Source organism: Streptomyces sp. NPDC048295, assembly GCF_040652135.1.
Classification (GTDB): Bacteria; Actinomycetota; Actinomycetes; order Streptomycetales; family Streptomycetaceae; genus Streptomyces.
Genome location: NZ_JBEZLL010000006.1, coordinates 53975 through 109632 on the forward strand (window position 1 = coordinate 53975; position 55658 = coordinate 109632).

Sequence of the window (55658 nt, forward strand, 5' to 3'; positions counted from 1 at the left end):
GTAACCCGGCTGCCCTTCTTCAGAGTCTCGGCCACCCGTGCCTCCTCATGGGAAGTGCGCTCTGGACTCTCATGATCACCCCTCGGCGCCTTCCTGGCCACCCATTCGGCAAGGTCCGTGCAACCCGATTCCCGGCCGGAGAAGGGGGCCACACGACCGGAATTCCGCATTCCGTGGGGCCTCGGCGGCGGGCGGGACAGGGCCCGGGAAGAACGGGCAGGTCAGGGCCACACGGGGATCGCGGCCCCCGAATGGGTGCGCCCGGCAGGTATCTGCCGGGCGCCGCGCCGGAGTACGAGACGTACTCACACAGATGATGGATCACGCGTAGGCCGAATGATCCAGACGGAGTGGATCATTCGGAGAGCGGGGTGGGATCAGGCCAGTGCGACCAGGTCCTGGTAGTCCGCGCCCCACAGGTCCTCGACACCGTCCGGCAGCAGGATGATGCGCTCCGGCTGGAGCGCCTCGACCGCTCCCTCGTCGTGCGTGACGAGGACGACGGCGCCCTTGTACGTGCGCAGCGCACCGAGGATCTCCTCACGGCTGGCCGGGTCGAGGTTGTTCGTCGGCTCGTCCAGGAGCAGCACATTGGCGGAGGAGACCACCAGGGTCGCCAGCGCGAGACGGGTCTTCTCACCGCCGGAGAGGACACCGGCGGGCTTGTCGACGTCGTCGCCGGAGAAGAGGAAGGAGCCCAGCGTCTTGCGGACCTCGACGAGATCGAGGTCGGGCGCCGCGGAGCGCATGTTCTCCAGGACGGAGCGGTCCGGATCGAGGGTCTCGTGCTCCTGGGCGTAGTAGCCGAGCTTGAGGCCGTGGCCCTCGATCACCTCGCCGGTGTCGGGCTTCTCGGCACCGCCGAGGAGCCGCAGCAGCGTGGTCTTGCCCGCGCCGTTGAGGCCGAGGATGACGACCCGGGAGCCCTTGTCGATGGCGAGGTCCACATCGGTGAAGATTTCGAGCGAGCCGTACGACTTGGACAGCCCCTCCGCCATCAGGGGGGTCTTGCCGCACGGCGAGGGCTCGGGGAAGCGGAGCTTGGCGACCTTGTCGGAGACCCGGACGGCCTCCAGGCCGGAGAGCAGCCGCTCGGCGCGCTTGGCCATGTTCTGCGCGGCGACGGTCTTGGTGGCCTTCGCGCGCATCTTGTCGGCCTGCGAGTTGAGGGCCGCGGCCTTCTTCTCGGCGTTCTGCCGCTCGCGCTTGCGGCGCTTCTCGTCGGCCTCGCGCTGCTGCTGGTAGAGCTTCCAGCCCATGTTGTAGATGTCGATCTGCGCGCGGTTGGCGTCGAGGTAGAAGACCTTGTTGACGACGGTCTCGACGAGCTCGACGTCGTGGGAGATCACGATGAAGCCGCCGCGGTAGGTCTTGAGGTAGTCGCGCAGCCAGACGATCGAGTCGGCGTCGAGGTGGTTGGTCGGCTCGTCGAGCAGCAGGATGTCGGCGTCCGAGAAGAGGATCCGGGCCAGCTCGACGCGGCGGCGCTGACCGCCGGAGAGCGTATGGAGGGGCTGGCCGAGCACGCGGTCGGGCAGGCTGAGCGCGGCGGCGATGGTGGCGGCCTCCGCCTCGGCGGCGTATCCGCCCTTGGTGAGGAACTCCGTCTCCAGGCGCTCGTACTTCTTCATCGCCTTCTCGCGGGTGGCGCCCTTGCCGTTCGCCATCCGCTCCTCGTTCTCCCGCATCTTGCGCAGGATCTCGTCGAGGCCGCGGGCGGAGAGGATGCGGTCGCGGGCCAGCACGTCGAGGTCGCCGGTGCGGGGGTCCTGCGGGAGGTAGCCCACCTCGCCGGAGCGGGTGATGGTGCCGCCGACGGGGTTGCCCTCGCCGGCCAGGCACTTGGTGAGCGTGGTCTTGCCCGCTCCGTTGCGGCCGACGAGGCCGATGCGGTCGCCCTTGGCGATACGGAAGGAAGCAGACTCGATGAGGATGCGGGCGCCGGCACGCAGCTCGATGCCGGAAGCGGTGATCACGGTAAAACTCCAGGGCGGGTCGGACGGCTGACGGGACGAGGGCGGAGGTGTCTCGACGCCGCTAATGCACAAGGAGAATTGCCATGCGGGCCATTCTACTGGCGGTGTGCAACTGCTTTTCCGCGTGCGCCGATGACACCTGCCGGACGGTCGCCGCGCGTCGCCGCCCCACTCCACCGCGCGATCAGAAAAGGCATGGGCGTGTGAACCGGCCGATACTCGGCTGAGGTGCGCAGGCGGTGGGACCACCACGGCCGGAGCGGAGGGTGGTGGCCCATGCAGTTCGACGACGACGCCGACCTGGACACGTCCGAGGTCAAGGATGCGCGCGGCAGCCGGATCCCGGGCGGCAGGGCCACCGTGGGCGGCGGCATCGCCGGCATCATCGCGCTGATCCTGGGGCTGCTCTTCGGCGTCGGCCCCGATCAGCTCGGCCTCTCGTCCGGCGGCCCGGACACGACGGCGACCGCGTCGTCGGCGGCACAGGTGGAGCAGTCCTGCCGGACCGGGCAGGACGCGAACACCAGGGAGGACTGCCGGACCGTGGCGGTGGTCAACAGCGTGCAGGACTTCTGGAAGCAGGAGTTCCAGCGGCGCCGGGGCACATACACGCCTTCGCGCACGGTCCTGTTCAGCGACCGGATCAACACCGCGTGCGGCGCCGCGACCTCGGCGGTAGGGCCCTTCTACTGCCCGGGCGACCGGCAGGTCTATCTGGACCTGGGGTTCTTCGACGAGCTGCGGACGAAGTTCGGCTCCAGCGGCGGCCCGTTCGCCCAGGCCTATGTCGTCGCCCATGAGTACGGACACCATGTGCAGGACCTGATGGGAACGCTGGACCGGTCCCGGGACGGCGGGACCGGCGCGAACAGCAACGCGGTCCGGGTGGAGCTCCAGGCGGACTGCTACGCCGGGGTCTGGGCGCATCACGCCACGACCACCCCCGACGAATCGACCGGGCGTCCGCTGATCACCTCGCTGACGCGGGCGGACATCCGGGACGGGCTCGACGCGGCGGCCGCGGTCGGCGACGACCGGATCCAGGAGAAGTTCCAGGGCCGGGTCACCCCGGAGTCCTGGACGCACGGCTCGGCCGCGCAACGCCGACAGTGGTTCACCACCGGCTTCCGCAGCGGCGACATGGCCGACTGCAACACCTTCCGCTGACCCCGGCCCCGGAGCCGTGCCGGGCCGTTGTCGGTGGCCGATGGAAGACTGAGACGCAGATCACAGAAGCAGGTCACGGAAGCACGAAAAGGGGTGAGCGCCATGGCAGGCGCACCGGCCGGCGTTCCGACGGTCTATCCGACGATTCTGTACGACGACGCGAGGGCCGCGATCAGGACGCTGACGGAGGGCCTCGGCTTCACCCAGGAAGCGGTGTACGAGGGCGAGGGCGGCCAGGTGCTGCACGCCGAGCTGTCCTGCGGGAACGGCAGGGTGATGCTGGGCTCCAAGGGCCGTGACGGCGTCTTCGCCAAGGCGATGCGGGACGCCGGTCCCGCCGGGGTCTACGTCGTGGTCGACGAGGTCGACGCGCACCATGCCAGGGCCGTGGAGCACGGGGTGGAGATCCTGATGCCGCCCACCGACCAGGACTACGGCTCACGCGACTACATGGCACGGGACGCCGAGGGCAATGTGTGGAGCTTCGGTACGTACGCGCCGGGGTCGGCGGACTGACGCCCGGACGGGCCCGGGGCGGGGCCCGTCCGGCTCGGGGTGTCAGGCGCCGCCGGTGTGCACCTGGAACGCGGCCCGGCGCACCGCCTTGGCCAGCGCGGGGTCCGGGTGCGCTGCGGCCAGGGCCACCAGCACCTGCACGGTGCGCGGATGGCCCACGGCCCGTACCTCGTCCAGCAGGGCGGGCACCGTGCCCTGGACGGCCGAGTCGAGATGGCGGACCAGCAGCCCGGTCTCGCCGTGGTCGGCGACGGCCGCCGCGGTGTCGACCCAGAGCCAGGTGGCCTCCTCCCGGCTCAGGACGTCCTGGGCGTCCTCGGGGTCGGCTCCGTCGTACTCGGCCAGCCAGAGCAGCGCGTAGGGGCGCAGCGAGGGGTCGGCGACCACGGAGCGCACCTCGGGCTCGGCGGGGGCGCCGACGACCCGGAGCGCCTCGAAGGCGAGCCCCCGCAGGAGCGCGTCCTCGCCGCGGGCGACGGCGAGGAGTTCGGCGACGGCACTGCCGACGGGGCGGGCGGCCAGCCAGGCCCGGTATTCGTCGCGGGCCGGGCCGGGGGTGAGCCGGGCGCAGCCGAGCAGCATGTCGGCGGCGGACTGCTCGATGTTCCCGGCCGGGCTCTGGGCCGCGACGCAGATCTGTTCCAGCTTGACCCAGACCGCCCAGTTGCCGAGCGGGGTGAGGGTGGCGTGTCCGGCGCCGAGGGTGAGCGCGCCGACGGCGGCCAGCCCTTCCAGGGCCCAGTCCAGCAGCTGCGCCACCAGGGCGGCGGGGTGCGGGGCGGGTGCGGATTCGGCGGGTGCGGGCAGCGGCGGGGGGCCGTAGGGCACTTCGCAGCGCTCCTCGCGGAGTTCCGCGACGCGCTGGCCGAGCAGGTCCAGCAGAGCGGGCACGGTGACCGGGCCGGCCGAGAGCTGGAGGAGGGAGAGGACCTGCGGCACCGCCTCGACGGCCTCGGCGACCGCCGTGGACTCGATGTCCGCGGGCGCCGGGTGGACGAGCGACCAGGCGTCGAAGAGCGCCACCCAGCCGCGGAGCACGGCGGAGTCGTCGCGGTCCCAGGCGCGCAGCCGCCAGCCGGGGCGCGCGGTGTCGCCGTGCAGTTCGACGAGGCCGGCGAGCCTGGCCCGGTCCCAGCCGGAGCGCACCTGGGCCGGGGACAATTCCAGAACTGCCGCGGCCCGTTGGAGGGCCTGGGCGGCGAGCGGTGGTGCGCCGGGGATCGCGCCGTCGGCTGCCCAGCGGGCGATCCGTACGGCGTCGGCGAGGGCCGTCCTGGCCTGCCGGGCCAGTTCCGACCGGGGCGGGGTGCCCTCCGGAGGGCGGGGGGCCGGCCTGGTGCGCCGGGTGGTCACGGCCTTGCGAGCGGTGGCAAGGGGTCGCGGGCGGACAAGTCGCAGCCTGGAGTCGCGCGGGTTACGGGACGTCACGGGAGCAGTCTTGCCCCTGACGGCCCGAAAGCCCAAACGGAACCCGAATTCCCGGTGGAGGGGCCGGTGGACGGGGCCCGGGACCAAACGGCCGAACCCGCGCATCACCTCACATCAGGGGCGTCAGGAAGCGGCGCAGGACCTCTTCGTAGTGGTCCGGGTCGGCATTCCACATCGCCCCGTGCGGAGCCTGCGGTACGGCGTGCAGGGCGATCAGGTCCGGGCGTCGGGCCGCCAGATCGCGGGACGGCTGCCAGGGGGCGAGCCGGTCGTCGGGGCCGTGGAAGATCAGGGTCGGGACGCGCAGTGCCGGTGCGAGGGAGCCGTCCAGCAGTCGGGCGCCGTGCAGTCCGGTCTGCCCCTGGGCGGCGCGGACGGCGAGCGGCAGCAGTGCGGGCGGGACGCCGCGGGCGACGGCCAGGGCGCGCAGGGTGGTGGCCCAGTCCAGTACCGGGGAGTCCAGGACGAGGCCGCAGATCCGGTCGCGCAGCGCGGAGTTGACGGCCGCGTGCAGCGCCATCGAGGCGCCGGTGGACCAGCCGTGCAGGACGACCTTCTCGGCTCCGTAACGCACGGCGAAGCGGATCGCCGCGTCCAGGTCGCGCCACTCGGATTCGCCGAGATGGGCGAGGCCGTCGGGGGAACGCGGGGCTCCGGCGTCGCCCCGGTAGGCCGGGTCGAGCACGGGCAGGCGCTGGCCGTGCAGGAACCTCATGACGTTCATGGGGTGTTCCCTGGTGGTCCCGAGGCCGTGCACGGTGATGACCCAGGTGTCGCGCGGGCCGGGGAGGAACCAGGCGGGCAGGGCACCGAGTTCGCCGGGGATCTCGACCTCCTGGTGGTGGAGGCCGAGCGCCGAGGACGGGTCGCCGCTGTGCAGTTGCGGGGTGACGCGGACCTTGGCGCCGGTGTCCAGGCTGCCGTGGTCGACGCGCTCCAGTCTGCGTACGACGGTGTCGGGGGCGTGGTGGGCGTGCTCGATCACCGGGCCGACCACCGCGTGGACGCCCTTGCCGACCAGTCCGTACGTGCCGGGCCGCAGGGCGGTGAGGGAGCGGGTCAGGGTGACCTGCCCGGCCGCCGTGGCGTGCACGGTGAGTCTGCGGTCGGCGGGGAGCGGCCGCCCGGACGGCGCTCCGAGGACCGCGTCGCTGGCCAGCCGGCCGGCCGCGACCGCTGCCGCACCGACGCCGAGGATCGTGGTGACGGCTGCTGCCGTGACTGTTGCCGGGCGCACGGCTTCAGTGTCACGGGGGGTGCGGGCCCCCGCCACAGGCCTTAGCCCGTCCGGTGGGCGGGGCCGGGCCCGCCCGGCTGTCCGTACCCCTTGAACGCCTCCCGCACATCGCTCAGCTGCTCCGGCGAGAGCAGGTTCGGGGTGAGCCCGGGCACGGAGCTCGCGGCGAGCCAGAGCCGGCAGAGCCATTCCAGCTGGGCGGTCCGGTCGTACGCCTGGTCCAGGGTGGCTCCGTAGGTGACGGTTCCGTGGTTCTGGAGAAGGCAGCCCGTGCGGTCGCGCAGGGCGGCGAGCATGTTCTCGGCCAGTTCGGCAGTGCCGTAGCGCGCGTAGGCCGCGACGCGGACGGGGCCGCCCAGTATGGCGGCGGCGTAGTGGACCGACGGGACCTCGGGCACCAGCGTGGAAACAGCGGTGGCGTGCACGGCGTGGGTGTGCACGACGGCGGCCGCGTCGGTGTTCCGGTAGACGGCGAGGTGGAGTGGCAGTTCGCTGGTCGGGGCCAGTGAACCGAGTACACGGTTGCCCTCCGGATCGACGCCGACGGCGTCCTGGGGGCCCAGCCGGTCGTACGGCACTCCGCTCGGTGTGACCAGGATCGTGTCGCCGACCCGTGCCGAGACGTTTCCCGAGGTCCCGACGACGAGGCCCTCGGCCGCCGTCCTGCGGGCGGTGGCGACGACACCGTCCCAGGCACGTTCGATCGCGTTCCGCTGCTGATCGCTCATGCGCCGATCCTGTCAGCCCCGCGGACGAACGGGTATGCGATCGGCCACAGCCGCACCACGCCGGAAAGCCGGGCCACGCCCGCGTCGAGCACAAGCGGAATGCCTTCGCTCCGGTTTGGAACACCCCAGCGCCCCGCCCAGTTCATCTTCCGTTCACCCAGGTTGCCTACGGTCCACATGCCAATGACGCCGAACGATTGCCTGGGTAAATGGAACACATCACGCTGCTACTCGCGATTGTGATCGTGACAGCTCTAGTGTTCGATTTCACGAACGGTTTCCACGACACCGCGAACGCGATGGCGACCACCATCTCGACCGGTGCACTCAGACCGAAGACAGCGGTGGCCATGTCCGCCGTTCTCAATCTCGTCGGCGCGTTCCTGTCGGTGGAGGTCGCCAAGACGATCTCCGGCGGGATCATCAACGAGGACGGGCTGCGAACAGAAGTCATCTTCGCGGCACTCGTCGGCGCCATTCTGTGGAATCTGCTGACCTGGCTGGTCGGACTGCCGTCCAGCTCCTCGCACGCCCTGTTCGGCGGTCTGATCGGCGCCGCCGTGATGTCCGCGGGCTGGTCGTCCGTCAACGGCGGCACCGTCGTCACCAAGGTGCTGCTCCCCGCCCTCGCCGCCCCGATCGTCGCCGGTCTGGCCGCGCTGCTGGCCACCAGGCTGACGTACCGGATCGGCGGAAAGGTCCGCAACGACGCCCAGGAGAAGGCCACCGCCAAGGGGTACCGGGCCGGCCAGATCGCCTCGGCCGGGCTGGTCTCCCTCGCCCACGGCACCAACGACGCGCAGAAGACCATGGGCATCATCACCCTGGCCCTGGTCACCGGCGGCGTCCTGCACCCGGGCGCCAACCCGCCGGTCTGGGTCATCGTCTGCGCCGGTACGGCCATCGCGCTCGGTACCTACCTGGGCGGCTGGCGGATCATCCGCACCATGGGCAGCGGCCTCACCGACCTCAAGCCGCCGCAGGGCTTCGCCGCCCAGACCAGCGCGGCCACCGTCATCCTGGCCTCCTCGCACCTCGGCTTCTCCCTCTCCACCACCCAGTCCTGCTCCGGCGCCGTGATGGGCGCGGGCCTCGGCCGCCAGGGCGGGGTGGTCCGCTGGTCCACCGCCACCCGGATGTTCGTCGCCTGGGGTCTGACGCTGCCGGCCGCCGGTCTGGTCGGTGCGGGCGCGGAACTCCTCACCAAGCAGGGCACCTGGGGCGTCGTGGTCGTCGCGGCGCTGCTGGTCGCGGGATCCGGTGCGATCTGGCTGGTGTCGCGGCGCAAGCCGGTCGGCCACGGCGACGTCGCCCCGGCGGAAGCCGAGCCGGTGGGCGTCATAACCACGGCCATCGCCGCCGTCAGCCCGCCGCCCACCGCGGCCCAGGCAACGGCCCAGAACCTCATGACCACCATTCCGGCCCCGGCCGGAACCACCCAGGACCCGGCGCGACCCGCCACCGTCTGACCCGGCCGTCTAAGGATTCAGCATGAACATCGACTGGGCAGCCCTCGGCTCCGTATTCGGCGTCTCCCTCGTCGTCACCGTCGCGCTGGTGGGCCTCTTCACCCTGGGCATCGTCGGCCTCTCCAAGCAGCCGGAACCGGCGGCGCAGGGCGGCTCCGGCGGCTCGGTGCTGCTGGCCCGCGCCGGCGCGTACGTCTGCTTCACGCTGTGCGCGGCGGCCGTCGCGTACGGCATCTATCTGATCGTCGCCTGAACCACCCCGCGCACGCTCCCCCGTCGGGCCGGACACCTGTGGTGTCCGGCCCGATGTGGGTATCAGCACACTGCGCAGCCGCAGGTCAACGGCAGGTTGACGGGCGTTCGCGGAGCGTGGTGGACTGCCGGAGCCAATTACGGCGACAGCAGAGGAAGCCGGTGCGAATCCGGCGCGGTCCCGCCACTGTCACCGGGGAGCGGTCCCCCACACCGGAAGTCACGGCACGCGCGAGCGGGCTGGAAGGCCGGGGGAACCGCGGATCCGGGAGCCAGGAGACTCTCGTCGCCGGTCACGTCGAACCAGGGCGCGGACCCTGAGTGAGGACATATCGCCATGCCCGGCTGCCGTGCGTCCGCTGTCCCGGTGCTCTCGCCGAGAGCCTCCTGTACGAAGGTCCGCCGAGGCGCGACGGCCGGCTGAGCCGTGCGAGCCGACCGCATCTTCGCGTACGGCGCCACGGCCGGTCTGATCGGCGATCTGCTGCTCGGTGATCCCCGCCGGGGACACCCGGTCGCCGCCTTCGGGCGGGCCGCGGCGGTCGTCGAGCGCCGGCTGTGGCGCGACCACCGCGGGTGGGGCACGCTGCACACCCTCGTCTGCGCCGGAGGCGCCGCCGGCGGTGCCGCGCTGCTCGCCCGCGCCGTACGCCGCAGCCCCGCCGCCTCCGTGGCGCTGACCGCGGCCGCCACCTGGTCCGTCGTCGGCGGCACCTCCCTGGGCCGTGAGGCACGGGCCATCGGCTCCGCCCTGTCGGCCGGTGACATCGACCTGGCCCGGGAGCGGCTGCCGCATCTGTGCGGGCGCGACCCGCAGTCCCTGGACGGTCCGCAGATCGCCCGCGCCGTGGTCGAGTCCGTGGCGGAGAACACCTCGGACGCCGTGGTCGGCGCCCTGGTGTGGGGCGCGCTGGCCGGGGTCCCCGGGCTGGCCGGCTTCCGGGCCGCCAACACCCTCGACGCCATGGTCGGGCACAAGTCGCCCCGCCACCGCCGCTACGGCTGGGCCTCGGCCCGCCTCGACGACCTCGCGGGCTGGCCCGGTGCCCGGCTCACGGCCCTGCTCGCCGTGGCCGCCGGAGGGCGGCCGCAGGGAGCGGTCCGCGCCTGGCGGGCCGATGCCGCCCAGCACCCGAGCCCCAACGCGGGCCCGGTGGAGGCCTCGTTCGCGGGCGCGCTGGGCGTACGGCTCGGCGGCACCCTCGCGTACGGCGGCCGGGTCGAGCACCGCCCCGTGCTCAACGGGGAGACGGGCCGGGCGGTGGAGACCGCGGACATCGAGCGCGCGGTGCGGCTGTCGCGCCGGGTGGGCGCGCTGGCCCTCGGCGTGTGCGTGGCGGGACGGCTCGGCGCGGCCCTGGCCGCACGACGGATCACGTCCCGCCGCGCGGCGGGACCTCGTATCGCAGGACGGAGAAGCGCATGAGCGGCGGGCTGCTGGTCGCCGGAACCACTTCCGACGCGGGCAAGAGCGTCGTCACCGCGGGCATCTGCCGCTGGCTCGTGCGCCGGGGCGTGAAGGTGGCGCCCTTCAAGGCGCAGAACATGTCGCTGAACTCGTTCGTCACCCGCGAGGGCGCCGAGATCGGGCGCGCCCAGGCCATGCAGGCCCAGGCGGCCCGTGTGGAGCCGAGCGCGCTGATGAACCCGGTCCTGCTCAAGCCCGGCAGCGACCGCTCCAGCCAGGTCGTCCTGATGGGGAAGCCGGTCGGCGAGATGAGCGCCCGCGGCTACCACGGCGGCCGGCAGCAGGCCCTGCTCTCCACGGTCGTGGACTGCCTGGAGCAGCTCCGGAGCACGTACGACGCGGTGATCTGCGAGGGGGCGGGGAGCCCGGCCGAGATCAATCTGCGGCGCACGGACATCGTGAACATGGGTATAGCGCGGGCGGCGCGCTTCCCGGTGGTGGTCGTCGGCGACATCGACCGCGGCGGTGTCTTCGCCTCGTTCTTCGGCACGACGGCGCTGCTCGCCGCCGAGGACCAGTCGCTGATCGCCGGCTATCTCGTCAACAAGTTCCGCGGCGACGTGTCGCTGCTGGAGCCGGGCCTGGAGATGCTGCGGGACATCACCGGACGGCCGACGTACGGGGTGCTGCCCTTCGCCCACGGCCTCGGCATCGACGAGGAGGACGGTCTGCGGGTCTCGCTGCGCGGAGCCGTGCGCGAATCGGTGGTCGCGCCGCCGCACGGCGAGGACGTGCTGCGCGTCGCGGTGTGCGCGGTCCCGCTGATGTCGAACTTCACCGATGTGGACGCGCTGGCCGCCGAGCCCGGCGTCGTCGTCAGGTTCGTGGACCGCGCCGAGGAGCTGTCCGACGCGGACCTCGTCGTCGTGCCCGGCACCCGCGGCACCGTGAAGGCGCTGGCCTGGCTGCGCGAGCGCGGCCTCGCCGGCGCGCTGGCGCGGCGCGCGGCCGAGGGCCGGCCGGTCCTCGGCATCTGCGGCGGCTTCCAGGTCCTCGGCGAGCGGATCGAGGACGAGGTCGAGTCGCGGGCCGGGCGGGTCGAGGGCCTCGGCCTCCTCCCCGTACGCATCCGCTTCGACCGTGAGAAGACCCTGGCCCGGCCCGTCGGCGAGGCGCTCGGCGCGCCGGTCGAGGGGTACGAGATCCACCACGGCGTGGCGGACGTGCACGGCGGCGAGCCGTTCCTCGACGGCTGCCGGGTCGGCGCCGTGTGGGGCACCCACTGGCACGGTTCGCTGGAGAGCGACGCATTCCGCCGCCGCTTCCTGACCGAGGTCGCACGGGCCGCCGGCCGGCGCTTCGTCCCCGCCCCCGACACCGCGTTCGCGGCGCTGCGCGAGGAACAGCTCGACCGTCTCGGCGATCTCGTGGAGGAGCACGCGGACACCGACGCGTTGCTGCGGCTCCTGGAGTCGGGCGCGCCGTCGGGGCTTCCCTTCATCGCTCCCGGAGCCCCCGCGTCCCCCGGAGGCCGCCGATGACCCGGGGCACTGCCGGGAGCCGCCTTTTCCATGACCATTCACCCGCAGGAAGGACCGCCTCGTGAGCACGCATTTCCCGTTCACCGCCGTCGTCGGGCAGCAGGACCTGCAACTCGCCCTGCTGCTCAACTCCGTCGCACCGAACATCGGTGGCGTGCTCGTACGGGGCGAGAAGGGCACCGCGAAGAGCACCGCCGTGCGCGCGCTCTCGGCGCTGCTGCCGGAGGTGGACGTCGTCCCCGGCTGCCGTTTCTCCTGCGACCCCGTGTCGCCGGACCCGGCGTGTCCCGACGGTCCCCATGAGGCGGGGGCCGGTGTGTCGCGGGACGCCCGGATGGTCGAGCTGCCCGTCGGCGCGTCCGAGGACCGGCTCGTGGGGGCGCTCGACATCGAACGGGCGCTCGCGGACGGCGTGAAGGCCTTCGAGCCGGGTCTGCTGGCCGACGCGCATCGCGGGATCCTCTACGTCGACGAGGTCAACCTGCTCCACGACCACCTCGTGGACCTGTTGCTGGACGCGGCCGCCATGGGCGCCTCGTACGTCGAACGCGAGGGTGTCTCCGTGCGGCACGCGGCGCGTTTCCTGCTCGTCGGGACGATGAATCCCGAAGAGGGCGAGCTGCGGCCGCAGTTGCTCGACCGTTTCGGGCTGACCGTCGAGGTCGCCGCCTCCCGGGAGACCGATCAGCGGGTCGAGGTCGTGCGACGGCGTCTCGCCTTCGACGACGACCCGGCGGCGTTCGCCGCCGGGTGGGCCGGCGAGGAGGACGCGCTGCGGGCGAGGATCGCCGCCGCGCGGGCGCTGCTGCCCGAAGTGCGGCTCGGGGACGCGGCGTTGCGGCAGATCGCGGCCACCTGCGCGGCCTTCGAGGTCGACGGGATGCGCGCGGACATCGTGATGGCGCGGACGGCCACCGCGCTGGCCGCCTGGGCGGGGCGTACGGATGTGCTCGCCGAGGACGTGCGGCAGGCGGCTCTGCTCGCGCTCCCCCACCGGCGCCGGCGCAATCCGTTCGACGCGCCGGGGCTCGACGAGGACAAGCTCGACGACACGCTGGAGCAGAACGGCGGCGAGGACGACGACCCGGACCCGGACGGCCCAGGTGGCGGCGGCCGGCCCCCGCGGGGCGACGGCCCCGACACGCCGCCGGGGCCCGAGGACGCGGCCGGCGACACGCCCGCGCCGTCCGTACCCGGGCAGGGCCGGGAACAGGGGCAGGGGCAGTCATCCGGGAGCCCTGAGCAGCAGCCGGTCCGCGCCGCCGAGCCGTTCCGCACGAAGATGCTGAGCGTTCCCGGTCTGGGCGAGGGCGCGGCGGGGCGGCGGTCCCGGGCGCGTACCGAGCACGGGCGTACGACCGGCGCGCGGCGTCCGCAGGGCGCCCTGACCAAGCTGCATCTCACGGCGACCGTGCAGGCCGCCGCCCCGCACCAGCGGGCGCGGGGGCGGTCGGGGCGCGGGCTGGTGGTCCGGCGGGACGATCTGCGGCAGTCGGTCCGGGAGGGGCGCGAGGGGAATCTCGTGCTCTTCGTGGTGGACGCCTCCGGGTCGATGGCCGCCCGGCAGCGGATGGCGGCCGTGAAGGGCGCCGTCCTCTCGCTGCTGCTGGACGCGTACCAGCGCCGGGACAAGGTCGGGCTGATCACCTTCCGGGGCAAGGACGCCGAGGTGGCGCTGCCGCCGACGTCCTCGGTGGACGCCGCGGCGGCGCGGCTGGAGCTGCTGCCGACCGGTGGGCGCACCCCCGTCGCGGCCGGGCTGCTGAAGGCCCACGAGGTGCTGCGGGTGGAGCGGTTGCGTGATCCGTCACGGCGGCCGCTGCTGGTCGTGGTGACCGACGGGCGGGCGACCGGGGGGCCCGAGCCGGTGGCGCTGGCGGCCCGGGCGGCACGGCTGCACGAGGCGGAGGGCGTCGCGTCCGTCGTCGTGGACTGCGAGTCGGGGCCGGTACGGCTCGGCCTCGCGGGGAGCCTGGCGCACGCTCTGGGGGGCGGTGCCGTCACGCTCGACGAGTTGCGGGCCGACTCGATCGCCGGGCTCGTCAAGGACGTTCAGGAAACCAACAGGAGGGCCGCGTAATGCCGCAGGGACAGCCGACCACCGTGCCCGACGACGGGCTCACCACCCGTCAGCGCCGCAACCGTCCGCTGCTGATGGTGCACACCGGCATCGGCAAGGGGAAGTCGACGGCGGCCTTCGGGCTCGCGCTGCGCGCCTGGAATCAGGGGTGGCCCATCGGCGTCTTCCAGTTCGTCAAGTCAGCGAAGTGGAAGGTCGGCGAGGAGAACGCGCTGAAGGTCCTCGGCGCGAGCGGCGAGGGCGGGTCCGTCGTCTGGAACAAGATGGGCGAGGGCTGGTCGTGGGTCCAGCGCGACGGCCAGATGGACAACGAGGAGGCGGCGCGCGAGGGCTGGGAGCAGGTCAAGCGCGACCTGGCCGCCGAGACGTACCGGCTGTACGTCCTCGACGAGTTCGCATACCCGATGCACTGGGGATGGGTCGACACCGACGAGGTGGTCGAGGTGCTGCGCAGCCGTCCCGGCACGCAGCACGTGGTCGTCACCGGGCGCAACGCACCGCAGAAGCTGCTGGACGCCGCGGACCTGGTGACCGAGATGTCGAAGGTCAAGCACCCGATGGACGCCGGTCAGAAGGGTCAGCGGGGCATCGAATGGTGAAGGACCCGCGGTGAACGTTCCTCGTCTGGTGATCGCCGCGCCCTCGTCGGGCAGCGGCAAGACCACCGTCGCCACGGGGCTGATGGCGGCCTTCGCGGGGCGCGGCCTCGCCGTGTCCCCGCACAAGGTCGGGCCCGACTACATCGACCCCGGCTACCACACGCTGGCCACGGGCCGGCCGGGGCGCAACCTCGACGCGTACATGTGCGGCCCCGATCCGGTCGCCCCGCTGTTCGCGCACGGGGCGCGGGGGTGCGACCTGGCGGTGGTCGAGGGCGTCATGGGGCTGTACGACGGGGCTGCGGGCCAGGGCGAACTGGCGTCGACCGCGCAGGTGGCGAAGATCCTGCGGGCGCCCGTGGTGCTGGTCGTCGACGCGTCGTCGCAGTCGCGTTCCGTGGCCGCGCTGGTGCACGGCTTCGCCTCGTGGGATCCGCAGGTGCGGATCGGCGGGGTGATCCTGAACAAGGTGGCCTCGCAGCGGCACGAGGCGCTGCTGCGGGACGCGCTGGACGAGTCCGGTCTGCCGGTGCTGGGGGTGCTGCGGCGGGCCGAGCAGGTGGCGGTGCCGTCGCGGCACCTGGGGCTGGTGCCGGTGGCCGAGCGGCGCGGCGACGCGGTGGGCGCGGTCGCGGCGATGCGGGAGCAGGTGGTGGCGGGGTGCGATCTGGACGCGCTGATGGCGCTGGCCCGGTCCGCGCCCGCGCTGCCGGGCGGGGCGTGGGACGCGGCGGAGGCGATCGGCGCCTGCGGCGGGCCCGTGCCGCCGTCCTCCTGCGCCGGGGGCCGGGGCCCGGTCGTGGCGGTGGCCTCCGGCGCCGCGTTCACCTTCTCCTACGCCGAGCACACCGAGCTGCTCACCGCCGCCGGGGCCGAGGTCGTACCGTTCGATCCGTTGCGGGACGAGGCGCTGCCCGAGGGCACGCGGGGGCTGGTCATCGGCGGCGGCTTCCCGGAGGTGTACGCCTCCGAGCTGTCGGCCAACGCGGCGCTGCGCGGGGCCGTGGCCGGGCTGGCGGAGTCGGGGGCCCCGGTCTCCGCCGAGTGTGCGGGGCTGCTGTATCTGGCGCGTTCGCTCGACGGTCTGCCGATGTGCGGGATCCTCGACGCCGAGGCCCGGATGTCGAAGCGGCTGACGCTCGGCTACCGGCAGGCGGTGGCGGTCTCCGACAGCGTGCTGGCGGCGGCGGGCACCCGGGTGCGCGGGCACGAGTTCCACCGCACGGTGCTGGAGCCGGGTGCCGGGGCCGCTCCGGCGTGGGGCATGCACCAGCCGGAGCGGCGGGTCGAGGGGTTCGTGCAGGGCGGTGTACACGCCAGCTATCTGCACACGCACTGGGCCTCGGAGCCCGGCATGGCCCGCCGGTTCGTCGAGCGGTGCGGGGGATGAGCCGCGTGCGGCGCTCAGTCCGCGATGCCCACCACGAGCCAGATGAAGCCCACCCCGGCCACGGTGCACAGCAGCGTGGAGCGGGCCGGGTGTGCGTGGTGCGCCTCGGGGAGGATCTCGGCGGCGGCGAGGTAGAGCAGCGCGCCGCCGAAGAAGCCGAGATAGCCGCCGAGGAGTTCCTCCGGAAGGGTGAACAGAAGGGTCGTCGCCGCGCCCACGAGCGGCGCCAGGGCGTCCGCGAACAGCATGAACAGGGCCTTGCGGCGGGCGTTCCCGTACAGGCTGGTGATCGTGTACGTGTTGAAGCCGTCGGCGAAGTCGTGCGTGATGACGGCGAGGGCGACGGCGGCCCCCATCCCGGCGCCCACCTGGAAGGCCGCGCCGAGCGCGACGCCGTCCATCAGGCTGTGGCCGACCATCGCGGCCGCCGCCGTGAGCCCGACCTGCGGCACCCGTTCCTCGCCCGCTCCGTGGGCCGCCTGACGTACGGCGAGCAGCCGCTCCACGAGGTGTGCGAGGAGGAAGCCGCCGACGAACAGCAGGAGGGCGGCCGGGACACCGAAGACGGGTTCGCCCGCTGCGTCGACCGCCTCCGGCAGCAGGTCCAGGCCGACCACTCCGAGCATCAGCCCGCCGGCGAGGCCGAGGACCAGATGACGGCGGTCGGTGACGCGCTGGGCGACCCAGCCGCCCGCCAGGGTCATCAGGAACGCGCCGAGCGCGACGAACACCGCCATGCGCTCTTGCTAGCCGATCGGCCCCGGTGCGCGCATCTCAGCGCGCACCGCGCCGCACCCTCCGCCCCTGCGCTCCGAAAGGACCCCGGCCCATGTCCGAAGCAGCCGACGCAACCACCGTGTTGCGGCCCGCGCCGCTGGCCGTCGGGGTCGGCGCGTCCAGGGGCGCACCGGCCGACGAGGTCCTCGGCCTGGTCCGGGACACCCTGCGCGGCGCCGGGCTCCCGCTGCTGGACGTGGCGGAGCTGGTGACCGTGGACGCCAAGGCGGACGAGCCGGGAATCGTCGCCGCCGCGGCGGCGCTCGGCGTGCCACTGCGTACGTACCCGGCCGGGGAGCTGGCCCGTGTCGAGGTGCCCGGTCCGTCCGGCGCGCCGCTCGCAGCGGTCGGTACGCCGTCGGTCGCGGAGGCCGCCGCGCTCGCGGCGGGGGGTGAGCTCCTCGTACCGAAGCGGAAGTCGGCCCCGCGGGGGCGGGCGCCGATGGTGACCTGTGCGGTGGCGCGCCGCGATCCGGGCGGGCGGGCGGACGCGGCGGATGCGCCGAGCGGTCCCGGCCGTTGCGTGGAGCCGGGTGCCGGGCGCATAGTCGTTCTGCAGGACTCCGAGGAGCGGGCAGGGCCGCCGCGACAGCCGGTCTCCCGCCCCGACGACGGCCCTCACCCCCACACCACGGCGGCCATGCACACTCCCACGGAAAGTCCCGACGCGACCGGCGCGGGCACGCACGATCTGCGGCACCACGGTGACGCGGAAGTACGGGGACGGTACCGGGATCTGACCGATCTCGCCGTCAACGTACGGGCCGGGACTCCCCCGGCCTGGCTCAGGGACCGGATATCCGCGTCGCTGGGCTCGCTCGCCGCCTACCCGGACGGCCGTCCGGCGCGGGCCGCGGTCGCGGCACGGCACGGGCTGCCGGTGGAGAGGGTGTTGCTGACGGCGGGTGCGGCGGAGGCGTTCGTACTGATCGCCCGGGCACTGCCGGTCCGCCGTCCGGTCGTGGTCCATCCGCAGTTCACCGAGCCGGAGGCGGCGCTGCGCGCGGCCGGGCACGAGGTGGGGCGGGTGCTGCTGCGGGCCGAGGACGGATTCCGGCTGGATCCGTCGGCGGTGCCCGAGGAGGCGGATCTGGTGGTGGTCGGCAATCCGACCAATCCCACCTCGGTGCTGCATCCGGCGGCGGTGCTGGAGCAACTGGCACGTCCCGGCCGGACACTGGTGGTCGACGAAGCGTTCATGGACGCGGTGCCGGGCGAGCGCGAGACGCTGTGCGGGCGTACGGACGTCCCGGGGCTCGTCGTGCTGCGGAGCCTCACCAAGACCTGGGGGCTCGCGGGGCTGCGGATCGGTTACGTGCTGGCCGAGCCGGGGACCGTCCGCGCGCTGGAGGAGACCCAGCCGCTGTGGCCGGTGTCCTCGCCGGCGCTGACGGCCGCCGAGGCGTGCATGGAGCCGCGGGCCCTGGCCGAGGCGGCCGCCGCCGCGGAGCGGATCGCGGTGGACCGGGCCCATCTGGTGGCGGGGCTCATGGAGTTCACCGAGGTCCGGGTGGCGGGGCCGGCCGAGGGGCCGTTCGTCCTGGTGCGGCTGGAGCGGGCCGCCGAGGTGCGGGAGCGGCTGCGGATGCTGGGGTTCGCGGCGCGCCGGGGAGATACGTTTCCCGGGCTCGGCCCCGAGTGGCTGCGGCTGGCCGTGCGCGACCGTGTCACGACCAACCGCTTCCTCCAGGCTTTCGACCAGGCACTGCAGACGCTGGGCGCGGCGGTGCGCTGAGGGGGCAGCCGGTGCGCGACCGGCACCGGCTGCCCCGCTCGGGCTCCGGAAGAGGTCAGCCCTGGGCGCGGCGCCTGGCCACGACCACTGCCCCGGCGCCCGCCGCCAGCAGTACGGCCGCGCCGCCCGCGATGTACGGCGTGGTGGAACTGCTGCCCGTCTCCGCGAGGTTCGAGCCGGCGGCGGGTTCCTGGCCGGTGCCGGTCTGCGGCTTCACCCCGCCGCCGGTGGTGGAACCGCCGTGGCCGCCGGTGGAGCCGGTGGTGCTTCCGCCGGTGCCGGAGGTGCCTCCGTCGGTGGAACCGCCGTTGCCGGAGCCGCCGCTGTTCGACCCTCCGTTGGTCGACCCTCCGTTGGTCGAACCGCCGTTGGTCGAACCGCCGTTGGTCGATCCTCCGCTGTTGGCGCCTCCGCTGTTCGACCCGCCGTTGTCCCCGTCGCCCGGTCCGGTCGACTTCGGCGTCTCGCAGGTGGCCTCGACGAGGGTGACCTCGCCCTGCACATCGGCGACGTTCAGCTTGAGCGGGTTGACGGAGACCTTCAGCCGCAGCGCGGTCGCCGCGGCGGTGCGCGAGGTGGTGTGCGTCTTCGAGAGGTCGAGGCTCACCTCGCCGACAGCCGGAACGCTGATCCGCGTGGTGCCGCCCGCGGTGAGGTCGATCCGCTTGCCGAGGACCGACACGTGCCCGAGTACGTTCGACTCGGCGACCGGCTTGTGGCCCACCTCGCAGACCGCCTTGGAGGTGACCTTCTCCACCTCGATCAGCGAGAGCAGCGGCAGTCCGGGAACGTGGACCCGCGCCTTGACCACATTGCTGTAGCCCTCGGCCCGGTGCTTGTCGACGGTCGCGTTCGCGGTGGCCACGTCGGCGGCGAGCACGCTGACCGGCCGGCCGCCCTCCACACCGTCGAGCCGCACGCTGAGCGCGGTCTCCTTGGCGTCGGCGGGTGCCTTCACCTCGTTGAGCGTGGCCCTGAGCGGCACGTCGACCGTCTTGTTCAGGAGCGAGACATCGAGTGCGGCACGGAGCACGACCGCGCTCGCCTTCCCGTCGCCGGTGGTCGTGGTGGTCGCGTCGGCGGCCTGCGCCGGGGCGGCGGCCAGCAGGGCGACGGGAGCGACGGCGACCGCGAGGGCGGCCAGGCGGAAGGTGTTGCTGTTCAAGGTGGTGGAACCCCCACAAGAGACATGGAGCCACCGGTGCCGTCCATGGGGGACATCGAGAGCTCCGGTGGCCTCGACCCCGAAAGCTTTACGCACGGAGGGTGAACTCGCGGACACCTGACGTGAGTTCACCCCAAAGGGGGGTTTCCGCGCCTGTATTCGATTATCTCGGTACGTTCGTTCCTCCGGGTCACCCGATCCGCCGAGCGCGGACGGTGCCGGAGCCCACTGCGCCGGGGTGCGCACGAAGATGGTTCAACGACCTGGCAGAGGGTTCGGTAACTGCCCGTCAACACGGCGCACCCCGGTCACGGCACCGCCGGACTCAGCCGATCACCCGCCCGTTCAGCACCACCCGCCGCGGCGCCGCCAGCACCCGTACGTCCGCCCGCGGGTCCTCGTCGTACACCACCAGGTCCGCCGGGGCGCCCTCCTCCAGCACCGGCCGTCCCAGCCACTGCCGGGCGCCCCAGGTCGTCGCGGACAGCGCGTCCAGGGCCGGGATGCCCGCCTTCACCAGCTCGGCGACCTCGTCCGCCACCAGCCCGTGGGCGAGCACGCCGCCCGCGTCGGTGCCGACGAAGACCGGGATCCCGGCGTCGTACGCGGCGCGCACCGTGTCGTATCGCCGTTCGTGCAGCCGCCGCATATGGGCCGACCAGCGGGGGAACTTGGCCTCGCCGCCCGCCGCGAGCGAGGGGAACGTGGCGATGTTGATCAGTGTGGGGACGATCGCCACACCGCGTTCGGCGAAGAGCGGAATGGTGTCCTCGGTGAGCCCGGTGGCGTGCTCGATGCAGTCGATCCCGGCCTCGACGAGATCGCGCAGCGAGTCCTCGGCGAAACAGTGCGCGGTGACCCGGGCGCCGAGCCGGTGCGCCTCGGCGATGGCCGCCCCGACCGCCTCACGGGGCCAGAGGGCGGTGAGATCGCCCACCTCCCGGTCGATCCAGTCGCCGACCAGCTTCACCCAGCCGTCGCCGCGGCGCGCCTCCTGCGCGACGTAGGCGACCAGCTCGTCGGGCTCGATCTCGTGGGCGTAGTTCCGGGTGTACCTGCGGGGCCTGGCGATGTGCCGGCCGGCCCTGATGATCTTCGGCAGGTCCTCGCGGTCGTCGATCCACCGGGTGTCGGCCGGCGAACCCGCGTCCCGCAGCAGCAGCGCGCCCGCCTCCCGGTCGGCGAGGGCCTGCTTCTCGCTGGTCGCCGCGTCGACGGCGCCGTGGTGGTCGAGCCCGACGTGGCAGTGGGCGTCCACCAGGCCCGGCAGCACCCAGCCGGTGACGGTCACCGCCCCGTCCGTACGGGCCGGCCGCCCGTACGAGATCCGCCCGTCGACCACCCAGAGCTCGTCCCTGACGTCCTCGGGACCGACGAGCACCCGCCCCTTCACATGCAGCACCTGCGATGCCTCGTGATCACTCATGGGCAGCACTGTACGAGGCGGCGCGCGGGGCCCTGGGTACGCTTCGACGGAAGCACTGTCCGTACGCGCCACAGCGCACCGACCCGCCCCGACCCGAAGAGAGCACCACCGTGACGCACCCCTTCCTCGACCTCGCCCCGCTCACCGCCGCGCACTTCGCGGCCATCGAGAAGCGGGTGGCCGGCCTCCTCGCCACCGAGCAGGACGTCGTCATCATGCAGGGCGAGGCGCTGCTCCCCCTCGAAGGCTGCATCCGGGGCGGTGCCCGGCCCGGCTCGACCGCGCTGAACGTCGTCACCGGGCCGTACGGGCAGACCTTCGGGAACTGGCTGCGGGACTGCGGTGCCCAGGTGATCGATCTCGCGGTCCCCTTCCACACGGCGGTCACCGCCGACCAGGTCGCGCGGGCGCTGGCCGAGCACCCGGAGATCGACTTCGTCTCCCTGGTCCACGCGGAGGCGGCGACCGGCAACACCAATCCGGTCGCCGGGATCGGTGAGGTGGTCCGTGCGCACGGGGCGCTGTTCATGCTGGACGCCGTCGCCTCGGTGGGTGCCGAACCGCTGCTGCCGGACGTGTGGGGCGTCGACCTCTGTGTGATCGGTGCGCAGAAGGCGATGGGCGGCCCGGCCGGGGTGTCGGCGGTGTCGGTGAGCGAGCGCGCCTGGGAGCGGATCGCCGCCAACCCCGAGGCCCCGCGCCGCTCGTACCTCTCGCTGCTGGACTGGAAGGAGCGCTGGATCGACGGTGGCCGCAAGGCCCTGCTGCACGCCCCCGCCCAGCTGGAGATGCTGGCGCTGGAGGCCTGTGTGGAGCGGATCGAGGCCGAGGGCCTGGACGCGCTGATGGCCCGTCACGCCGCTGCGGCCGCGGCGACGCGCGCGGGTGCGGTTGCGCTCGGCGGCGGGCTCTCGCCGTATGTGCACGCGGCCGTGGAGGCGGCGCCGGTCGCGACGACGCTGCGCACCCCCGAGGGCGTCGACGCCGCCGGGCTGGTCGCGGGGGCACTGGCGGCCGACCCGTCGCTGCCGCTGATCGCGGGCGGCGGCGCGCTGTCCAAGGAGATGATCCGGGTCAATCACTACGGTGTGGACGCGACGCGGGGCGCGGTGCAGTCCTCGCTCGCGGCGCTGGGGGCGGCGCTGGCCGACGCGGGCCGGCAGGTCGATCTCGATGCCGCCCGCAAGGCCGTCTCGGAGGCCTGGCCGAGCGAGTAGACCCGCACCGCTCCCCGGGTGTGCGAGGGGCCTGATCCCGCGAAGTGCCAGCTCCCGAGGGCGCGTTGGCCTCTCGGCCCCTGGCGGGTGCCGAGAGCCGATGCGTACTATGTGGGACTGATCACGACGGTCGGTGGTCCCGGGACCGGAGGCCGAACCAAGGGATCAGGCGCCGGCACACCAAGCACCAGCGGGAGACTCGCCCATGCACCGTGGAGTAGAACTGACCGCCTATCTCGTCAACGAGTCGCGCGCCAGGATGCCCGAGCTCGCCGAGGACCCCCTGGCGGCGGCGTGGATCCCGGACGGCGACCGGCCCGCGGTGCGTGAGCTGTGGGACGAGTTCGCCGGCACCGTCTACCCCCACGACGATCTGGTCGTCTCGCTGCGCGGCAGGTACATCGCGGACACCCTGGCCCGCTCGCTGCGCGCGGACCCGGACACGGTGCTCGTCGTGTGCGGGGCCGGTTTCTCCTCGTACCCGTGGCTCCTGCCGTTCCGGACGGCGCTCGAAGTGGACCTGCCGGACATGGCCGCGGCCAAGCGGACCCGGACGGCGCAGCTGGTGGCGTCCGGGGTCCTGCCGGAGCGCGATGTCCACCATCACGCCGCGGACCTGGGCAGCCCGGACGCGCGCAAGGAACTCGTCTCCCTGGTACGCGAGTTGGCCGCCGGGCGCCCGGTGGCGTACGTGGCCGAGGGTCTGGTCTTCTATCTGCCGTCGGAGGCGGCCCGCGCGGTCGTCACCCTCGGGGCCGAGTTCGGTACCTGTGCGGTCACCGCCGTCAGCTACTGGCCCGCCGCGGCCGCGGGCAGCAAGGTCCTCGCCGACCAGCGGCAGTGGTTCCGCAGCCGTTCGGTCCCGGAGGAAGCCTCCTATCTGACCCATCACGGCCTGACGTCGCTGCTGGGCAAGGAGATCGAGGACTGCGGTCCGGAGGATCTGCAGCAGCGCTACCTCGGCCGGGTGGACGTGCCCGAGTCCGACCTGATCCCCGAGTACGTGGCCGTTTCCTGGAACGTTCCCGGGCAGGGTCTTCCGGAGCAGCCCGGGGTGACGCGTTGAGCGAGGTGCTGCACCTGCAGAGCAGGGCGTACCCGGTGCACCACAATTCCCCGGCCCTGAGCCTGGAGTCCTTCCAGGTGCCGGGACACGGCGAGTTACGCCCGACCGCCGGTGAGCTCGGGACGCTCGTGTACAACCCGGACCACACGATCGAGCTGGACCTGAAGGAGATCGTCACCAGGGTGATCACGCTTCCCGGTGCGGAGATCGTCGGCTGCCACGCCCGGATCCTCAGCGCGGGCAGCATCCTGGTGACGTACGCGCTCAGGCACGACGCGGACTTGCGCCTGCTCCCCCTCGCCGAGCTGGACGCGCTGGACGCCCGGGTGAACAACGTGCTCCGCGAGGCGGACGCCCCCCTCCTCGCCGCGGTGCTGACAGCCGCGGCGGCCTGCGGTCTGCTGCAGGGGCTCGCTCTGCGGCCGGACCTCGCGGGCAACGGCGAGGCGGCGCCGGTGGACCGTCAGTCCGCCCGGTACAACTGCCATTTCGTCACCCGGGAACCGCCCTGGGCCACCGATCCCCGGCTGCCGCAGCTCACCCCGGGACCGCACTGCCGAATACTGCTGCCGTACACCTACGCCTGGGACGAGGACCCGGAGACCTCGCTGCCCGAGCTGCGGACGATGCTGGAGCCCACCGACATCGCGACGGCCCAGCAGTCCCTGCTGGTCGGCGCCCTGCTGGGCGGCCGCCGGATTCTGGCCGACCTCGCCAAGGCCGAGCACCCCACCACCGACGTCCACGCCTTCCGGCGCTTCCTCGACGGCGTCTGGGCCGACTACCACCACCTCGACGGCTACCGCATAGAGTCGACCCAGGGCCCCAGGTCCACCTATCTGGCCGCCCGTGAATCCATCGGCCTGGACAACACGCAGGAGCGGACCGACAAACTCCTCGGCTACGTCGGCAGTTCCCTGCTGGCCGCCGCTTCGCAACGGACCGAGGCGCTCGACACGCGGCTCAACCGTGTCGCCTCCTCGCTCGCCATGGTCGCGGCGGCGTCCTTCAGCCTCGATGTCGCGGTGTTCCTGCTGCCCGATGTCTCGCTGGGACCGCGGATCGGTGTGGTCAGCAGCCTGATCGCGCTGACCGCCGCCGGGATCCTCGCCGTGTTCCTGCCCAACCACCGCCGGTGGAGGCGTCCGTCCGGGCGCGGCGGTGCCGGGCCGTCACGACGGGTGCCACGCCCGCGCACGGCCACCCCGGCCCCCGCACCCGCGCCCGATCCGGACGGCCTGCCCGCCGACCCGGCCCCCCAGCCGTAAAGCGCTGTACTCCGGCGGACAGCGGCGGACACAGTAGAGCCCATGACCTCACTCGTACGTCACATCACGATCGACTGCGCCGACGCCCACAAACTGGCGGGCTTCTGGGCCGGGGTGCTCGGCGCACGTCTCTCGGACGACGACGCCCCCGGTGATCCCGAGGCGCTCGTCGAGTCCCCCGGTGCCGCACTGCTGTTCATCCAGGTGCCGGAGCCCAAGAGCACCAAGAACCGCGTCCATCTGGACATCCAGCCGCAGGACCGGACCAGGGACGAGGAGGTCGAACGGCTGCTCGGCCTCGGCGCCACCCTCGTCGCCGACCACCGGCGGCCCGATGGGCGCGGCTGGGCGCTGCTCGCCGATCCCGAGGGCAACGAGTTCTGCGTCGAGTGCGGTGCCGCGGAACGGGCGGCCCTGACCGGGGCCCGGCTGCCGGTCACGGCGGACGACGTGACGACCGCGGTGGACCTCGCCCTCGCCGCGCTCCAAGAGTCCCCGGTGACGGACTGGAACATTCCGGCGGGGTCGCTGGAGTGGAGCTGCTGGGAGACCGTGGAGCATCTGAGCGACGACCTGTTCTCCTACGCGGCCCAGCTGGGCCCGCGGCGCCCGGGGCTGGACGAGTACCTCCCGTACCGCTGGGGCCCCGACCGCGAGGGCGGTCCGCACAACGCGGTCTTCGCGGACCCGTCGGCCGGCCCCGCCGGGCTGCTGCGGACGCTGGAGGCGAACGGGGCGCTGCTCGTCGCGATGGTGCGGACCGCCCCGCCCGAGCTGCGCTCGTACCACTCCTACGGGGTGTCCGACCCGGAGGGCTTCGCCGCGATGGGGATCGTGGAGACCCTGGTGCACCTGCACGACGTCGCCGCGAGCCTGGGCGTCGACTGGGCGCCGCCCGCCGGCCTCTGCGACCGGGTGCTGGCCCGGCTGTTCCCGGACGCCCCCGGGGACGCAGACCGCTGGGCCGTGCTGCGCTGGGCCACCGGCCGCGCCGAGTTGCCCGGCCACCCGTGCGTCACCTCGTGGAAGTGGCACAGCGCTCCGCTGGAGGAGTCCGGCCGGAAGTAGCGCGGGGCGGGGGCCGGCCGGCCGGGACTCGTCCGGGCGAGGACTCCGGCGGCCGTCCGGCATCACGAGCCTTCAGGAGGACGTGCCGGCCCTCTCCGGGACCGGCCCTCAGGAAGCGTCGAGCGCCGGGTAGTCGACGTACCCCTTCGCGTCCCCGCCGAAGAAGGTCGACGGGTCCGGGGTGTTGAACGGGCCGCCGGCCTTCAGCCGGGCCGGCAGGTCCGGGTTGGCGATGAACAGGGCACCGTAGGCGATGAGGTCGGCGATCCCGTCGTCGACGAGCGAGTGGTCGTCCGGTCCGGTCGGCCCGTCCGTCAGCGCGCTGAGGACGAAGGTGCCGGAGAACTGCTTGCGCAGCGCGAGGGTCAGCTCGCGGATCTCCACCGCCTCCAGGAGGTGCAGATAGGCGAGGCCGAGCGGCTCGATCTCCCGGACCAGCGCGGCGTAGACGGCCTCCGGCGCGGGCTCGTCGATGTCGTTGTACGGGTTCCCCGGCGAGATGCGCAGCCCGGTCCGCTCCGCGCCGATCTCGGCGGCGACCGCCTTGACCACCTCGACGGCGAACCGGATGCGGGCCTCGTCCGAGCCGCCCCACTCGTCGTCGCGGAGGTTGGTGTTGGGGGCGAGGAACTGGTGGATGAGGTAGCCGTTGGCGCCGTGCAGTTCGACCCCGTCGAAACCGGCGTCGACCGCGTTGCGGGCGGCCGTGGCGAAGTCGGCTATGGTCTGCCGGACCTCGTCGCCGGTCAGTTCGCGCGGCGTGGTGAAGTCCTTCATGCCGATGCCGGTGAAGAGCCGGCCGGCGGGCCGGACCGGGGAGGCGCCGACCGGGGTCAGGCCGTCCGGGAGCACGTCGGGGTGGCCGATCCGGCCGGAGTGCATGAGCTGGGCGAAGATCCGGCCGCCCGCCGCGTGCACCGCGTCGGTGACCTTGCGCCAGGACGCGACCTGCTCGGCGCTGTGCAGCCCAGGGGTGGAGGGGTAGCCCTGGCCCACCGGCGAGGGCTGGACGCCCTCCGTGATGATGAGGCCGGCCGAGGCGCGCTGGGTGTAGTACTCGACGACGAGATCCGTGGCGGTGCCGCCCTCACCGGCCCGGCTGCGGGTCATCGGGGCCATCGCGATGCGGTTGGCGAGCCGGGTTCCGGCCAGGTCGATCGGGTCGAACGCGGTGGTCATGGAGACTCCCGGAAAATTTATATGGTCGGCCAACTATCTTTGCCGGGCCACTGTAGCCCATTAATTGGCCGACCAATGTAAAGTTCGGAGAAAGCCGCCGGACCCGGCACCGGAGCCGGCCGGAGCGTCGCCCCGAGGAGTCCCCCGTGAAGGCCGAACCCGCCGACCCCGCCTGTACCGCCCTGCCCAGCGCGGCTCTGGGCGGCCCCGTCAGCCATGCCCTGTCCAGGGTCGCCCGGCTGCACCGGACCGCCGCGGGCAAGCTGCTCAAGGGGCTCGGGCTCTACCCCGGCCAGGAGTTCCTGATGATGTGTCTCTGGGACTCCGGTGCGGTGCGTCAGTCCGAGCTGATCAAGGCCGTCGACCTCGACCCCTCCACCGTCACGAAGATGCTCCAGCGCCTCGAACAGACCGGGCACGTGCGCCGCCGTCCCGACCCGGACGACCGCCGGGCCGTCCTGGTCGAGGCCACCGACGCCAGCTGTGCGCTGCACTCCGACGTCCAGCGGGCCTGGACGGACCTGGAGGAGCACACCCTCACCGGTCTAGGACCCGCCGAACGCGCGGAGCTGACCCGGCTGCTCGCCAAGGTCGAGGAGAACCTCTGCCGGGAGGCCGGGGACTGCCCCGGTCTCCCCTGATCCCGGCGTGCGGCGTCAGCCGGAGAGCACGTCCAGGACCCGGTCCACGTCGGCCTCCGTGTTGTACAGGTGGAAGGCGGCACGCAGGCTCCCCGCCCGGTTCGAGACCACCACCCCGACCCGTGCGAGTTCCGGCTCCCGCGCGCCGAGGCCGGGCACGGCCACGATCGCCGACTCCCCCGGCACCGCCTCGTGCCCCAGCCCGGCCAGCCCCGCCCGCATGCGGGCCGCGAGCCCGGTGGCATGGTCGTGGATGGTCTCCACACCGACCTCGCCCAGCAGCGCGAGGGAGCGCTCGGCGCCGTGGTACGAGAGGAAGGCGGGCGGTTCGTCGTAGCGGCGCGCGGTCGGCGAGAGCCGCTCGACCGGTCCGTAGGTGCTGCTCCAGGGGTCGACGGCGGCGGACATGCCGACGAAGACCGGCGGCAGGTTCTGCTGCGCCTCCTCGGTGACGGTGAGGAACGACGCGCCCCGCGGGCAGAGCAGGAACTTGAATCCGCCGGTGACGGTGTAGTCGTACTCCCCGGCGTCCAGCGGCAGCCAGCCGGCCGACTGGGTGGCGTCCAGGAGCGTCCGGGCACCGTGCGCGGCGGCCGCCGCGCGCACCGCCTTCAGGCCGGCGATCCGGCCGTTGGCCGACTGCACGGAGGAGAAGGCGACGAGTGCGGTGCCCGGTCCCACCGCGTCGGCCAGCCGGTCCAGCGGGACGTAGCGCATCCTGAGGTCGCCGCGGGCCGCGAAGGGTCCGACGACGGAGCTGAACTCGCCCTCGGGCGCCACGATTTCGGCCCCCGGCGGCAGCGAGGCGGCGATCAGCCCGACATGGACGGAGACCGAGCTGCCGACGGCGACCCGGTCGGTGTCGACCCCTGCGAGGCGGGCGAAGCCGCTACGGGCCGCTTCCACCATCGCGGAATCGCCGGAGCCGTCCGTGACGCCCTCGGCGAGCGCCTCGGCGAGCCCCCGCACGGCCGCCACGGTCCGCCGGGGCAGCAGCCCGCAGGTGGAGGTGTTGAGATAGGTCGTCCTCGGCGCGAACTCGGCGTCCACCGCACTGCTGAGCGAAGTAGTCTCCATACGCCCAGCCTGGGGCCCCCTCAACCTCTGGTCAATCAAGAAAAGTTGAGGGGTACACCCAAGCACTGCTTGTCCGTGCCGCCGGGAACGGCCCGGAAGGCCTCGCCTCAGGCCTGCGGAACCTCGCAGGCGCCGTCGGCGTCGCACGCCGCCGCGTCCCCGCCGATCACGGTGAGCGGACGGTCCTTCCACGCCTGCTCCAGCGCCTGGGCGAAGACCTCGGCGGGCTGGCCGCCGGAGATGCCGTAGCGCCGGTCGAGCACGAAGAACGGCACCCCGTTGGCGCCCAGCTCGGACGCCTCGCGCTCGTCGGCCCGCACCTCGGCCGCGTACGCCTCCGGGTCGGCGAGCACGGTGCGCACCTCGTCGGCGTCGAGCCCGGCCTCGACGGCCAGCTCGACCAGCACGTCCGCGTCGTAGACGGACCGCTCCTCGGCGAAGTTCGCCCGGTAGGCGAGGTTCAGCAGCTCGTCCTGGCGGCCGCGGGCCTTGGCCAGGTGGAGGAGCCGGTGGATGTCGAAGGTGTTGCCGTGGTCACGGCCCTCGGTGAGATAGCCGAGCCCTTCGGCCTGCGCGTTGGCCGCGACGTTCGCCTCCATGGCCTGCGCCTCTTCGCGGGTGCGCCCGTACTTCCGTGCCAGCATGTCGATGACCTGCGCGGTCTCCCCCTTGGCGTGCCCGGGGTCGAGCTCGAAGGACCGGTGCACGACCTCGACCTGGTCGCGGTGGGCGAACCCGGCCAGGCCCTTCTCGAAGCGGGCCTTCCCGATGTAGCACCAGGGGCAGGCTATGTCGCTCCAGATCTCGACGCGCATGTCTCTTCTTCTCTCCGTGTCCTCGTACGTACGGCTCGGACGGCGTACGGCTCAGATGGTGCGGAGCCACCCTCCGCCCCCGTGGACAACACCGGAGCGGACCGCCTCATTCCCTCTCACTCCCCGTCGTCGAGCACGACGGCCGGCCGGTCGGCGACCACGGCCACCAGGATCACCGGCGCGTCGCCGTCGCACTGGTCGAGGGAGACGGCGGCCCACCGGCCCCCACACCGCCAGGTCCCCGGGACAGCCCTGGTCGCACAGCGCCGGTACAGCGGCGGCAGGGGCTCACCCGCGAGGTCGCGGAAGACCGGCACCCGCATGCCCGCGGTCCGGTGGGCTCCCCACCGTCGGTCCAACTCGCCCACGAGAGAGGTGAGACGGGCCGATGCGGCCTCCTCGGCCTCCTCCCACTCGCGTTCGTAGACACCCACGAGGCCGTCGCTCTCCCGGAGCGGAACGATCCGGAAGCCCTCGCGCTCGGTCGCGCCCCACTCCCCGGTGCCCGGCTCGCCCTCGTCCACCGTCGACCCCTCGGCCGGTACGGGGCCGGCGAGCAGCGCCTCGATGTCGTGGACCGCGCGGCCGGCCCCGAAGGCCTCCCCCGGACCGGTGCGGTCGGTCCGCTTCGACAGGCGGCCAGGGGCGCGGGCGGCGCCACGACGACGGCACGGTGCGCAGGTGGCACGGCCGGACCTTTGGAGGTGCGGCGTGCGGGGCCGCCGACCTGTCTGGTGGTGCTCCGCTGGGATGCCATCAGATCCGTGGACCTGACGGTCGGCGCCAAGGAGAGCTCCCTGTCGGTGCGGCTCGACGCGGCACAGTTCCTGCCACAGGGCTTCCAGCATCCGGCGTGGGTCCGCAGCCGGCGGAACGGGGTCACGCTGATCCAGGTGCGGGGGCTCCTCCCCGTCGGCGACTCGCTGCCTCTGCCCGACGCCGTCCGCGCCTTCACGGCACGGCACGGCGTGCCGCTGACGACGACCCGGGCCGACGGCGCGGCGGACGGCCGCTGACCGCGCTGCCGCCGCGCGTCGGGGATCCGGGCGGGCGGACGGATCAGCTCCCGTCCCGCAGGTCCCCCACCCCCGTCGCGCGGAACGCGATCCGGTCGAAGGACGCCTCGCAGCCCTCGCCCGTCGGTGACTGGACCAGGAAGCCGATCGACGCCCCGGCCGCGTCGTCCGGGGTGCCGAGGGCGAAGACGCGGACGAAGGTCCACTTCTCGCCGTCGGGTGAGGCGTGGAAGGCGAAGGCGTTGCCCGTGCGGCTGAGGCGCAGCCAGACGGTGTCGCCGTCCACCACGAAGGAGTTGACGTCGTCGGAGTGGCCGCGGGTGACGACCGTGCAGACGGTGGGGCGGTCCGGGGAGAGCTCCAAACAGATCTTGGCCCACTCCCGTTCCCCGACGTGGAGGTAGAGGACCCCGGCGTCGAAGGCCGCCGCGAAGCGGGCCTTCACCCGGGCGAGCAGCTGGAAGTCGCCCCGGGGCGCGGGGCCGAGGAGGCGGGGGGCGTCGCTGGCGGAGTCGAGGGATTCGCCGCCGGGCGGTACGAAGCGGTCCTGGCGGGCGCCGGCGCGGCCGGTCAGGGTGCCGTTCTCGTACGTCCAGTCACCGCCGGGGCCGAACTCGGCGAGTTCGAAGGGGAGTTCGGGGAGTCGTGGGGTCATGCCCGGCGTCCGTCCACTCGGCGGGGAAGGTTCAGGGGGTTGTCCTCGCGGAGCTCCGGCGGGAGCAGGGCCTCGGGGGTCGTCTGGTAGGTGACCGGGCGCAGCCAGCGTTCGATCGCCGTGGCCCCGACCGAGGTGGAGGTGGAGGTGGTGGCCGGGTAGGGGCCGCCGTGGTGCTGGGCGGGGGCGACGGCGACGCCGGTCGGCCAGCCGTTGACGAGGACCCGGCCGGCCAGCGGGGTGAGGGCCGCGAGGAGTCCGGGGGCGTCGGCGTCGGCGCCGTCCGTGGCGGTGTGGAGGGTGGCGGTGAGGTTGCCGGGCAGCCGGGAGAGCACCGTGGTGATCTCCGCCTCGGAGGTGTAGCGGGCGACGACGGTGACGGGGCCGAAGCACTCCTCCAGGAGTTCGTCGTGCGGGCCCTCGGCGGCGAGGAGCTGTGCCGGGACGGTGAGGAAGCCGGGCGCGACGGTGTGGTCGCCGCCCGCGCCGGGGGTGACCGGCGCCTCCACGTCCGGGAGTCCGGCCCGGGTCCGTACCCCCTCGACGAAGGCCGCGCGCATCCGGTGGTCGAGCAGGACCGCGGCCTCGGTGTCGCTGACCGCGTCGGTGAGGGACTTCAGCAGCCGGTCGCCGGTCTCGCCCGCCGGGGCCAGGACGAAGCCGGGCTTGGTGCAGAACTGGCCGGCGCCCATGGTCATCGAGCCCGCGAGCCCCGTGCCGATCTCCTCGGCGCGCTCGGCGGCGGCCGCCTCGGTGACGACGACGGGGTTGAGGGAGCCCAGTTCGCCGTGGAAGGGGATGGGCCGGGGGCGGGCCGCCGCGGCGTCGAACAGGGCGCGTCCGCCGCGGACCGAGCCGGTGAACCCGGCGGCGGCGACGAGCGGGTGCCCGATCAGCTCGATGCCCGCGTCGAAGCCGTGCACCAGGATCAGCACGTCCTCGGGCAGGCCGACCCGGGCCGCCGCCCTGCGCAGCACGGAGGCGCACAGCTCGGAGGTGGCGGGGTGGTCGGGGTGTGCCTTGACGACGACGGGGCAGCCGGCCGCCAGCGCGCTCGCGGTGTCGCCGCCGGGGACGGAGAAGGCGAGCGGGAAGTTGCTGGCCGCGTAGACGGCGACGACGCCGAGCGGAATCTTGTAGCGGCGCAGGTCGGGCCAGGGCGGGGTCCGGGTGGCGTCCGCGTGGTCGATGTGGATGTCGAGGAAGGCGCCCTCGTCGACGACCTCCGCGAAGGCCCTCAACTGGGCTGCGGTGCGGGCGAGTTCACCGGTCAGGCGGGCCGGCCCGAGTGCCGTCTCGGCGTCGGCGGCCTCGATGACGTGCTCCCCGGCCTCGGTGAGCAGATCGGCCGCGGTGCGCAGGAAGGCGGCGCGCACGGTGCGGTCGGCGAGCGATTCGCGTACCGCGTGGGCGGCCCGGACCGCGCGATCGACCTCCTCCGCTGTAGCCTCCACCGCAACCTGCTCGCGCGGGTTCCCGGTACGGGGGTCGACGCTCCAGACTGGTGCTGCTGCCACCGCGATTCCTTCCGCTCCACTGCCACACATCAGAAGTTGTTCGGTATTCTGAACATAGTTCCTGATCGTGAATATAAAGCGACTCTATTTCCGGGCGTTCCGTGTTGGCAAGAAGTCGCCGGTTCAAGAAGTCTCAGGGTTTCGCAAGTGGGCTGGAAGGGGCGTAGGGCGATGTCGGTTGCCGAATCCGGTGGGGCACAGGTCAAGTCCGCCGTACGGACGGTGGAGCTGCTCGAATACTTCGCGGGGCGGCCCGGCATGCACTCGCTGGCCGCGGTGCAGGAGGCCGTCGGCTATCCCAAGTCCAGCCTCTACATGCTGCTGCGCACCCTGGTGGAGCTGGGCTGGGTGGAGACCGACGCGACGGGCACACGGTACGGGATCGGCGTACGGGCCCTGTTGGTCGGCACCTCGTACATCGACGGCGACGAGGTCGTCGCGGCCGCCCGGCCGACCCTGGACCGGCTCTCCGACGACACGACGGAGACCATCCACCTGGCGCGTCTCGACGGGACGAACGTGGTGTACCTCGCCACCCGGCAGTCCCAGCACTATCTGCGCCCCTTCACCCGCGTCGGCCGCCGGCTGCCCGCCCACTCCACCTCGCTCGGCAAGGCGCTGCTGGCCACCCACAGCGACGAGCAGGTCCGCAAGCTGCTCCCCGAGACGCTGCCCGCGCTGACCGAGCACACCATCACCGACCGCGAGAAGCTCATCGAGGAGCTGCACCTCATCCGCGAACAGGGGTACGCGGTGGACCGCGAGGAGAACACCCTCGGACTGCGCTGCTTCGGCGTCGCCGTCCCGTACCGCACCCCCGCCCGCGACGCCATCAGTTGCTCGGTGCCGGTCGCCCGGCTCACGCCCGCGCACGAACAGATGGTGAAGGACGCGCTGTTCGACGCCCGGGACCGGCTGACGCTCGCCACCCGGAGGCTCTGAACCGTGCGGATCTCACTGCGCGAGGTCCAGGACGGTGACCTGCCGCTGTTCTTCGCTTTCATGTCCGACCCGGAAGCGGTCAGGGCGGCCGCCTTCACCAGCGAGGACCCCACCGACCGGCATGCCTTCGACGCCCACTGGCGGCGCATCCTGGCCGACGGCTCCGTGGTGATGCGCACGGTGGTCGCGGACGGCACGGTGGTCGGCAACGCCGGGGTGTACGGGCCCCCGGGCGAACGCGAGGTCACCTACTGGATCGACCGGGCGCGGTGGGGCCGGGGGCTCGCGACGGCCGCGCTGTCGGCGCTGCTCGACGCCGTGCCCGAACGCCCGCTGCACGCACGGGCCGCGGCCGACAACACCGGCTCGCGCCGGGTCCTGGAGAAGTGCGGATTCACCGTCACCGGCACGGACCGCGGGTACGCGCACGCCCGAGGCGCGGAGACCGACGAACTGCTGTTCACGCTTCCGGGGTGAGCGGACGGCGGTCCTCCGCCGCCGGACCCGAGCGCCCCGGTCCCGCATGAGAAACCGGTGAGAATCACCGCATTCGGGAACGGCGCGCTCCGCCCCGCTCGTCCCTCGGGCGGGATGAACAGAACGATCAGGCGCGCTTCGGTCTTCTGCCTGCTGCTGGTTCTCGCCCTGCTGGGGCGGGCGACCTGGGTGCAGGCGTACCAGGCAAAGGCGCTCGCAGACGACGACCACAACCGGCGGAACACCATCGCGCAGTACGCGCAGCCGCTCGGCGACATCATCGTGGCCGGGAACCCGGTCACCGGATCGAAGAGGACGGTGGGCAGCGACCTCGAATACCGGCGCACGTACACACAGGGCGAGCTCTACGCGGCCGTCACCGGCTACAGCTCGCAGGCGTACGGCGCCACACAGCTCGAAGGGATCTACAGCCGGGTGCTGGACGGCACCGACGACCGGCTGAAGAACCCGGTGGGCGCTCTGACGCGCAAGCAGGCGGCCCCGGGCAACGTCCTGACGACGATCGACCCGGCCGTGCAGAAGGCCGCGTACGAGGCGCTCGGCAACGACAAGGGGGCGGCGGTCGCGATCGACCCGAAGACCGGCCGGATCCTGGGCATGGTCTCCACTCCCTCGTACGACCCTTCGACGATCAGCGGGACGACGGACGGCGAAGCCTGGCAGAAACTGCTCGACGACGAGGACAAGCCGATGGTCAACCGCGCGCTGCGGCAGCCGCTGGCGCCCGGCTCCACGTTCAAGCTGGTGGTGGCGGCAGCCGCCCTGGAGGACGGGCTGTACGACTCGGTCGACGAGCGCACCGCCAGCCCCAATCCGTACACGCTGCCCGGTACCAGCACCGTCCTGAGCAACGAGAACCCCTCGGCGCCCTGTGAGAACGCCACGCTGCGCACCGCGCTCCAGTACTCCTGCAACAACGTCTTCGCGAAGGCCGCCGTCGACCTCGGCCAGGACAAGGTCAGGACGATGGCGGAGAAGTTCGGCTTCAACACGGACAAGCTCGATGTGCCGGTACGGGCGTCCGAGAGCGTCTACCCGTCGGGCATGGACCGCCCGCAGACGGCGCTCACCGGCATCGGCCAGTTCGAGGTCACCGCGACGCCGTTGCAGATGGCCATGGTCTCCGCCGCCCTCGCCAACGGCGGCGAACTCGCCGCGCCGCACATGGTGTCCGCCGTGACCGACTCCAAGGGCGGCACGCTCCAGGAGTTCGCGGACGGGGACACCGAGCGGGTCGTCTCCGAGTCCACCGCCGGGCAGCTGCGCAGCGCCATGGTGACCGTCGTCGAGCAGGGCACCGGCACCAACGCCCGGATCGCCGGGGCCGAGGTGGGCGGAAAGACGGGTACCGCGCAGAACGGCGTCGGCAACAGCAAGACCCCGTACGCCTGGTTCACCTCGTACGCGAAGGACGCGTCCAGCGGCAAGGAGGTCGCGGTGGCCGTGGTCGTCGAGGACTCGGGCGCGGCGCGCTCGGAGGTCAGCGGCAACGGTCTGGCGGCGCCGATCGCCCAGAAGATGATGAAGGCGGCGCTGGCGGACTGAGGGACGGCGGGAGCCGTACGCCGGATCCGGCGCGGGCGCGTGGCCTCGGGCACGCGCCCGCGCCGGACGTGTTCCGCGGGCGTCCGGCATGTGCCCTGTCCCCGGGCGGGGCCGGCTCCTCGCGCCGGGTGCGGAGTAGGGCATCCTCCCGATGCCTCCGGGGCACCTCGGTCGGCAGCCTGGTCTCCATGGCAAAGGCGCTGGCCGGAAGGGTGCGGTGGGTTCGATGGGTTCGGTGACGGGGTCGGGGACCGTGCGGGTGCTGAAGGACCGTACGGCCGGGCTGTTTCTGACGGCGGTGGTCGTCTCGGGTTTCGGGACCTCCGCGATGTGGCTCGCGGCGGGGGTCTGGGTCAAGTCCCTCACCGGGTCGGACAGTCTGGCGGCGCTCGCGGTGTTCGCCATGTGGCTGCCGGTGCTGGTCGGGCCGGCGCTCGGGGCGATCGCCGACCGGATTCCGGGAAAGCCGCTCCTGGTCGGGTCCAACCTCGTCATGGCGGGGCTGCTCACCTCGCTGACCCTGGTCGATTCGGCGGGCCGGATCTGGATCCTGTTCGTCGTGCTCGTCCTGTACGGCACGAGTTCCGTGCTGGTGGACGCGGCCGAGTCGGCGCTGGTCGCCGGGGCCGTCGACGCCCGGCTGCTGGGCGACTTCAACGGGCTGCGGATGACGGCGGGCGAGGGCATGAAGCTGCTGGCGCCGCTGGCCGGTGCCGGGCTGTACGCGCGGTTCGGGGGCGGGGCCGTGGCGCTGCTGGACGCGGCGTCGTTCGCGCTGGCGGCCGGGGTCTGCGCACTGCTGCCGGCCGGGGAGCCGGAGCGGACCGCCCGGACCGGCCGGCGGGGCGAACTCACGGCGGGCATCCGGCAGCTGCGGGATTCCGCGGTGCTGCGGCCGCTGGTGCTGGCGGGCTCGGTGACGATGCTGTGCGCGGGGCTCAACGGGGCCGCGGTCTACGCGGTCGTCGACGACGGTCTGGGGCACTCCCCCACGTACGCGGGTGTGCTGTACGCGGTGCAGGGCGCCGGGTCCGTCGTGATCGGGCTGCTGGCCGGTCCGCTGCTGCGGCGGCTCGGGGAGCGGGTGTTCACGGCGGCCGGGATCGCGCTGTTCGCGGTCGCGGTGGCGGCGCGGGCGCTGCCGTACGACGCGGTGGCGCTGGCGGCGAGCGCGGCCGTCGGGGCCGGGCTGCCGTGTGTGCTGATCGCCGCGATGACGGCGGTGCAGCGGGAGACCCCGGCGGCCGTGCTGGGCCGCACCGCCGCGACCGCCAACACGCTGATGATGGTCCCGAACGCGGTGGCACTGGCACTCGGCGCCGGTCTGGTCGCGCTGGTGGACATCCGGGTGCTGCTGCCGCTGGTCGGCGCGGCAGGGCTGCTGACCGCGGCCCTGCTGGTGACGGGCCGGCGGGGGAGGCTGACGGACGCCCCCGCCGGCCCGGCTCCTTCATCGGCGGAGGCGTGAGAGCGCTCCGGCGACGGCCAGGAGGTCCGGGTCGGAGGCCAGCCCGGCGTGGTAGAGCCGCAGTTGGTCCGCACCGAGCGACGCGGCGTGCGCGGCGTCCCGCTCCAGCCCGGCGGGGCTGCCGCCCATCCCCGTGACCACGGAGAAGTTGGCCGCGAGCACCCCGTCGTGCCCGGCGAACGGGCCGAGTACGGCCTCGCGCGCCGCGTCGTCGCCGGTGCAGGGCAGCACCACGCCGTCCGCCACGGACAGGATGTGCTCCGGGTCGACCCCGACGTTCGCACCGGTGCGGTGGGGCGCGGGGTCGGCGTGCAGCAGCACCTGGAACCCCGGCTCCGCCGCCGCCCGCACGGCGGCGACCGCCGACTCCTGGAGCGTGCGGGCGACCTTGCCGCGCCACTGGAGGGTCGCGGCGGCGAGGTCGGCGCCGAGGAACTTCTCGATGCCCGCCCGGCCGGCTTCCGGGGAGCCGGAACCGGCCCAGACCGGCTCCAGCGCGGTGCGCACGGCCGCCGCCAGCGCGTCGGCGTCCAGGCCGTGTCCGGCGTAGCCGGTCCGGCAGTCGGGGCAGAAGCAGAGCGACATCAGATACTGCGCGGCGTCCCCGAGACCGACGCCCGCGATCTTGTCGTGGGCGTGCAGATGCGCGAAGCCGTACCAGCCGCAGGACTCCAGCTCGGTGCCGTGCGCACCGCCTCGTACCGCCGCCTCCGCCGCCAGTGCGACCAGGTATTCACGGACCGCGGGTTGGGCGATGCACGGTGCCCAGGGGTAGCGGTCGCCGTACGCGTTGACGACGGAGGTGTCCGGATGTTCGGCGCCCAGCCGGGAGTTGTGGGCCAGGACCACCCAGGTGTGCACCTCCAGGCCGGCGGCGGTGAGGGCCCCGGCCGCCTCGGCGAACGGATCGTCCGAGGCCACCCAGGACTGCTCGTAGGGGCGAAGCGGTCGTCCCGCCCACCGGGCGGCGTCGGGCGGGTAGAGCACCGCGGCGTGCTCGGCGGTGACGATCCGGCGGCCGGGGTGACGCGGGGTCAGTGCCCGGGTGGAGTGGTAGGCGGCGGCCAGCGTCACCTGCTGGACGCCCAGGTCCGCGACGCGGGCCGCCGCGTCGGGGTCGCCGACGACGTCCCAGGGGTAGAGGAAGGCCGAGGTCTTCACCCGCGCCGCTCCTGCCCGTACTTCTCCAGCAGGGCCCGGCCGCGCGCGATGATCGCGGTGAGCTCCTCGATGTGGGCGGCGGGCGGCTCGGTGAGCGGGGGGCGGACCTCGCCGACGTCCAGGCCGCCGAGCCGGACCCCGGCCTTGACGAGCGAGACGGCGTAGCCGCGGCCCTTGGCGCGCAGCTCCACGAGCGGCCGGTAGAAGTGGTCGAGCAGGGCCCCGGTCAGTTCGTCGTCGCCGGAGTCCGACGCCCGGTAGAAGGCGAGCGCGATGTCGGGCGCGAAGGCGAAGACGGCGGAGGAGTAGAGCGTGACGCCGATGCCCCGGTAGGCGGGGCCGGTGAGTTCGGCGGTGGGCAGTCCGTTGAAGTACAGGAAGTCCCTGCCGGGCAGCTCCGTGCGGACGGCGCTGACGATGCGCTGCATCAGGTCGAGGTCGCCGTAGCCGTCCTTGAGGCCGATGACGCCGGGCGTCCCGGCCAGCGCGACGACGGTCGCCGGGGTGAAGACGGCGTTGTCGCGCTGGTAGACGATCGTCTCCAGGGAGGTGGCCGCGGCGAGCGCGGTGTAGTGGCGCAGCAGCCCTTCCTGGTCGGCGACGACGAGATACGGGGGCATGGCGAGGAGCCCGTCCGCGCCCGCTTCCTCGGCGAGCTCCGCGTACTGGATCGCGAGCGCCGTGCCGTATCCGGCCCCCGCGACGACGGGTACCTCGCCGGCGGTCTCCTCGACGGCCGCGGCGACGAGGCGGCGGAACTCCTGCGGAGTGAGCGCGTGGAACTCACCGGTGCCGCAGCAGGCGAAGACCGCCGCCGCACCGGCGTCGACACCGGCCCGCACATGCGCGCGGAAGGCGTCGAGGTCGATGTCGCCGTCCGGTCCGTACGCGGTGACGGGGAAGAAGAGCGGCCCGGCGACACGGCCGAGTCGGGCGGCAAGAGGGGCTGAGGTCACTGGCGCTCCCTGAGCGGGTTCAGGCGTGCACAATTCTGATCGGTGTCCATATTCATGAACAGCTTCACGCTAAGCCAGGCTCCAGGCCCGGGTCAAGGAGGGGAGAGCCGGTGAAGGGGCCCGACGATCGCCCCCGAGGACCGAGTCGCCGGCTCCGGACGAGCGGGGGCCGACCCTCGCCGTCGCACTTGACTCCGAAAGCCGGGACTTCTTAGCTTGTCCATGCATATGAATGTCGTCCATGGATTTGATGTCCCGAGGAGATTCCCGTATGCCCGCTCCCCGCACCGTCCTGCTCACCGGCGCCGCCGGCGGCCTCGGCACCCTGATGCGCGGTCTGCTGCCCGCGTACGGCTACGGGCTCCGCCTCTTCGACGCCGTCCCCGTCGAGGGCGAGCCGGACGCGATCACCGCGGACCTCGGCGACCGGGAGGCACTGCGCGAGGCGGTACGGGGCGTCGACGCGATCGTGCACCTCGCGGGCATCTCCCTGGAATCCACTTTCGACAAGATCCTCAGGGCGAACATCGAGGGCACGTACAACCTCTACGAGGCCGCGCGCGAGGAGAACGTACGGCGCATCGTGTTCGCCTCCTCCAACCATGTCGTCGGCCACACCCCCCGGCCACTGCCCGGCGACCCGCTGATCCCCGTCGACGCCCCACGCCGCCCCGACACCTTCTACGGCCTGTCCAAGTCCTTCGGCGAGGACCTCGCCCAGCTGTACTGGGACCGGCACGGCATGGAGACCGTGTCGGTGCGCATCGGCTCCTGCTTCCCCGAGCCGACCTCGGTACGGATGCTCTCGGTCTGGATGAGCCCCGAGGACGGCGCCCGGCTCTTCCACGCCGCCCTCACCGCCGAGGACGTGCGGCACACCGTCGTCCACGGCTCGTCCGACAACACCCGGCTGTGGTGGGACCTGACGACGGCCCGCGCACTGGGGTACGAACCGAAGGACGACTCGGAGCCCTACGCGGCCCGGCTCATCGCCGAACAGGGCGAACTGGACCCGGACAACCCCGACCACGCCCACCTCGGCGGTCACTTCTGCACCAACCCGCCGATCTGGCCGCACTGACGCCGGCCCGGGCCGGCGGAAATCCCCGCGACAGGGCGCGGGTGCGCCGGGCAGGATGCGGAGCCATGCCGAGACCTTCCGGATTCCTGTACGAGCAGCACGGCGACGCGAGCGTCACCCTCACCCACCACGGCCGCCCCGCGGGCACACTGCGCGGCGGCCGGGCGGAGAAGTTCCTGGCGGAGGTGGAGTCGGGGGACGCGCAGTCGGTGATGGCCCGCTGGACGGGGGCGTACAAGCACGGCAACGAGCGCACCGCCCACAACCACCCGCGCAACCGCTGACGGGGCGCGCGGCCGCGCGGGGAGGGCACCCGGCGGGCACGGCCGTATGTCCACATGTTCACGAAAATCACGAAGGTCGCGAAGACAGCCGAAAGCCCTCGGCCCCCCAAAGGTCCTCGAAGGTCCTCGAAGGTCCTCGAAGGTCCTCGAAGGTCCTCGAAGGTCCTCGAAGGTAAGGGAACGGCAAAGCGGGGTCGTTCGTTACCCCGAGCATGACCGCTATGACCCCCGGCTCGAACATCCCTCTCTCCGCGGCCCGCGTGGCCGTGGACGTCTCCGCACCGGTGCGGCTCGACGTTTCGGGCCTGCTGCTCACCGCCGACGGCAAGGTGCGCTCCGACGACGACTTCATCTTCTACAACCAGCCCAACGGCCCCGGCGTGACCTACCGCTCCGGCGGCGGCACCGCGCCGGACGCGATCCTGGTGGACACCACCGCGGTCCCGCCCGGCATCGAGAAGATCGTCGTCACGGCGAGCCCGGACGCGGCGGGCCAGACCTTCCAGGGCATCGAGCCCACCGCGACGGTGCGCAACGCCGACGACGGCAGCGTGCTCGCCACGTTCACCCCGCCCCGGCTGGGTACCGAGACGGCGCTCGTGGTCATCGAGGTCTATCTCCGCAACGGCGCCTGGAAGGCCCGCGCGGTCGGCCAGGGCTATGCGAACGGGCTGGCCGGCATCGCCACGGACTTCGGCGTCTCGGTCGAGGAGGAGCCCGTCGCCGCGCCCGCCCCCGCGCCCGTGGCGCCCCCGATGCCCGCCGCGGCCCCGGTGGACCCCCGGATCGCCGCACCCCCGGCCCCCGCGGCCCCGCCGGCTCCGCCCGCGGCCCCGCCCGCCGGCGGCAAGATCAACCTCGACAAGGGCCGGGTCAGCCTCCAGAAGAACCAGACGGTCTCCCTGGTCAAGGGCGGCCGGCCGCTGCTCTCCCAGGTCAAGATGGGCCTCGGCTGGGAGCCCGCGTTCCGGGGCAAGGACATCGACCTCGATGCCTCTGTGATCGCCTACGGCCCCAATCGGAACCACCTGGACAGCTGCTACTTCGGCAAGCTCTCGATCCTGAACGGCGCGATCAAGCACTCCGGCGACAACCTCACGGGCGAGGGCGCGGGTGACGACGAGGTCATCGTCGTGGACCTGGGCCGGATCCCGGCGGAGGCGACCGGGCTGGTCTTCACGGTCAACTCGTTCACCGGCCAGAAGTTCACCGAGGTCGCCAAGGCCTACTGCCGGCTGGTCGACGCGACCACCGACGAGGAACTGGTCCGCTTCGACCTGACCGGCGCCGAGCCGCAGACCGGCGTGATGATGGCCAAGCTGATCAAGCAGTTCTCCGGCGAGTGGGAGATGACGGCCATGGGCGACTTCGTGAAGTCGCGCACCGTCCGCGGCATGGTGAAGCCCGCCGCCCAGGCGCTGTGACGGGGAGAGGCCCCGACACGGCTTCAGGGGCTGTCCGTGGGTGCGGACAGCCCCTGGATTCGGGGAGCGGGACGGGGACGCGGATGCCGCGCGTGCTCGCCGCCTCCCTCAGAGCTTGGTCAGCTTGGAGTACGGGCTCAGGATCCTCCCCTGCCTCCCCGAGAAGTCGATGAGCACCGCGTCGTTGTCACCCTCGACGGCGAGGACACGGCCGAGTCCGAACTGATCGTGCGACACCCGGTCGCCCACATCGAACAATTCGACCGGTGGGTCCGCCTGGGCCGGGCGGTTGAAGGGACTGGAGGGCAGATGGCGCCGGGAACCGGCTGACTGTTTCATTACCTTGAGTATGCGCCCTGGGAACGTCCGACGCCATGCCCGTTCACCGCAGGGGTCCCACTGATACCGGATTCGTGATCAGCGGATCCAGGGCCAGTCCGCGTCCCGGCCCGCTTCCAGCAGCGACACCATGCGGAACGCGGCGTCCGAAAGACCCCCGAAGGTGTGGCGCGTCCCGTCGCCCGAGGGGGCGTGTCCGACCCGGTACCCGGCCAGGTTCCAGGTGTAGACGGGCACAGTGGCGGGCACCGCCTCGGTGACGTCCGCGGCGTACGAGAACGACGCCTGCTCGTCGGTGACGATCAGCACCCGGTCATGGCCCCGGTAGTGACGGCTCACCGCCTCCGCGGTGTCGGTGCCACCGAGATTGCCGAAGCGCTCCAGAACCTTCAGCACGGACTCGCTCCGGCGATATGCCACCGGTGCACTGTTCGTACCGAACTGCACCAGGTCGGCATCGGCCGCCCGCAGTGCCAGCGCCGTGCCGAAGATCGCGGCCGCGTCGGCCCGGTTGAGCTGCGAGCGGTCCGAGAGCGGAGACCACATCGAGCCCGAGCGGTCGACCAGGACCAGCGTCCGGCCCGGCAGGGCGGGCACGTTGGCCAGCGAGTGACCGAGCGCCCGCTCCAGCGGGTGCGCCCAGCGCAGCGAGGGCGCGTGCTGGTAGGCGGCGAGGTAGCGGAACGGGAACTGCTGGGACGCGGCGACCGCGGCCGGATCGCAGATCCGTTCCGCCACCCGCGCGGCGACCTCGTCCGAGACGCCCGCCTCGTCGAAGTTGCGCAGATTGCGGATGAGCGCCATCGCGCCCATCGACGGGATCACCGCTTCCCAGGCCGTGGCGTCCATCGGGCCCTGCAGCCAGCCCGCCAGGGCCTCCCAGGTCATGCCTGCGGCGGCGAGCCGGTCCGCCCCGTCGGCGCTCTCGATCACGGCCCGGCGCTCCCCGACGGGCAGCTCCATCAGCGCGCGGTGGGCGTTCAGGACCCGGTCCGAGACCGGCACCACGGCCGCCTCGGGGTGGTGTCGGCGGTCGAGGGCGTACCGGAACAGCTCGCCCTGCCACGGCTTCTGCGGGTCGGGAGAGGCGTGCACCAGGTTCAGGATGTCGCCGAAGCGGTAGCCCTTGGACGCGGTGTCGTACTTCAGCAGCGACCTGCCGTTGTAGAGCCGGCGCACGGCATCGGCGATGCCGCGCTTGACCGGCTTGGGCACGGCCCGGCCGTAGCGGGAGGTCCAGTACCCGAGGAGTTCCCCGGGTTCGTCGGCGCGCAGCAGGACGGAGTCGACGACCTGACGGTTGGACGGTCCGTCCTCGGCGCCCGCGTCCAGCCGCGCCTTCACGTACTCGGCGGCGCCGACGATCGAGGCGGTACGCATCCGGCCGTCGCGGCGCAGCCAGTGCAGCAGGCCGGCGGTCCACTCGGGATCGCCGACGGCGAGCACCCGCACCAGTTCGGCGAAGCGCTCGTCGCGCTGCTCGCCGTCCTCGTAGAAGGTCTGCTGCGAAACGAAATCGGCGACCGCGAGCAGGAAGAGCTCGGAGCGGTTGTCGCGCAGATGTCCGCGGCCGCCCTGGTGGGTCGGCGCGGTGCGCCCGGTCGTCCGCACGGGCGAGGTGGCACGGGGCCTGGTGGTGCGGGTGTTGAAGCGTGCCATGAGAATTCCCCCGAATTCATTGGGGGAAGGCACAGCGGAAAGGGTGCCCGAGATCAGGAGTCGGCGACGGGCTTGCTGATGCTCTACCCGATTGAGCTACCGGCCGTGGCCGGGCGGGACTCGAACCCGCAACCGTCAGTTCAATGGAAGTATCCGTCGCCTGCGCACCGGGCACCCCCCGGCGTCTGTGCCTCCCGAGATCAGAGTCGGCGGCGGCGGGTTCGTGAGAGGAAGTAGCCGCAGCCTGCGCACCGGGAGGTGCGATGCAGTCGTGCTGATGAAGTTGTGGTGCCCAGAGTTCAAGGTCGGCGGAACCGACGAAGGTGCTCTGCCGACTGAGCTACACCGGAACGGGATCCGGTGGCGGGACTCGAACCCGCGACATCCCCATTAAGAGTGGAAGTAGGTCCTGCCTGCGCACCTGGGCACGGACGGAACTCTAGGGGGATGCCGGGCCGGCGCGCGAGGGAATTACGCGCGCCGGCCGGGAGCGCACCGACTGGAAGAACACCGTTCGGGAGAACGGGTGTGACGGGCCGTCAGTGGCGGTTCGGCTGGCGCTTCCACGGACCGGTGATGGCGAGCATGATGCCCGGCGTCTGGATGTTGGCGTACAGCGTCCGGCCGTCGGGCGAGAACGTGACTCCGGTGAACTCGCTGTACTCCGGCTCCTCCTCGCTGCCGATGTTCAGCTCGTTGCGGGCGATGGGGTAGGTGCGGCCGCTCTCGGTCGCCCCGAAGAGGTGCTGGATGCCCTCGCCGTCCTCGGCGATGACCAGTCCGCCGTACGGCGAGACGGTGATGTTGTCCGGGCCGTCGAAGGCGCCGTCCTTCGACGGGTCGGCGTTCACCCCGAGGAGCACCTTCAGGGTCAGCGTGCGGCGCTTCGGGTCGTAGAACCAGACCTGGCCGTCGTGCTGGACCGGGCTCTCGGAGCGGGCGAACGAGGAGACGATGTACGCGCCGCCGTCGCCCCACCACATGCCTTCGAGCTTGCGGGCGCGGGTGACCTCGCCGTCGGCGAACTGCTTGCGCACCGAGACCGCCTTGGCGTCACGGTCGGGCACGTCGACCCAGTCCACGCCGTACACCGTGCCGGTCTTCGTGGCGCGTGACAGGTCGTCGACGAACTTGCCGTTGCTGTCGAAGCACTTGGTGGCCTGGAGGACACCGGCGTCGTCGGCGAGCATGCGCAGCTTGCCGCGGCCGTGCCGGAAGCCGTGCGGCGGGACCCAGCGGTAGAGCAGCCCGTTGGGGCCGGAGGCGTCCTCGGTCAGGTAGGCGTGGCCCTGCTTGGGGTCGATGACGACGGCCTCGTGGGCGTACCGGCCGAACGCCTTGACCGGGCGCGGGTCACGGTTGGCGTGCCGGTCGTACGGGTCGACCTCGAAGACGTAGCCGTGGTCCTTGAGCAGGCCGTTCTTGCCGGCCTTGTCCTCGGTCTCCTCGCAGGTGAGCCAGGTGCCCCACGGGGTGGCGCCACCGGCGCAGTTGGTGGACGTGCCGGCGATGCCGACCCACTCGGCGGTGCGGCCGTCGCGGCGGGTCTCCACCACGGTGCAGCCGCCGGCCGCGACCGGGTCGTAGACGAGACCCTCGGCGAGCGGCACCGGGTGCTCCCAGCCGGACCGGACGCCGCTGAGCTCGTGGTTGTTGACGAGCAGGGTGACGCCGCGCGGGCCCTCGAAGGTGGCCGTACCGTCGTGGTTGGAGGGGGTGAACTCGCCGGACTCCAGCTTGGTGACACCGCTGTGGGTGATGACCTTGTACGAGAAGCCTGCGGGGAGCGCGAGTACGCCCTCGGGGTCGGCGATCAGCGGCCCGTAGCCGGGCTCACGGCCGTGCCCGTGGCCGTGGTCGTCGTGGCCGTCGTGACCGTGACCGTGCTTCGGGTCCCCGGCGGCCAGGGCGCCCGGTGCGGTGGCCAGTGCCGCGACGGTACCGGTCAGCGCGATGCCGGCACCGGTGAGGGCGGACTGCTTGGTGAATTCCCTGCGCGTGAAGGGCATCACGTACTCCTGGGGCAACTGGGCGGGTTGTTGGCGCGCCCACAGTCGCGCCCTTGCGCCAACACCAGTTGAACTGCGGGCGACGGCGAGGGGCATCCTTCCTGTGCACTTGGCCGGAACGCATGCCCTGAACTCGCCGTTCACCACGGGCCACCCCGCTCGCGCCGCCCGCTCCACCCCGGACGGGGAGTCAGGCTCCCTTGCGCGAGCGGGCCTTGAAGGCCGCCTTGCGGGCCTCCTTGGCCTTCTTCTTGTCGCCGTGCAGCCGCCCCATGGCTTCGAGGACGTCCGCGGTCGCCGGGTGCTCCACCCGCCAGGCCTCGTCGAAGAAGCCGCTGTGCTGGCCCGCCAGTCCCTCGACCAGGCCCTGGAGCTCCTCCAGGTCGCCGTCGGCCTCCAGCTGGGCCGCGATCGTGTCGACGGCGAGCCAGAAGATCATCGACTCCGGCGGCGCGGGCACACCGGCCGCGCCCAGCTCCGCGAGCCAGACCCGGGCCAGACCGCCCAGCTCGGGGTCGTCCAGCACCGCGCGCACCGCGGGCTCCGCCTCCGCGCCGACCAGGGCGAGGGCCTGCTGGCAGTGGAGCCTGCGCAGCGGGGCCTGCCGGTCCGTTCCGCGCGCCGCGGCCAGCAGTTCACCCGCCGCGCCGTCCGCGCCACCGCGTCGGGCGAGCCACAGCTCGACCTCGCCGCGGGCCGCCGCCTCGGGGTAGTACGCGATGCCGCCGAGCAGCGCGTCGGCGCCCTTGTCTGCGAGGTCGCCGATGGCCGGGGCGTCCACCCCGGCCTCCAGCATCCGGGTCCGCAGCCCGTACAGGCCGAGCGGGGTGAGCTTCACCATCCCGTACCGGGTGACGTCCTCGTCGTCGGCCGGCGGGGCGGCGTCCTCGCCCTCCTCGACCAGCAACGCCTCGTCCACCGGGCGGTATTCGACGATCCCGATGGGTTCGAGCACCCGGAACTGGTCGTCGAGGCGCATCATCGCCTCGGACACCTGCTCAAGGATGTCGTCGGTGGGCTCGCCCATGTCGTCGGGAACGATCACCGACGCGGCGAGGGCGGGCAGCGGCACGGAGGCGGGGTCCGTGCCGCCGTGGCCGTCGCCGACGGTGAGCAGATACAGGTTGCCGAGGACCCCGTCGAGGAACTCCGCCTCGGCCTCCGGGTCCCAGTCCAGGGATTCGAAGTCGATCGAGCCGTCCTCGCCCACGAGATCGGCGAGGTCGTCGAAGACCGGCGCGGTGGCGTCGGCGTGGACGGCCTCCAGGCCGTCGAGCCAGATCGACAGGACGTCCGCCGGTGAACCGCCGGTGACCAGCGCCAGATTCTCACCGGCGGTCGCGGCCCCCTCCGCATCCGGCCCGGCGGCCTCGTCGGGGTCCTCGACGTCGACGAGCCCCGTGTCGACCGCGAGCCGCCACGCCTCGCTCGCCTCCGCCGCGCCGTCCTCGTCGGCCGTCAGGCCCAGGTGCTCGGCCGCCGCGGGCAGTTGCGCGTCGACGAGCTCGCCGCCGGCGCCGACCCGGGTCCCGGGGTCCGCCCAGCGGGCGAGCCGGACGGCGCGGGCGAGCAGCGGCGAGGCGAGCGCGTCCCGTGCCAGCTCGGCCTCGGTGCGCAGCCGTACGGGCGGCAGGGTGGGGGGCTCTGCGGACATCAGGCGGTTCTCCTCGGGGCGTACCGGGCGTACGGATCGGGCGGCCCAAGCGTAGACGCATTTCGACCCATGCCGCCCGGTTCATGCAACGGACAGCGGCAGGCCACCCGGAAGACCTTGACAACGACCTTGCGCGCACAAGAGATTGACGCGCGTAGACCTCCACTCTGACCCTCGATACCCCCGGAGCCCGTGATGCCTGCCGCATCGTCCAGAACGACCACCGTCTCCGCCGTAGTCGCCGCCGCGCTCGCCGCCGGCCTGCTCACCGGCGCCACCACCTCCGCGTCCGCATCCACCGCCCCCGGCCCGGCCGCGGACGGCATGGTCCGGATCCATGACATCCAGGGCTCCACCCGGATATCCCCGCTCGTCGGCCGGCAGGTCGCGGAGGTGGCGGGCATCGTCACCGGAGTGCGGACGTACGGTACGAAGGGCTTCTGGTTCCAGGACCCGAACCCGGACGCCGACCCCGCCACCAGCGAGGGCATCTTCGTCTACACCGGCTCCGCGCCCACCGTCGCGGTCGGTGACGCGGTCACCGTCTCCGGCACGGTCACCGAGTACGTCCCGGGCGGCCTCGACTCCGGCAACCAGTCGATGACCGAGATCAGCAAGCCCACCGTCGCCGTGGTGTCCTCCGGCAACGCCCTGCCCGAGCCGGTGCGGGTCACGGAGCGCTCCGTCCCGTCCCGGTACACCCCGGAGGGCGACCGCGCGGCGGGCGGCTCCATCAACGCGCTGCCGCTGCGCCCGTCCCGCTACGCCCTCGACTACTACGAGTCGATCGAAGGCATGAACGTCAGCGTCGGCCCCTCGCGGGTGGTCGGCGCCACCGACGCGCACGCCGAGCTGTGGGTGACGGTGAAGCCGCACGAGAACGACGCCCGCCGCGGCGGCACCGTCTACGGTTCGTACGACGCGCAGAACACCGGGCGGCTGCAGATCCAGTCGCTGGTGCCGCTGGCCCAGCAGCCCTTCCCCAAGGCCGACGTGGGCGATGTGCTGACCGGCACGACCGAGGGCCCGCTCGACTTCAACCAGTACGGCGGCTACACGCTGACCGCCCGCACCATGGGCACCGTCACCGCCAAGGGCCTGCGGCGGGAGACCACCCGCAAGCAGCGCGGCGGCGAGCTGGCCGTGGCGACGTACAACGTCGAGAACCTCGACCCGACCGACCCGCAGGAGAAGTTCGACGCGCTCGCCGCCGCGGTCGTCGACAACCTCGCCTCGCCCGACATCGTGGCGCTGGAGGAGATCCAGGACAACAACGGCGCGAAGAGCGACGGCACGGTCGCCGCCGACGTGACGGTGAAGAAGTTCACCGACGCGATCGTGGCGGCGGGCGGCCCGGCGTACGAGTGGCGCTCCATCGACCCGCAGGACAAGAAGGACGGCGGCGAGCCCGGCGGCAACATCCGCCAGGTGTTCCTCTTCAACCCGGAGCGGGTCTCGTTCACCGACCGGTCCGGCGGCGACGCGACGACGGCGACCGATGTCGTACGGGAGCGGGGCCACGCCGCCCTGACCTTCTCCCCCGGCCGGATCGACCCGGCGAACGCGGCGTGGGAGAACAGCCGCAAGCCGCTCGTCGGGGAGTTCGTCTTCCGCGGCCGTACGGTCTTCGTCGTGGCCAACCACTTCGCGTCCAAGGGCGGCGACGAGTCCATCTTCTCGGAGCACCAGCCGCCGTCCCGTTCCTCGGAGGTCCAGCGGCACGCGCAGGGCCAGGCGGTCAACACCTTCGTCAAGAAGCTGCTGAGCGTCCAGAAGAACGCGGACGTGCTGGTCGTCGGCGACATCAACGACTTCGAGTTCTCCGGCACGGCCAAGGCCCTGACGGCCGGGGGCGTGCTCCACCCGGCCATCAAGTCCCTGCCGCGCCCGGAGCGTTACAGCTACGTCTACCAGGGCAACAGCCAGGTCCTGGACCAGATCCTGACCAGCCCGTCGATCGACGACTACCAGTACGACAGCGTGCACATCAACGCCGAGTTCGCCGACCAGAACAGCGACCACGACCCGCAGGTGCTCCGCTTCCGCCCGTAGCGGCGGCGCTACACGCCCGCTCCCGGCCCGATGACGAGGGCGGGCGTGTAGCGGTTCACCCCTCCGCCGGTGACCCCCGGGTAGGACTGCACCCGTTCCCACTGCGGCGTGCTCGACCCGATCCCGGCACCGGGCGCGGCCAGTGCGTCGATGTGGGCCGCGGCGCTCTCCCATTCGGCGTAGTTGAGCACCCGCGTTCCATCGGTGCTCACATGGAAGTGCCCGGAGATGCCGCCCGGGGCGGGCGCCGGATCGCTCCCCAGCGCCTCGAACACGGTGTCCACCCAGTCCCGTTGCCGCGCCTTGTCCGGGCCCTCGAACTCGACGTCGACGATCACCACGCAGCCCGGCTCCCGTCCGTCGCCCTCCCGGGGCGGCGTGGAACGGTAGAGCTCCAGGGTGTGCAGCCCGAGCCGCCGGATGCCCGGCACGGCGGCGTCGATGTCCGCGTTGCGCTCGTCCCTGCCGTGCCGGAAGAAGTCCTGGTACGCCTGCTCACCACTCCACTGGCTGTAGTGGAAGAGGGTCTTCCCGTCCTCACCGGCATGGACGGTGTACGAAAGAAGTCCCGGATGCGGCCAGTCCCGGCCGGCCCACGCCTCACGGATGGCCTCGACCGTCCGCCGCCGGCGCTCCGGGGTGCCGACATCCCAGGTGCTCGCCTTGACGAGTCCGACGTCGTTACGGGCAAGATCGGGACGGGATTCGAATAGCACGCTCATGACGGGTCCTCCTGACCGGGGCACCGGAGCGGTGCGCCGTTGCCGACCACCCTGATACGTCAAGTGCACTTGAGGTCAACAGCACACCCTGTCGGCACCGTCGGGCGCCGCGACAGCACAACGAACGGAGTAGCGCATGGCACCGCACCTCAGGACGATCAGCCGCGAGGAGCATCTGGCGTTCGTCGCGAGCCGTCCCGCCGTGAGCCATATGCAGGTTCCGTCGTGGGGCGATGTGAAGCCCGACTGGCGCACGGAGAGCATCGGCTGGTTCGACCGGGACGGCGCGGGACGGGAACGGATCGTCGGAGCCGGGCTCGTCCTGTACCGGCCGATCCCCCGGGTGAAGCGCTATCTGGCCTATCTGCCGGAGGGCCCGGTCGTCGACTGGCACGGCGCGGGGCTGGGGCAGTGGCTGGATCCGATGCTGGCGCATCTGAAGGCACAGGGCGCGTTCTCGGTCCGCATGGGCCCGCCGGTGGTGGCCCGGCGCTGGGACGCCCGGACCGTCAAGGACGCCATCGCCGACCCGGCCGCCGGGCGGCTGCGCGATGTGCCGCCGGATTCGCAGGAGCCGCGGGCCGCCGAGGTCGTGGAGCAGCTGCGCGCCCTGGGCTGGCGGCGGGGCGAGGAGGAGAGCGAGGACGGCTTCAGCGCGGGGCAGCCCCGGTACGTCTTCCAGGTACCGTTCGCCGGGCTGTCCCTGGAGGAGATCCGGGGCGGTCTGAACCAGCAGTGGCGGCGCAACATCAAGAAGGCCGAGAAGGCGGGCGTCAAGGTCGTCGAGGGCGACTACGAGGACCTCCCGGCCTTCTACGAGCTGTACCGCGAGACGGCCGCGCGCGACCGCTTCATCCCCCGTCCGCTCGGCTACTTCCAGCGCATGTGGACCGTACTGCGGGCCGAGGACCCCGACCGGATGCGGCTCTATCTCGCGCAGCACGACGGGGAGGTCCTCTCCGCGGCGACGATGCTGACGGTGGGCAACCACGTCTGGTACTCCTACGGCGCCTCGACCGGCCGCAAGCGCGAGATGCAGCCCAGCAACGCCGTCCAGTGGCGCATGATGAGCGACGCGCACGAACGGGGCGCGGCCGTCTACGACCTGCGCGGCATCACCGACACCCTCGACGAGAGCAACCATCTGGTGGGTCTGCTGCGCTTCAAGGTGGGCACGGGCGGCCGGGCCGCGGAGTACATCGGCGAGTGGGACTACCCGATCAACAAGGTGCTGCACAAGGCCTTCACGCTCTACATGGCCCGTCGCTGAGCCGCACGGCGCCCGTGGCAGACTCCGGAGCATGATCCTTCGCACCGCCACCCGGGCCGATCTGCCGGCCGTCCTCGCCCTGCTCGCCGACGAGGAGCGGGTCGTCGATCCGGCCTCGGTCGTGGTCGACGACGCGTACGAACGGGCCTTCGCCGCCATCGGGAGCGACCCGCGCAACGAGATGCTGGTGCTGGTGGACGGCGACACGGTGCTGGGCTGCGCGCAGGCGACGTACATACCGGGGCTCGGCAGGCACGGCGAGGAGCGGGCGCTGATCGAGGCGGTGCGGGTCAGGGCCGACCGGCGGGGCGGCGGGCTGGGGCGGGAGCTGATGAAACAAGCCGCGGACCGGGCCCGGCTGCGGGGGTGCGGGCTGATGCAGCTGACCAGCGGCAAGCGGCGTGCGGACGCCCACCGGTTCTACGAGTCGCTGGGCTTCGCCCGCAGCCACGAGGGCTTCAAGCTCGTCCTGTGACCCCGCTCGGCCCTACGCGGGGCCGGTCCGCCACGCGGTCATGTTGAGCTCGTCGAGCAGCCGTACGTCGCTGCCCTCCAGCGGGAAGGTGCGCCCCTCCATACCGGGCGCCGGGGCGATCTCCAGGGCGTCCCCCTCGACGAGGTCGCCTCCGGTCGGGGTGGAGACCCAGGCCAGGAGCGAGCGCGCGGTCTCCCCCGGCTTCAGCACGACCTCCTTCGGCCCGCGGTCGGTGCCCATGTAGGAGGACCCGGGGTTCACCGGGACGGGCAGCGGGTCGCCGGCCTCGTCCAGGGCACGGACGGCCGGGTAGCCGTGGACCCGGTACGGCTTGCTGCCGCAGTTGGTGAGGGTGAGCCCGACGGCCCGGTGGCCGAGCGCCGCCTCCACCTCGCCCATGCCGACGACGACGCCGGAGGACGGGCAGCCGGCCGGGACGGTGGGTGTGGGCGCGGGCCCCTGCGCGCCCGGCCGGCCGGAGACATCGGCGGAGGCGCTGGGGAACGGGGTCGGCAGCTTGTCGGCGTGCACCCGGTACGGATCGCTGGGCGTCGGCTCCGGCTCTCCCTCGCCCGCCGGTACGAGGAAACCGGCGCACCCGGAGAGTGTCAGGCCCAGCGCCCCGGCCAGCAGCCCGGCCGCCACCCGCCGTCGTCCCCCCTGCCCCGCTCCGGCCCCTGCCCCTGCCCGCCCTCGCACGCTCACGTTCACGCACCCACCCCGGTCTCGGCCTGCCGCATAGGCGTTCGATCATGCCAGAGCGCGGGGCCCGGACGTGGTGACTGTTGAGTCCTGCTTGCCCCTCACCTCAAGCAGATCTAAGTGGACCTTCACGGTCCGCTCGGCGGAGACTTCAGGAATGACCGCACCCGCAACCCCCTTCGGCCGCGTGCTCTGCGCCATGATCACGCCGTTCACCGCCGCCGGCGACCTGGACCCGGACGCCGCCGGGAAGCATGCCGCCGCCCTGGTCGCCGACGGCTGCGACGGACTGGTGCTCAGCGGCACCACCGGCGAGTCCCCGACCACCACCGACAGCGAGAAGACCGAGCTGCTGCGGGCGGTCCGGGCGGCGGTCGGCGCCGGTGTGCCGATCGTCGCCGGGGTCGGCAGCGCGGACACCTGGCATACCATCGCCCTCGCCCGACAGGCCGAACAGGCGGGCGCGGACGGCCTGCTGGTGGTGACGCCGTACTACAGCCGGCCGCCGCAGGCCGCTGTCGAGGCACACTTCCGGCGCGTCGCCGACGCGAGCGGCCTCCCGCTGATGCTGTACGACATCCCCGGCCGCACCGGCACCCGCATCGAGCCGGAGACCCTGCTGCGGCTCGCGGAGCACCCGCGCATCGTGGCCGTGAAGGACTGCGCGTACGACCTGATGGGTTCCACGAAGGTGATCGGCGCGACCTCGCTGGCGTACTACTCGGGCTGCGAGGAGCTGAATCTGCCGCTGTACGCGGTGGGTGCGGCAGGCTGTGTCAGCACGGTCGCCAATGTGGCGCCCCGTCAGCTGAGGGCGGTGCTGGACGCGTTCGACGCCGGGGACACCGCGGAGGCCGCCCGGCTCAACCATCTGGTCCTCCCGCTCGCCGAGGCGATGATGGGCTCCGGGCTGCCCGGCACGGTCACCGCCAAGGCGCTGCTCGACGCCGGACTGGTCCGCGAACCGCTGCAGCCCGCCGGGCGCGGGGCGACCGACGGGCTGCAGAGGGTCTACGGGGAACTGCTGGCCGCCACGGGCCGGGCCGGCCGCTCCCCGGGCCTCTCGTCCGGACCGTGCCGGGCTCGCGGGGTCCGGCCGGACGAATGACCCTAGTTGTGGCTGTGCAGGACGTCGTTGAGGCCGTCCCAGACCGCGTTGTTCGGGCGGGCCTCGACGGCGCCGGAGACCGAGTTGCGGCGGAAGAGGATGTTCGATGCGCCGGAGAGCTCACGGGCCTTGACGATCTGGCCGTCCGGGAGCGTGATGCGGGTACCGGCCGTGACGTAGAGCCCGGCCTCGACGACGCACTCGTCGCCGAGCGCGATCCCGACCCCGGCCTCGGCTCCGATCAGGCAGCGCTCGCCGATGACGATGCGCTCCTTGCCGCCGCCGGAGAGGGTGCCCATGGTGGAGGCGCCGCCGCCGATGTCGGAGCCGTTGCCGACCACGACGCCCGCGGAGATGCGGCCCTCGACCATCGACGTGCCGAGGGTGCCCGCGTTGAAGTTGACGAAGCCCTCGTGCATGACGGTCGTGCCGACGGCGAGATGCGCGCCGAGCCTGACCCGGTCGGCGTCGGCGATCCGGACGCCCTGCGGCGCGACGTAGTCCGTCATCCGGGGGAACTTGTCGACCGAGGTGACCTGGAGGTGCAGGCCCTCGGCGCGGACGTTGAGCCGCACCTTCTCCACGTCGTCGACGGCGACCGGGCCGAGCGAGGTCCAGGCGACGTTGGCGAGGAGGCCGAAGAGCCCGTCCAGGTTCTGGCCGTTCGGCCGGACGAGGCGGTGCGAGAGGAGGTGCAGGCGCAGGTACGCGTCGTGGGCGTCGAGCGGCTTCTCGTCGAGCGAGGCGATGACCGTACGTACGGCGACGATCTCGACACCGCGGCGGGCGTCCACGCCGATGGCCTTGGCGGCGCCCTCGCCGAGGAGGTTGACGGCCTGGTCGGGGGTGAGCCGTTCGGTTCCGGCCGGGCCGGGCCCGTCGTTGAGCTCGGGGGCGGGGAACCAGGTGTCGAGAACGGAACCGTCGCCGGCGATGGTGGCGAGGCCGGCGGCGACGGCGCCGGTGGTGCGAGCAGGAGTCGTGTCGGTCATGACACGAAACCTAACCGGCGAGGCACCACCGGGGCCAACCGGTCTCGCCGGATGGGCAGGTCCGGCCCCGGAGCCGGGACCTGCCAGGTCAGCCGGGCTGCGGCTGCCGTCCGGGCACCGGTACGACGCCTTCCTCGCCGACCGGCCCCCGCAGCCGCCGCGCCGCCAGCACCGCCGCCCCCGCACCGCAGGCCAGTACCGCGCACGCGGGCCAGAGCAGTCCGGGCGCATGGGCGTAGAGCGCGCCGCCGAGCGGCGGCGCCAGCACCTGGCCGCTGATGGAGGCGCCCGCGTACAGGCTCTGGAAGCGGCCCTGGGCATGGGCGGGGGCCTGATCGGCGACGTACGCCGTCGCGGTGGTCTTGTAGAGGATCTCGCCCATGGTCAGCGAGGCCATCATGGTGATGGCGAACAGCGCCCCGGCACCGGGGATCAGCAGCGCGTAGCCCAGCCCCACCAGCAGCAGCCCGGTGCCCACGATGCCCAGCGGGGCCCGTCGGCGCAGCGCGTGCGCCGCGGGGAGTTCCAGCAGCAGGATGACGCCGCCGTTGACCGACAGCAGCCAGCCGTAGAACTGGGCGCCGTGGCCGTGCTCGGCGAGGAAGACGGGCAGGGTCGAGTACTGCTGCCGGTAGACGAGATCGACGCAGAGGATCGCGGCGAGCAGCACCGGCACGGCGGGCCTGGCCCGCAGCTCCCGCCACAGTCCGGGCGCGCCCGGGTCGTGGGCCGGCCGGGTGTGCGCGGTGCCGTGCGCCGGGAGCACCGCCGCCGCGTACCCGGCGAAGAGCAGGGTCCCGAGCCCGTCGGCGACGAACAGCCAGTCGTAGGAGAACCGGGCGGCGATCAGCGCGCCCAGCGGCGGGCCGACGGCGAACGCGGCGTTTCCGGCGGACCGTACGAG

51 protein-coding genes, 1 tRNA gene and 1 riboswitch (2 of these 53 running past the window's edge) are annotated in these 55658 nt (G+C 72.8%); of the genes, 27 read left to right on the top strand and 25 right to left on the bottom strand.

The features are described 5' to 3' along the window. Both AB0D53_RS10720 and AB0D53_RS10725 read right to left on the bottom strand, forming a co-directional pair. A protein-coding gene (locus AB0D53_RS10720) for a helix-turn-helix domain-containing protein (protein ID WP_018518904.1) crosses the window boundary here: on the bottom strand, positions 1-35 show its start. It extends 187 nt beyond the left edge of the window; the window shows 35 of its 222 coding nt (coding positions 1-35); it begins with the start codon at positions 33-35; its stop codon lies off the left edge, out of view. Positions 36-377: 342 nt separating this feature from the next. Then, a complete protein-coding gene (locus AB0D53_RS10725; protein WP_362443174.1) occupies positions 378-1976 on the bottom strand; it encodes an ABC-F family ATP-binding cassette domain-containing protein in 1599 nt (532 codons plus the stop codon). Positions 1977-2252: 276 nt separating this feature from the next. Between AB0D53_RS10725 and AB0D53_RS10730 the strand changes: the two genes are divergently transcribed. Both AB0D53_RS10730 and AB0D53_RS10735 read left to right on the top strand, forming a co-directional pair. Then, positions 2253-3143, top strand: a complete 891-nt coding sequence (locus tag AB0D53_RS10730) for a neutral zinc metallopeptidase (protein WP_362443177.1) — start codon at positions 2253-2255, stop codon at positions 3141-3143. A 102-nt stretch (positions 3144-3245) separates the two neighbouring features. Beyond that, complete coding sequence (locus AB0D53_RS10735; protein WP_329816785.1) at positions 3246-3659, top strand: VOC family protein; 414 nt, start codon at positions 3246-3248, stop codon at positions 3657-3659. A 42-nt stretch (positions 3660-3701) separates the two neighbouring features. Here AB0D53_RS10735 and AB0D53_RS10740 read toward each other — a convergent pair whose 3' ends face one another. The 3 genes from AB0D53_RS10740 to AB0D53_RS10750 form a co-directional block, all read right to left on the bottom strand. Then, a complete protein-coding gene (locus AB0D53_RS10740; protein WP_362443924.1) occupies positions 3702-5012 on the bottom strand; it encodes a hypothetical protein in 1311 nt (436 codons plus the stop codon). A gap of 184 nt (positions 5013-5196) precedes the next feature. Beyond that, positions 5197-6324: a hypothetical protein gene (locus AB0D53_RS10745; protein WP_362443182.1), complete on the bottom strand. Its 1128-nt coding sequence runs from the start codon at positions 6322-6324 to the stop codon at positions 5197-5199. A 41-nt stretch (positions 6325-6365) separates the two neighbouring features. After that, positions 6366-7052 (bottom strand): class II aldolase/adducin family protein, encoded by a 687-nt coding sequence (locus AB0D53_RS10750; protein WP_362443185.1) that lies wholly within the window; start codon positions 7050-7052, stop codon positions 6366-6368. A gap of 209 nt (positions 7053-7261) precedes the next feature. On the opposite strand from AB0D53_RS10750, the gene AB0D53_RS10755 reads away from it, so the two are divergent. The 7 genes from AB0D53_RS10755 (at position 7262) to AB0D53_RS10785 (ending at position 15791) form a co-directional block, all read left to right on the top strand. After that, a complete protein-coding gene (locus tag AB0D53_RS10755) occupies positions 7262-8521 on the top strand; it encodes an inorganic phosphate transporter (protein WP_362443188.1) in 1260 nt (419 codons plus the stop codon). Positions 8522-8543: 22 nt separating this feature from the next. Further along, a complete protein-coding gene (locus tag AB0D53_RS10760; RefSeq protein WP_329816790.1) occupies positions 8544-8774 on the top strand; it encodes a hypothetical protein in 231 nt (76 codons plus the stop codon). A 150-nt stretch (positions 8775-8924) separates the two neighbouring features. Further along, a riboswitch (cobalamin riboswitch) is annotated at positions 8925-9056 on the top strand. A 144-nt stretch (positions 9057-9200) separates the two neighbouring features. Next, a complete protein-coding gene (locus AB0D53_RS10765) occupies positions 9201-10199 on the top strand; it encodes a cobalamin biosynthesis protein (RefSeq protein ID WP_362443191.1) in 999 nt (332 codons plus the stop codon). Continuing rightward, positions 10196-11722: a cobyric acid synthase gene (locus tag AB0D53_RS10770; protein ID WP_362443194.1), complete on the top strand. Its 1527-nt coding sequence runs from the start codon at positions 10196-10198 to the stop codon at positions 11720-11722. Before AB0D53_RS10765 ends, AB0D53_RS10770 begins: the two co-directional genes overlap by 4 nt. Before the next feature lie 61 nt (positions 11723-11783). Continuing rightward, the gene (locus tag AB0D53_RS10775) at positions 11784-13802 is read left to right on the top strand and encodes a putative cobaltochelatase (RefSeq protein ID WP_362443197.1); all 2019 of its coding nucleotides are present in this window, start codon (positions 11784-11786) and stop codon (positions 13800-13802) included. Beyond that, complete coding sequence (cobO, locus tag AB0D53_RS10780; RefSeq protein WP_362443200.1) at positions 13802-14401, top strand: cob(I)yrinic acid a,c-diamide adenosyltransferase; 600 nt, start codon at positions 13802-13804, stop codon at positions 14399-14401. The genes AB0D53_RS10775 and cobO overlap by 1 nt, the downstream gene beginning before the upstream one ends. Before the next feature lie 10 nt (positions 14402-14411). Then, positions 14412-15791 carry a cobyrinate a,c-diamide synthase gene (locus AB0D53_RS10785; protein WP_362443203.1) on the top strand — a complete coding sequence of 460 codons (1380 nt, stop codon included), beginning with the start codon at positions 14412-14414 and terminating at the stop codon, positions 15789-15791. 14 nt (positions 15792-15805) lie between these two features. Here the strand turns inward: AB0D53_RS10785 and AB0D53_RS10790 are convergent, their stop codons facing one another. After that, on the bottom strand, positions 15806-16528 hold the full coding sequence (locus AB0D53_RS10790; RefSeq protein WP_362443206.1) for a ZIP family metal transporter: 723 nt from the start codon (positions 16526-16528) through the stop codon (positions 15806-15808). A 92-nt stretch (positions 16529-16620) separates the two neighbouring features. Here AB0D53_RS10790 and cobC point away from each other — a divergent pair, with 92 nt between their 5' ends. Beyond that, complete coding sequence (gene cobC, locus AB0D53_RS10795; RefSeq protein WP_362443209.1) at positions 16621-18303, top strand: Rv2231c family pyridoxal phosphate-dependent protein CobC; 1683 nt, start codon at positions 16621-16623, stop codon at positions 18301-18303. Between the two features lie 55 nt (positions 18304-18358). Here the strand turns inward: cobC and AB0D53_RS10800 are convergent, their stop codons facing one another. Both AB0D53_RS10800 and AB0D53_RS10805 read right to left on the bottom strand, forming a co-directional pair. Further along, positions 18359-19468 (bottom strand): SCO1860 family LAETG-anchored protein, encoded by a 1110-nt coding sequence (locus AB0D53_RS10800; RefSeq protein WP_362443212.1) that lies wholly within the window; start codon positions 19466-19468, stop codon positions 18359-18361. 325 nt (positions 19469-19793) lie between these two features. After that, positions 19794-20894: an amidohydrolase family protein gene (locus tag AB0D53_RS10805; protein ID WP_362443215.1), complete on the bottom strand. Its 1101-nt coding sequence runs from the start codon at positions 20892-20894 to the stop codon at positions 19794-19796. A 110-nt stretch (positions 20895-21004) separates the two neighbouring features. On the opposite strand from AB0D53_RS10805, the gene AB0D53_RS10810 reads away from it, so the two are divergent. The 4 genes from AB0D53_RS10810 (at position 21005) to AB0D53_RS10825 (ending at position 25513) form a co-directional block, all read left to right on the top strand. After that, on the top strand, positions 21005-22111 hold the full coding sequence (locus AB0D53_RS10810; protein ID WP_362443218.1) for an aminotransferase class V-fold PLP-dependent enzyme: 1107 nt from the start codon (positions 21005-21007) through the stop codon (positions 22109-22111). 205 nt (positions 22112-22316) lie between these two features. Beyond that, positions 22317-23177 (top strand): class I SAM-dependent methyltransferase, encoded by an 861-nt coding sequence (locus AB0D53_RS10815; RefSeq protein ID WP_362443221.1) that lies wholly within the window; start codon positions 22317-22319, stop codon positions 23175-23177. Further along, positions 23174-24445 carry a hypothetical protein gene (locus tag AB0D53_RS10820; protein ID WP_362443224.1) on the top strand — a complete coding sequence of 424 codons (1272 nt, stop codon included), beginning with the start codon at positions 23174-23176 and terminating at the stop codon, positions 24443-24445. Before AB0D53_RS10815 ends, AB0D53_RS10820 begins: the two co-directional genes overlap by 4 nt. Positions 24446-24487: 42 nt before the next feature. Then, complete coding sequence (locus AB0D53_RS10825; protein WP_362443227.1) at positions 24488-25513, top strand: VOC family protein; 1026 nt, start codon at positions 24488-24490, stop codon at positions 25511-25513. Between the two features lie 108 nt (positions 25514-25621). Here AB0D53_RS10825 and AB0D53_RS10830 read toward each other — a convergent pair whose 3' ends face one another. Next, positions 25622-26692: an alkene reductase gene (locus tag AB0D53_RS10830; RefSeq protein ID WP_362443230.1), complete on the bottom strand. Its 1071-nt coding sequence runs from the start codon at positions 26690-26692 to the stop codon at positions 25622-25624. Between the two features lie 146 nt (positions 26693-26838). Between AB0D53_RS10830 and AB0D53_RS10835 the strand changes: the two genes are divergently transcribed. Next, positions 26839-27333 carry a MarR family winged helix-turn-helix transcriptional regulator gene (locus tag AB0D53_RS10835; RefSeq protein ID WP_362443233.1) on the top strand — a complete coding sequence of 165 codons (495 nt, stop codon included), beginning with the start codon at positions 26839-26841 and terminating at the stop codon, positions 27331-27333. 15 nt (positions 27334-27348) lie between these two features. On the opposite strand, the gene AB0D53_RS10840 is transcribed toward AB0D53_RS10835, so the two are convergent. From AB0D53_RS10840 to AB0D53_RS10850, 3 genes are all read right to left on the bottom strand, one after another. Then, entirely contained in the window at positions 27349-28410 is a 1062-nt protein-coding gene (locus tag AB0D53_RS10840) for an aminotransferase class V-fold PLP-dependent enzyme (protein ID WP_362443236.1), read from the bottom strand. A gap of 107 nt (positions 28411-28517) precedes the next feature. Then, on the bottom strand, positions 28518-29225 hold the full coding sequence (locus AB0D53_RS10845; RefSeq protein WP_362443239.1) for a DsbA family oxidoreductase: 708 nt from the start codon (positions 29223-29225) through the stop codon (positions 28518-28520). A gap of 116 nt (positions 29226-29341) precedes the next feature. Next, positions 29342-29749: a hypothetical protein gene (locus tag AB0D53_RS10850; protein ID WP_362443242.1), complete on the bottom strand. Its 408-nt coding sequence runs from the start codon at positions 29747-29749 to the stop codon at positions 29342-29344. A 240-nt stretch (positions 29750-29989) separates the two neighbouring features. Here AB0D53_RS10850 and AB0D53_RS10855 point away from each other — a divergent pair, with 240 nt between their 5' ends. Beyond that, complete coding sequence (locus AB0D53_RS10855) at positions 29990-30241, top strand: hypothetical protein (RefSeq protein ID WP_362443245.1); 252 nt, start codon at positions 29990-29992, stop codon at positions 30239-30241. Between the two features lie 43 nt (positions 30242-30284). Here AB0D53_RS10855 and AB0D53_RS10860 read toward each other — a convergent pair whose 3' ends face one another. Together AB0D53_RS10860 and AB0D53_RS10865 are read right to left on the bottom strand one after the other, a co-directional pair. After that, positions 30285-30896 (bottom strand): DUF1349 domain-containing protein, encoded by a 612-nt coding sequence (locus AB0D53_RS10860; protein ID WP_362443248.1) that lies wholly within the window; start codon positions 30894-30896, stop codon positions 30285-30287. Further along, positions 30893-32413 carry an aldehyde dehydrogenase (NADP(+)) gene (locus AB0D53_RS10865; RefSeq protein ID WP_362443251.1) on the bottom strand — a complete coding sequence of 507 codons (1521 nt, stop codon included), beginning with the start codon at positions 32411-32413 and terminating at the stop codon, positions 30893-30895. The genes AB0D53_RS10860 and AB0D53_RS10865 overlap by 4 nt, the downstream gene beginning before the upstream one ends. 171 nt (positions 32414-32584) lie before the next feature. Here AB0D53_RS10865 and AB0D53_RS10870 point away from each other — a divergent pair, with 171 nt between their 5' ends. The 4 genes from AB0D53_RS10870 to AB0D53_RS10885 all read left to right on the top strand — a co-directional run bounded on the left by AB0D53_RS10870 (position 32585) and on the right by AB0D53_RS10885 (position 36866). Further along, on the top strand, positions 32585-33355 hold the full coding sequence (locus tag AB0D53_RS10870) for an IclR family transcriptional regulator (RefSeq protein WP_072483027.1): 771 nt from the start codon (positions 32585-32587) through the stop codon (positions 33353-33355). 3 nt (positions 33356-33358) lie between these two features. Next, positions 33359-33832, top strand: a complete 474-nt coding sequence (locus AB0D53_RS10875) for a GNAT family N-acetyltransferase (protein ID WP_362443255.1) — start codon at positions 33359-33361, stop codon at positions 33830-33832. 114 nt (positions 33833-33946) lie between these two features. Next, positions 33947-35398, top strand: coding sequence for a penicillin-binding protein 2 (locus AB0D53_RS10880; protein ID WP_362443927.1), 1452 nt, complete (start codon positions 33947-33949; stop codon positions 35396-35398). A 226-nt stretch (positions 35399-35624) separates the two neighbouring features. Continuing rightward, positions 35625-36866, top strand: a complete 1242-nt coding sequence (locus AB0D53_RS10885; RefSeq protein WP_362443258.1) for an MFS transporter — start codon at positions 35625-35627, stop codon at positions 36864-36866. Here the strand turns inward: AB0D53_RS10885 and AB0D53_RS10890 are convergent. Then, complete coding sequence (locus AB0D53_RS10890) at positions 36849-38027, bottom strand: hypothetical protein (protein ID WP_362443260.1); 1179 nt, start codon at positions 38025-38027, stop codon at positions 36849-36851. The two genes, AB0D53_RS10885 and AB0D53_RS10890, sit on opposite strands and share 18 nt — an antisense overlap. Next, a complete protein-coding gene (locus tag AB0D53_RS10895) occupies positions 38024-38983 on the bottom strand; it encodes a 5-dehydro-4-deoxyglucarate dehydratase (RefSeq protein WP_362443263.1) in 960 nt (319 codons plus the stop codon). Before AB0D53_RS10895 ends, AB0D53_RS10890 begins: the two co-directional genes overlap by 4 nt. Before the next feature lie 271 nt (positions 38984-39254). Between AB0D53_RS10895 and AB0D53_RS10900 the strand changes: the two genes are divergently transcribed. The 3 genes from AB0D53_RS10900 to AB0D53_RS10910 all read left to right on the top strand — a co-directional run bounded on the left by AB0D53_RS10900 (position 39255) and on the right by AB0D53_RS10910 (position 41772). Continuing rightward, entirely contained in the window at positions 39255-40064 is an 810-nt protein-coding gene (locus AB0D53_RS10900; RefSeq protein WP_362443266.1) for an NAD(P)-dependent oxidoreductase, read from the top strand. Between the two features lie 65 nt (positions 40065-40129). Beyond that, positions 40130-40348 carry a hypothetical protein gene (locus tag AB0D53_RS10905; RefSeq protein ID WP_362443269.1) on the top strand — a complete coding sequence of 73 codons (219 nt, stop codon included), beginning with the start codon at positions 40130-40132 and terminating at the stop codon, positions 40346-40348. Positions 40349-40560: 212 nt separating this feature from the next. Further along, complete coding sequence (locus tag AB0D53_RS10910) at positions 40561-41772, top strand: TerD family protein (RefSeq protein ID WP_362443272.1); 1212 nt, start codon at positions 40561-40563, stop codon at positions 41770-41772. A gap of 108 nt (positions 41773-41880) precedes the next feature. On the opposite strand, the gene AB0D53_RS10915 is transcribed toward AB0D53_RS10910, so the two are convergent. The 5 genes from AB0D53_RS10915 to AB0D53_RS10935 all read right to left on the bottom strand — a co-directional run bounded on the left by AB0D53_RS10915 (position 41881) and on the right by AB0D53_RS10935 (position 47433). Then, entirely contained in the window at positions 41881-42111 is a 231-nt protein-coding gene (locus tag AB0D53_RS10915) for a hypothetical protein (protein ID WP_072483039.1), read from the bottom strand. Positions 42112-42189: 78 nt separating this feature from the next. Next, the gene (locus AB0D53_RS10920; protein WP_362443276.1) at positions 42190-43770 is read right to left on the bottom strand and encodes a TROVE domain-containing protein; all 1581 of its coding nucleotides are present in this window, start codon (positions 43768-43770) and stop codon (positions 42190-42192) included. Positions 43771-44125: 355 nt separating this feature from the next. After that, a tRNA-Lys gene (locus AB0D53_RS10925) sits at positions 44126-44195 on the bottom strand. Between the two features lie 114 nt (positions 44196-44309). Beyond that, positions 44310-45779 carry an alkaline phosphatase PhoX gene (locus tag AB0D53_RS10930; protein ID WP_362443279.1) on the bottom strand — a complete coding sequence of 490 codons (1470 nt, stop codon included), beginning with the start codon at positions 45777-45779 and terminating at the stop codon, positions 44310-44312. A gap of 190 nt (positions 45780-45969) precedes the next feature. After that, positions 45970-47433, bottom strand: coding sequence for a hypothetical protein (locus tag AB0D53_RS10935; RefSeq protein WP_362443282.1), 1464 nt, complete (start codon positions 47431-47433; stop codon positions 45970-45972). A gap of 195 nt (positions 47434-47628) precedes the next feature. Between AB0D53_RS10935 and AB0D53_RS10940 the strand changes: the two genes are divergently transcribed. Then, positions 47629-49485: an endonuclease/exonuclease/phosphatase family protein gene (locus AB0D53_RS10940; protein ID WP_362443285.1), complete on the top strand. Its 1857-nt coding sequence runs from the start codon at positions 47629-47631 to the stop codon at positions 49483-49485. An 8-nt stretch (positions 49486-49493) separates the two neighbouring features. Here the strand turns inward: AB0D53_RS10940 and AB0D53_RS10945 are convergent, their stop codons facing one another. Next, complete coding sequence (locus AB0D53_RS10945) at positions 49494-50207, bottom strand: antibiotic biosynthesis monooxygenase (protein WP_362443288.1); 714 nt, start codon at positions 50205-50207, stop codon at positions 49494-49496. Positions 50208-50343: 136 nt separating this feature from the next. Here AB0D53_RS10945 and AB0D53_RS10950 point away from each other — a divergent pair, with 136 nt between their 5' ends. Together AB0D53_RS10950 and AB0D53_RS10955 are read left to right on the top strand one after the other, a co-directional pair. Next, positions 50344-51477 (top strand): peptidoglycan bridge formation glycyltransferase FemA/FemB family protein, encoded by a 1134-nt coding sequence (locus tag AB0D53_RS10950; RefSeq protein WP_362443291.1) that lies wholly within the window; start codon positions 50344-50346, stop codon positions 51475-51477. A gap of 31 nt (positions 51478-51508) precedes the next feature. Beyond that, on the top strand, positions 51509-51952 hold the full coding sequence (locus AB0D53_RS10955; RefSeq protein WP_362443294.1) for a GNAT family N-acetyltransferase: 444 nt from the start codon (positions 51509-51511) through the stop codon (positions 51950-51952). A 12-nt stretch (positions 51953-51964) separates the two neighbouring features. On the opposite strand, the gene AB0D53_RS10960 is transcribed toward AB0D53_RS10955, so the two are convergent. Beyond that, positions 51965-52597 carry a DUF4232 domain-containing protein gene (locus AB0D53_RS10960; RefSeq protein ID WP_362443297.1) on the bottom strand — a complete coding sequence of 211 codons (633 nt, stop codon included), beginning with the start codon at positions 52595-52597 and terminating at the stop codon, positions 51965-51967. Positions 52598-52811: 214 nt separating this feature from the next. On the opposite strand from AB0D53_RS10960, the gene dapA reads away from it, so the two are divergent. Beyond that, positions 52812-53762, top strand: a complete 951-nt coding sequence (dapA, locus tag AB0D53_RS10965; protein WP_362443300.1) for a 4-hydroxy-tetrahydrodipicolinate synthase — start codon at positions 52812-52814, stop codon at positions 53760-53762. Positions 53763-53764: 2 nt separating this feature from the next. On the opposite strand, the gene dapD is transcribed toward dapA, so the two are convergent. Both dapD and AB0D53_RS10975 read right to left on the bottom strand, forming a co-directional pair. Then, on the bottom strand, positions 53765-54754 hold the full coding sequence (gene dapD / locus AB0D53_RS10970) for a 2,3,4,5-tetrahydropyridine-2,6-dicarboxylate N-succinyltransferase (protein ID WP_362443303.1): 990 nt from the start codon (positions 54752-54754) through the stop codon (positions 53765-53767). An 88-nt stretch (positions 54755-54842) separates the two neighbouring features. Further along, a protein-coding gene (locus AB0D53_RS10975) for an MFS transporter (protein ID WP_362443306.1) crosses the window boundary here: on the bottom strand, positions 54843-55658 show its 3' portion. Its footprint extends 414 nt past the window's final position; only the last 816 of its 1230 coding nucleotides appear in the window; the start codon falls outside the window, past its right edge; its stop codon occupies positions 54843-54845.

What these genes read in the sequence shown, in the direction of transcription:
- AB0D53_RS10730 (WP_362443177.1), top strand. Translation starts at nt 2,253, where the DNA reads ATGCAGTTCGACGACGACGCCGACCTGGACACGTCCGAGGTCAAGGAT.
- AB0D53_RS10735 (WP_329816785.1), top strand. Translation starts at nt 3,246, where the DNA reads ATGGCAGGCGCACCGGCCGGCGTTCCGACGGTCTATCCGACGATTCTG.
- AB0D53_RS10750 (WP_362443185.1), bottom strand. Translation starts at nt 7,052, where the DNA reads ATGAGCGATCAGCAGCGGAACGCGATCGAACGTGCCTGGGACGGTGTC.
- AB0D53_RS10755 (WP_362443188.1), top strand. Translation starts at nt 7,262, where the DNA reads ATGGAACACATCACGCTGCTACTCGCGATTGTGATCGTGACAGCTCTA.
- AB0D53_RS10760 (WP_329816790.1), top strand. Translation starts at nt 8,544, where the DNA reads ATGAACATCGACTGGGCAGCCCTCGGCTCCGTATTCGGCGTCTCCCTC.
- AB0D53_RS10770 (WP_362443194.1), top strand. Translation starts at nt 10,196, where the DNA reads ATGAGCGGCGGGCTGCTGGTCGCCGGAACCACTTCCGACGCGGGCAAG.
- cobO (WP_362443200.1), top strand. Translation starts at nt 13,802, where the DNA reads ATGCCGCAGGGACAGCCGACCACCGTGCCCGACGACGGGCTCACCACC.
- AB0D53_RS10790 (WP_362443206.1), bottom strand. Translation starts at nt 16,528, where the DNA reads ATGGCGGTGTTCGTCGCGCTCGGCGCGTTCCTGATGACCCTGGCGGGC.
- cobC (WP_362443209.1), top strand. Translation starts at nt 16,621, where the DNA reads ATGTCCGAAGCAGCCGACGCAACCACCGTGTTGCGGCCCGCGCCGCTG.
- AB0D53_RS10805 (WP_362443215.1), bottom strand. Translation starts at nt 20,894, where the DNA reads ATGAGTGATCACGAGGCATCGCAGGTGCTGCATGTGAAGGGGCGGGTG.
- AB0D53_RS10815 (WP_362443221.1), top strand. Translation starts at nt 22,317, where the DNA reads ATGCACCGTGGAGTAGAACTGACCGCCTATCTCGTCAACGAGTCGCGC.
- AB0D53_RS10825 (WP_362443227.1), top strand. Translation starts at nt 24,488, where the DNA reads ATGACCTCACTCGTACGTCACATCACGATCGACTGCGCCGACGCCCAC.
- AB0D53_RS10830 (WP_362443230.1), bottom strand. Translation starts at nt 26,692, where the DNA reads ATGACCACCGCGTTCGACCCGATCGACCTGGCCGGAACCCGGCTCGCC.
- AB0D53_RS10840 (WP_362443236.1), bottom strand. Translation starts at nt 28,410, where the DNA reads ATGGAGACTACTTCGCTCAGCAGTGCGGTGGACGCCGAGTTCGCGCCG.
- AB0D53_RS10845 (WP_362443239.1), bottom strand. Translation starts at nt 29,225, where the DNA reads ATGCGCGTCGAGATCTGGAGCGACATAGCCTGCCCCTGGTGCTACATC.
- AB0D53_RS10860 (WP_362443248.1), bottom strand. Translation starts at nt 30,896, where the DNA reads ATGACCCCACGACTCCCCGAACTCCCCTTCGAACTCGCCGAGTTCGGC.
- AB0D53_RS10870 (WP_072483027.1), top strand. Translation starts at nt 32,585, where the DNA reads ATGTCGGTTGCCGAATCCGGTGGGGCACAGGTCAAGTCCGCCGTACGG.
- AB0D53_RS10880 (WP_362443927.1), top strand. Translation starts at nt 33,947, where the DNA reads ATGAACAGAACGATCAGGCGCGCTTCGGTCTTCTGCCTGCTGCTGGTT.
- AB0D53_RS10885 (WP_362443258.1), top strand. Translation starts at nt 35,625, where the DNA reads ATGGGTTCGGTGACGGGGTCGGGGACCGTGCGGGTGCTGAAGGACCGT.
- AB0D53_RS10900 (WP_362443266.1), top strand. Translation starts at nt 39,255, where the DNA reads ATGCCCGCTCCCCGCACCGTCCTGCTCACCGGCGCCGCCGGCGGCCTC.
- AB0D53_RS10905 (WP_362443269.1), top strand. Translation starts at nt 40,130, where the DNA reads ATGCCGAGACCTTCCGGATTCCTGTACGAGCAGCACGGCGACGCGAGC.
- AB0D53_RS10910 (WP_362443272.1), top strand. Translation starts at nt 40,561, where the DNA reads ATGACCGCTATGACCCCCGGCTCGAACATCCCTCTCTCCGCGGCCCGC.
- AB0D53_RS10915 (WP_072483039.1), bottom strand. Translation starts at nt 42,111, where the DNA reads ATGAAACAGTCAGCCGGTTCCCGGCGCCATCTGCCCTCCAGTCCCTTC.
- AB0D53_RS10920 (WP_362443276.1), bottom strand. Translation starts at nt 43,770, where the DNA reads ATGGCACGCTTCAACACCCGCACCACCAGGCCCCGTGCCACCTCGCCC.
- AB0D53_RS10930 (WP_362443279.1), bottom strand. Translation starts at nt 45,779, where the DNA reads ATGCCCTTCACGCGCAGGGAATTCACCAAGCAGTCCGCCCTCACCGGT.
- AB0D53_RS10935 (WP_362443282.1), bottom strand. Translation starts at nt 47,433, where the DNA reads ATGTCCGCAGAGCCCCCCACCCTGCCGCCCGTACGGCTGCGCACCGAG.
- AB0D53_RS10940 (WP_362443285.1), top strand. Translation starts at nt 47,629, where the DNA reads ATGCCTGCCGCATCGTCCAGAACGACCACCGTCTCCGCCGTAGTCGCC.
- AB0D53_RS10945 (WP_362443288.1), bottom strand. Translation starts at nt 50,207, where the DNA reads ATGAGCGTGCTATTCGAATCCCGTCCCGATCTTGCCCGTAACGACGTC.
- AB0D53_RS10950 (WP_362443291.1), top strand. Translation starts at nt 50,344, where the DNA reads ATGGCACCGCACCTCAGGACGATCAGCCGCGAGGAGCATCTGGCGTTC.
- AB0D53_RS10955 (WP_362443294.1), top strand. Translation starts at nt 51,509, where the DNA reads ATGATCCTTCGCACCGCCACCCGGGCCGATCTGCCGGCCGTCCTCGCC.
- dapA (WP_362443300.1), top strand. Translation starts at nt 52,812, where the DNA reads ATGACCGCACCCGCAACCCCCTTCGGCCGCGTGCTCTGCGCCATGATC.
- dapD (WP_362443303.1), bottom strand. Translation starts at nt 54,754, where the DNA reads ATGACCGACACGACTCCTGCTCGCACCACCGGCGCCGTCGCCGCCGGC.